The 53,862-nt window shown below is 73.4% G+C and carries 62 protein-coding genes and 1 tRNA gene (2 of these 63 only partly in view); 22 read left to right on the forward strand and 41 right to left on the reverse strand.

All coding sequences use genetic code 11. The features are described from left to right. The 3 genes from BCF33_RS04710 to BCF33_RS04720 all read right to left on the reverse strand — a co-directional run. Nucleotides 1-2 carry a 2-nt sliver of an outer membrane protein gene (locus tag BCF33_RS04710; protein WP_106159727.1) on the reverse strand. 667 nt of this gene lie to the left of the window's left edge, so a 2-nt sliver of its 669-nt coding sequence is all that appears in the window; the start codon is cut by the window's left edge — 2 of its three bases fall inside, at nt 1-2; its stop codon lies off the left edge, out of view. Nucleotides 3-155: 153 nt separating this feature from the next. Beyond that, complete coding sequence (locus BCF33_RS04715; RefSeq protein WP_106159728.1) at nt 156-1,052, reverse strand: alpha/beta fold hydrolase; 897 nt, start codon at nt 1,050-1,052, stop codon at nt 156-158. Further along, a complete protein-coding gene (locus tag BCF33_RS04720; RefSeq protein ID WP_106159729.1) occupies nt 1,042-1,833 on the reverse strand; it encodes a metallophosphoesterase family protein in 792 nt (263 codons plus the stop codon). The genes BCF33_RS04715 and BCF33_RS04720 overlap by 11 nt, the downstream gene beginning before the upstream one ends. Before the next feature lie 65 nt (nt 1,834-1,898). Here BCF33_RS04720 and BCF33_RS04725 point away from each other — a divergent pair, with 65 nt between their 5' ends. Further along, nucleotides 1,899-3,188, forward strand: a complete 1,290-nt coding sequence (locus tag BCF33_RS04725) for an HlyC/CorC family transporter (RefSeq protein WP_106159730.1) — start codon at nt 1,899-1,901, stop codon at nt 3,186-3,188. A gap of 90 nt (nt 3,189-3,278) precedes the next feature. Here BCF33_RS04725 and BCF33_RS04730 read toward each other — a convergent pair whose 3' ends face one another. Then, nucleotides 3,279-5,117, reverse strand: a complete 1,839-nt coding sequence (locus BCF33_RS04730) for an ABC-F family ATP-binding cassette domain-containing protein (RefSeq protein WP_106159731.1) — start codon at nt 5,115-5,117, stop codon at nt 3,279-3,281. A 148-nt stretch (nt 5,118-5,265) separates the two neighbouring features. Between BCF33_RS04730 and BCF33_RS04735 the strand changes: the two genes are divergently transcribed. From BCF33_RS04735 to BCF33_RS04770, 8 genes are all read left to right on the forward strand, one after another. Continuing rightward, nucleotides 5,266-6,156 (forward strand): fructose bisphosphate aldolase, encoded by an 891-nt coding sequence (locus tag BCF33_RS04735; RefSeq protein ID WP_106159732.1) that lies wholly within the window; start codon nt 5,266-5,268, stop codon nt 6,154-6,156. Nucleotides 6,157-6,323: 167 nt separating this feature from the next. Beyond that, the gene (locus BCF33_RS04740) at nt 6,324-6,626 is read left to right on the forward strand and encodes a septum formation initiator family protein (RefSeq protein ID WP_106159733.1); all 303 of its coding nucleotides are present in this window, start codon (nt 6,324-6,326) and stop codon (nt 6,624-6,626) included. Nucleotides 6,627-6,741: 115 nt separating this feature from the next. Then, entirely contained in the window at nt 6,742-7,761 is a 1,020-nt protein-coding gene (gene pdhA / locus BCF33_RS04745; RefSeq protein ID WP_106159734.1) for a pyruvate dehydrogenase (acetyl-transferring) E1 component subunit alpha, read from the forward strand. 41 nt (nt 7,762-7,802) lie between these two features. Further along, nucleotides 7,803-8,138, forward strand: coding sequence for a hypothetical protein (locus BCF33_RS04750; protein WP_106159735.1), 336 nt, complete (start codon nt 7,803-7,805; stop codon nt 8,136-8,138). Nucleotides 8,139-8,162: 24 nt separating this feature from the next. Continuing rightward, a complete protein-coding gene (locus BCF33_RS04755; protein WP_106159736.1) occupies nt 8,163-9,581 on the forward strand; it encodes a pyruvate dehydrogenase complex E1 component subunit beta in 1,419 nt (472 codons plus the stop codon). Continuing rightward, nucleotides 9,578-9,883, forward strand: a complete 306-nt coding sequence (locus BCF33_RS04760) for a hypothetical protein (protein ID WP_106159737.1) — start codon at nt 9,578-9,580, stop codon at nt 9,881-9,883. The genes BCF33_RS04755 and BCF33_RS04760 overlap by 4 nt, the downstream gene beginning before the upstream one ends. Continuing rightward, nucleotides 9,880-10,116 (forward strand): hypothetical protein, encoded by a 237-nt coding sequence (locus BCF33_RS04765; protein WP_106159738.1) that lies wholly within the window; start codon nt 9,880-9,882, stop codon nt 10,114-10,116. Before BCF33_RS04760 ends, BCF33_RS04765 begins: the two co-directional genes overlap by 4 nt. Before the next feature lies 1 nt (nt 10,117). Further along, entirely contained in the window at nt 10,118-11,530 is a 1,413-nt protein-coding gene (locus BCF33_RS04770; protein ID WP_106159739.1) for a pyruvate dehydrogenase complex dihydrolipoamide acetyltransferase, read from the forward strand. On the opposite strand, the gene BCF33_RS04775 is transcribed toward BCF33_RS04770, so the two are convergent. The 26 genes from BCF33_RS04775 to fabD all read right to left on the reverse strand — a co-directional run bounded on the left by BCF33_RS04775 (nt 11,527) and on the right by fabD (nt 33,124). Beyond that, on the reverse strand, nt 11,527-12,126 hold the full coding sequence (locus BCF33_RS04775) for a CDP-alcohol phosphatidyltransferase family protein (protein WP_425432747.1): 600 nt from the start codon (nt 12,124-12,126) through the stop codon (nt 11,527-11,529). The two genes, BCF33_RS04770 and BCF33_RS04775, sit on opposite strands and share 4 nt — an antisense overlap. After that, nucleotides 12,123-13,049 (reverse strand): phosphatidate cytidylyltransferase, encoded by a 927-nt coding sequence (locus tag BCF33_RS04780; RefSeq protein WP_245883723.1) that lies wholly within the window; start codon nt 13,047-13,049, stop codon nt 12,123-12,125. The genes BCF33_RS04775 and BCF33_RS04780 overlap by 4 nt, the downstream gene beginning before the upstream one ends. After that, complete coding sequence (locus BCF33_RS04785) at nt 13,046-13,708, reverse strand: lysophospholipid acyltransferase family protein (RefSeq protein ID WP_245883724.1); 663 nt, start codon at nt 13,706-13,708, stop codon at nt 13,046-13,048. The genes BCF33_RS04780 and BCF33_RS04785 overlap by 4 nt, the downstream gene beginning before the upstream one ends. Beyond that, complete coding sequence (gene cysE, locus BCF33_RS04790; protein WP_106159741.1) at nt 13,705-14,505, reverse strand: serine O-acetyltransferase; 801 nt, start codon at nt 14,503-14,505, stop codon at nt 13,705-13,707. The genes BCF33_RS04785 and cysE overlap by 4 nt, the downstream gene beginning before the upstream one ends. A gap of 46 nt (nt 14,506-14,551) precedes the next feature. Beyond that, a complete protein-coding gene (locus tag BCF33_RS04795; protein ID WP_106159742.1) occupies nt 14,552-14,818 on the reverse strand; it encodes a DUF7742 family protein in 267 nt (88 codons plus the stop codon). Continuing rightward, nucleotides 14,815-18,702, reverse strand: coding sequence for a baseplate multidomain protein megatron (locus BCF33_RS04800; protein ID WP_106159743.1), 3,888 nt, complete (start codon nt 18,700-18,702; stop codon nt 14,815-14,817). The genes BCF33_RS04795 and BCF33_RS04800 overlap by 4 nt, the downstream gene beginning before the upstream one ends. 6 nt (nt 18,703-18,708) lie before the next feature. Further along, nucleotides 18,709-19,134, reverse strand: coding sequence for an NlpC/P60 family protein (locus BCF33_RS04805; protein ID WP_106159744.1), 426 nt, complete (start codon nt 19,132-19,134; stop codon nt 18,709-18,711). Continuing rightward, entirely contained in the window at nt 19,131-19,961 is an 831-nt protein-coding gene (locus tag BCF33_RS04810) for a DUF2163 domain-containing protein (protein WP_106159745.1), read from the reverse strand. The genes BCF33_RS04805 and BCF33_RS04810 overlap by 4 nt, the downstream gene beginning before the upstream one ends. Next, a complete protein-coding gene (locus BCF33_RS04815) occupies nt 19,958-20,584 on the reverse strand; it encodes a DUF2460 domain-containing protein (RefSeq protein ID WP_106159746.1) in 627 nt (208 codons plus the stop codon). The genes BCF33_RS04810 and BCF33_RS04815 overlap by 4 nt, the downstream gene beginning before the upstream one ends. An 11-nt stretch (nt 20,585-20,595) precedes the next feature. Then, nucleotides 20,596-21,180: a phage tail tape measure protein gene (locus tag BCF33_RS04820; RefSeq protein WP_245883725.1), complete on the reverse strand. Its 585-nt coding sequence runs from the start codon at nt 21,178-21,180 to the stop codon at nt 20,596-20,598. After that, complete coding sequence (locus BCF33_RS04825; protein WP_106159748.1) at nt 21,167-21,367, reverse strand: rcc01693 family protein; 201 nt, start codon at nt 21,365-21,367, stop codon at nt 21,167-21,169. Before BCF33_RS04825 ends, BCF33_RS04820 begins: the two co-directional genes overlap by 14 nt. Next, the gene (locus tag BCF33_RS04830) at nt 21,364-21,696 is read right to left on the reverse strand and encodes a gene transfer agent family protein (RefSeq protein ID WP_106159749.1); all 333 of its coding nucleotides are present in this window, start codon (nt 21,694-21,696) and stop codon (nt 21,364-21,366) included. The genes BCF33_RS04825 and BCF33_RS04830 overlap by 4 nt, the downstream gene beginning before the upstream one ends. Next, nucleotides 21,696-22,109 carry a phage major tail protein, TP901-1 family gene (locus BCF33_RS04835; protein ID WP_106159750.1) on the reverse strand — a complete coding sequence of 138 codons (414 nt, stop codon included), beginning with the start codon at nt 22,107-22,109 and terminating at the stop codon, nt 21,696-21,698. Before BCF33_RS04835 ends, BCF33_RS04830 begins: the two co-directional genes overlap by 1 nt. A gap of 1 nt (nt 22,110) precedes the next feature. After that, on the reverse strand, nt 22,111-22,509 hold the full coding sequence (gene gp17 / locus BCF33_RS04840; RefSeq protein ID WP_106159751.1) for a tail completion protein gp17: 399 nt from the start codon (nt 22,507-22,509) through the stop codon (nt 22,111-22,113). After that, the gene (locus BCF33_RS04845; protein WP_106159752.1) at nt 22,506-22,847 is read right to left on the reverse strand and encodes a head-tail adaptor protein; all 342 of its coding nucleotides are present in this window, start codon (nt 22,845-22,847) and stop codon (nt 22,506-22,508) included. The genes gp17 and BCF33_RS04845 overlap by 4 nt, the downstream gene beginning before the upstream one ends. Next, nucleotides 22,844-23,383, reverse strand: a complete 540-nt coding sequence (locus tag BCF33_RS04850) for a head-tail connector protein (protein ID WP_106159753.1) — start codon at nt 23,381-23,383, stop codon at nt 22,844-22,846. Before BCF33_RS04850 ends, BCF33_RS04845 begins: the two co-directional genes overlap by 4 nt. Before the next feature lie 182 nt (nt 23,384-23,565). Then, nucleotides 23,566-24,693 (reverse strand): phage major capsid protein, encoded by a 1,128-nt coding sequence (locus BCF33_RS04855; protein WP_106159754.1) that lies wholly within the window; start codon nt 24,691-24,693, stop codon nt 23,566-23,568. After that, the gene (locus tag BCF33_RS04860; protein ID WP_106159755.1) at nt 24,693-25,238 is read right to left on the reverse strand and encodes an HK97 family phage prohead protease; all 546 of its coding nucleotides are present in this window, start codon (nt 25,236-25,238) and stop codon (nt 24,693-24,695) included. Before BCF33_RS04860 ends, BCF33_RS04855 begins: the two co-directional genes overlap by 1 nt. A gap of 3 nt (nt 25,239-25,241) precedes the next feature. Next, on the reverse strand, nt 25,242-26,369 hold the full coding sequence (locus BCF33_RS04865) for a phage portal protein (RefSeq protein ID WP_106159756.1): 1,128 nt from the start codon (nt 26,367-26,369) through the stop codon (nt 25,242-25,244). A gap of 62 nt (nt 26,370-26,431) precedes the next feature. Beyond that, the gene (locus tag BCF33_RS04870; RefSeq protein WP_245883726.1) at nt 26,432-27,658 is read right to left on the reverse strand and encodes a DNA-packaging protein; all 1,227 of its coding nucleotides are present in this window, start codon (nt 27,656-27,658) and stop codon (nt 26,432-26,434) included. 25 nt (nt 27,659-27,683) lie between these two features. Beyond that, a complete protein-coding gene (locus BCF33_RS14300) occupies nt 27,684-28,064 on the reverse strand; it encodes a hypothetical protein (protein WP_245883727.1) in 381 nt (126 codons plus the stop codon). A gap of 297 nt (nt 28,065-28,361) precedes the next feature. Further along, on the reverse strand, nt 28,362-29,519 hold the full coding sequence (gene mltG, locus BCF33_RS04875; RefSeq protein WP_106159758.1) for an endolytic transglycosylase MltG: 1,158 nt from the start codon (nt 29,517-29,519) through the stop codon (nt 28,362-28,364). Nucleotides 29,520-29,523: 4 nt separating this feature from the next. Further along, the gene (gene fabF / locus BCF33_RS04880; RefSeq protein WP_106159759.1) at nt 29,524-30,762 is read right to left on the reverse strand and encodes a beta-ketoacyl-ACP synthase II; all 1,239 of its coding nucleotides are present in this window, start codon (nt 30,760-30,762) and stop codon (nt 29,524-29,526) included. A gap of 211 nt (nt 30,763-30,973) precedes the next feature. Next, nucleotides 30,974-31,207: an acyl carrier protein gene (locus tag BCF33_RS04885; RefSeq protein ID WP_106159760.1), complete on the reverse strand. Its 234-nt coding sequence runs from the start codon at nt 31,205-31,207 to the stop codon at nt 30,974-30,976. A gap of 207 nt (nt 31,208-31,414) precedes the next feature. Next, the gene (gene fabG / locus BCF33_RS04890; RefSeq protein ID WP_106159761.1) at nt 31,415-32,152 is read right to left on the reverse strand and encodes a 3-oxoacyl-[acyl-carrier-protein] reductase; all 738 of its coding nucleotides are present in this window, start codon (nt 32,150-32,152) and stop codon (nt 31,415-31,417) included. Between the two features lie 39 nt (nt 32,153-32,191). After that, complete coding sequence (gene fabD / locus BCF33_RS04895; RefSeq protein ID WP_106159762.1) at nt 32,192-33,124, reverse strand: ACP S-malonyltransferase; 933 nt, start codon at nt 33,122-33,124, stop codon at nt 32,192-32,194. A gap of 194 nt (nt 33,125-33,318) precedes the next feature. On the opposite strand from fabD, the gene BCF33_RS04900 reads away from it, so the two are divergent. Next, entirely contained in the window at nt 33,319-34,572 is a 1,254-nt protein-coding gene (locus tag BCF33_RS04900) for a cytochrome b/b6 domain-containing protein (RefSeq protein WP_106159763.1), read from the forward strand. Between the two features lie 253 nt (nt 34,573-34,825). Here the strand turns inward: BCF33_RS04900 and BCF33_RS04905 are convergent, their stop codons facing one another. Both BCF33_RS04905 and BCF33_RS04910 read right to left on the reverse strand, forming a co-directional pair. Then, nucleotides 34,826-35,428 carry a YceI family protein gene (locus BCF33_RS04905; RefSeq protein WP_106159764.1) on the reverse strand — a complete coding sequence of 201 codons (603 nt, stop codon included), beginning with the start codon at nt 35,426-35,428 and terminating at the stop codon, nt 34,826-34,828. Nucleotides 35,429-35,541: 113 nt separating this feature from the next. Beyond that, nucleotides 35,542-36,048, reverse strand: a complete 507-nt coding sequence (locus BCF33_RS04910; protein WP_106159765.1) for a hypothetical protein — start codon at nt 36,046-36,048, stop codon at nt 35,542-35,544. A gap of 255 nt (nt 36,049-36,303) precedes the next feature. Between BCF33_RS04910 and rpsF the strand changes: the two genes are divergently transcribed. The 3 genes from rpsF to rplI are packed head-to-tail and all read left to right on the forward strand — an operon-like array spanning nt 36,304 to nt 37,585. After that, nucleotides 36,304-36,666, forward strand: coding sequence for a 30S ribosomal protein S6 (gene rpsF / locus BCF33_RS04915; RefSeq protein WP_106159766.1), 363 nt, complete (start codon nt 36,304-36,306; stop codon nt 36,664-36,666). Nucleotides 36,667-36,678: 12 nt separating this feature from the next. Beyond that, complete coding sequence (rpsR, locus tag BCF33_RS04920) at nt 36,679-36,906, forward strand: 30S ribosomal protein S18 (RefSeq protein ID WP_106159767.1); 228 nt, start codon at nt 36,679-36,681, stop codon at nt 36,904-36,906. Between the two features lie 10 nt (nt 36,907-36,916). Continuing rightward, a complete protein-coding gene (gene rplI, locus BCF33_RS04925; protein ID WP_106159768.1) occupies nt 36,917-37,585 on the forward strand; it encodes a 50S ribosomal protein L9 in 669 nt (222 codons plus the stop codon). Nucleotides 37,586-37,645: 60 nt separating this feature from the next. Here rplI and BCF33_RS04930 read toward each other — a convergent pair whose 3' ends face one another. Next, nucleotides 37,646-38,191, reverse strand: coding sequence for a GAF domain-containing protein (locus BCF33_RS04930; protein WP_106159769.1), 546 nt, complete (start codon nt 38,189-38,191; stop codon nt 37,646-37,648). A 307-nt stretch (nt 38,192-38,498) separates the two neighbouring features. Between BCF33_RS04930 and BCF33_RS04935 the strand changes: the two genes are divergently transcribed. From BCF33_RS04935 to BCF33_RS04945, 3 genes are read left to right on the forward strand one after another with little or no spacing between them, the layout of a single operon-like run. After that, on the forward strand, nt 38,499-40,469 hold the full coding sequence (locus tag BCF33_RS04935) for a bifunctional 2',3'-cyclic-nucleotide 2'-phosphodiesterase/3'-nucleotidase (protein ID WP_106159770.1): 1,971 nt from the start codon (nt 38,499-38,501) through the stop codon (nt 40,467-40,469). A 46-nt stretch (nt 40,470-40,515) separates the two neighbouring features. Further along, nucleotides 40,516-41,343, forward strand: coding sequence for a lytic transglycosylase domain-containing protein (locus tag BCF33_RS13880; RefSeq protein ID WP_245883728.1), 828 nt, complete (start codon nt 40,516-40,518; stop codon nt 41,341-41,343). A 56-nt stretch (nt 41,344-41,399) separates the two neighbouring features. Next, nucleotides 41,400-42,587 carry a PQQ-dependent sugar dehydrogenase gene (locus tag BCF33_RS04945; protein ID WP_106159771.1) on the forward strand — a complete coding sequence of 396 codons (1,188 nt, stop codon included), beginning with the start codon at nt 41,400-41,402 and terminating at the stop codon, nt 42,585-42,587. A gap of 45 nt (nt 42,588-42,632) precedes the next feature. Here BCF33_RS04945 and BCF33_RS14305 read toward each other — a convergent pair whose 3' ends face one another. From BCF33_RS14305 to BCF33_RS04970, 5 genes are all read right to left on the reverse strand, one after another. Next, complete coding sequence (locus BCF33_RS14305) at nt 42,633-43,358, reverse strand: hypothetical protein (RefSeq protein ID WP_106159772.1); 726 nt, start codon at nt 43,356-43,358, stop codon at nt 42,633-42,635. Nucleotides 43,359-43,425: 67 nt separating this feature from the next. Then, complete coding sequence (locus BCF33_RS04955) at nt 43,426-43,887, reverse strand: hypothetical protein (protein ID WP_106159773.1); 462 nt, start codon at nt 43,885-43,887, stop codon at nt 43,426-43,428. Between the two features lie 190 nt (nt 43,888-44,077). Continuing rightward, the gene (gene tig / locus BCF33_RS04960) at nt 44,078-45,403 is read right to left on the reverse strand and encodes a trigger factor (protein WP_106159774.1); all 1,326 of its coding nucleotides are present in this window, start codon (nt 45,401-45,403) and stop codon (nt 44,078-44,080) included. A gap of 50 nt (nt 45,404-45,453) precedes the next feature. Continuing rightward, nucleotides 45,454-45,538: transfer RNA gene (locus BCF33_RS04965), tRNA-Leu, on the reverse strand. Nucleotides 45,539-45,704: 166 nt separating this feature from the next. Next, a complete protein-coding gene (locus BCF33_RS04970; RefSeq protein WP_106159775.1) occupies nt 45,705-47,345 on the reverse strand; it encodes an NAD(P)H-hydrate dehydratase in 1,641 nt (546 codons plus the stop codon). A gap of 182 nt (nt 47,346-47,527) precedes the next feature. On the opposite strand from BCF33_RS04970, the gene BCF33_RS04975 reads away from it, so the two are divergent. Further along, nucleotides 47,528-47,866: a P-II family nitrogen regulator gene (locus BCF33_RS04975; protein WP_106159776.1), complete on the forward strand. Its 339-nt coding sequence runs from the start codon at nt 47,528-47,530 to the stop codon at nt 47,864-47,866. A gap of 55 nt (nt 47,867-47,921) precedes the next feature. Beyond that, nucleotides 47,922-49,328 carry a type I glutamate--ammonia ligase gene (glnA, locus tag BCF33_RS04980; protein ID WP_106159777.1) on the forward strand — a complete coding sequence of 469 codons (1,407 nt, stop codon included), beginning with the start codon at nt 47,922-47,924 and terminating at the stop codon, nt 49,326-49,328. Between the two features lie 51 nt (nt 49,329-49,379). Here the strand turns inward: glnA and BCF33_RS04985 are convergent, their stop codons facing one another. From BCF33_RS04985 to BCF33_RS04995, 3 genes are all read right to left on the reverse strand, one after another. Beyond that, complete coding sequence (locus BCF33_RS04985; RefSeq protein WP_146132783.1) at nt 49,380-49,718, reverse strand: hypothetical protein; 339 nt, start codon at nt 49,716-49,718, stop codon at nt 49,380-49,382. Nucleotides 49,719-49,901: 183 nt separating this feature from the next. Continuing rightward, on the reverse strand, nt 49,902-50,486 hold the full coding sequence (locus tag BCF33_RS04990) for a biotin transporter BioY (protein ID WP_106160219.1): 585 nt from the start codon (nt 50,484-50,486) through the stop codon (nt 49,902-49,904). Nucleotides 50,487-50,533: 47 nt separating this feature from the next. Next, a complete protein-coding gene (locus tag BCF33_RS04995) occupies nt 50,534-50,986 on the reverse strand; it encodes a DUF6314 family protein (RefSeq protein WP_106159779.1) in 453 nt (150 codons plus the stop codon). A 50-nt stretch (nt 50,987-51,036) separates the two neighbouring features. Between BCF33_RS04995 and purB the strand changes: the two genes are divergently transcribed. From purB to BCF33_RS05015, 4 genes are all read left to right on the forward strand, one after another. Beyond that, a complete protein-coding gene (gene purB / locus BCF33_RS05000; protein WP_106159780.1) occupies nt 51,037-52,344 on the forward strand; it encodes an adenylosuccinate lyase in 1,308 nt (435 codons plus the stop codon). Between the two features lie 62 nt (nt 52,345-52,406). Continuing rightward, entirely contained in the window at nt 52,407-52,568 is a 162-nt protein-coding gene (locus tag BCF33_RS05005; RefSeq protein WP_106159781.1) for an adenylosuccinate lyase, read from the forward strand. Nucleotides 52,569-52,602: 34 nt separating this feature from the next. Beyond that, a complete protein-coding gene (locus BCF33_RS05010) occupies nt 52,603-53,637 on the forward strand; it encodes a FliG C-terminal domain-containing protein (protein WP_106159782.1) in 1,035 nt (344 codons plus the stop codon). Nucleotides 53,638-53,702: 65 nt separating this feature from the next. Continuing rightward, nucleotides 53,703-53,862 carry the 5' end (the start) of a lysophospholipid acyltransferase family protein gene (locus tag BCF33_RS05015; protein WP_106159783.1) on the forward strand. It continues 710 nt past the right edge of the window, so 160 of the gene's 870 nt are visible here — the first part of the coding sequence; it begins with the start codon at nt 53,703-53,705; the stop codon falls past the right edge of the window.

The following is a 53,862-nucleotide window of genomic DNA, read 5'->3' on the forward strand; positions in this document are numbered from 1 at the left end:
ATGAAGTGATCCCCGGGATGGCGCGGCCGGTATCGAATCCGTGCCCTGTGGCCCCGCCCATCCCCATTTATGGCTAGTTCAGACCCGATAGCATGTTGGGAACACGGGATCCGGACCGGCGGTTCCTGCGGAAACGGTCCGTTGCGGGCGCGGGATCAACGCCCTTCGCGGGCCGTGGCGCCGAGGAAGGGCAGCGCGTGGGCGGCGAAGGCGTCCGGGGCCTCGCGCATGGGCCAGTGGCCCGCGTCCAGCGTCTCGAACCGGGCGCGGGCCATGCGGGCCGCGACCGACCGCGCGAGGGCGGGCGGAATCAACCGGTCCTTCGCGCCCTGAAGGAACAGCGTCTCGTGCGGCAGGGCGGCGGCGGCGTCGGAAAGGTCGGTGCGGAAGCCGCGGGGGCCCACCTCGCCGCGCTGGAAGCGGGCGAAGGCGCGGCCGTTGCGCCCCTCGCGCATGGCGGCCCTCACCTCGGCCACGAGGGCGTCCGTGATCCGGTCCGGCTCGCCGAACACCGTCCCGAGCGCGCGGCGGACGCCCCGGTCGGTCCGGCGCATCAGGGCGAAGCCCGCAGTCCAGAGCGGCAGGCGCGTGGCGAGGTGGTAGCGGCGGTGCCCCGGCGCGCTGGCGGCGAGGCCGAAGGGCGCGACCGGCACCAAGCGGCGGACCCGGTGCGGATGGTGCGCCGCCGTCCAGATGGCGGCGCCCCCGCCCATGGACGCGCCGACGAGGTCGGCCCGCTCGATCCCCAGGGCGTCCATGAGGGCGATCAGCCAGCCGCCCAGCCGCGAGAGGCGGAACGGCCCGCGCGGGAGGGGCGCGCTGCCCCCCTGCCCCGGCCAGTCGGGCGCGAGGACGGTGCGGGTGCGGGCCAGCTCAGGCAGGAACAGCCGCCAGGAGAGGGCCGCCGAATCGAAGCCCGCCCCGTGGAGGAGGATCGCCGGCACGGTCCCCTCGCGGCGGGCGAGGTGGAAGGCGGCGCGGCGGCCCCCGACCCCCAGGGCGTCGCGGGCGGGAAAGGGCGGCGCCGGGCCGGGGCGCGCGTCATCCCGCACGGCGCATCGCCCCCGGCAGGACGTCCTCGGACGGCCAGAGCCCCGTCTCGAGCGCGCGGTCGTAGCCCTGCGCCAGCCCCGCGGCCCGCATGGCGGCGGCCGCGGCGGCATGATCGTAGGCGAGCCGCTCGAACAGGACGCCGCCCGGGCGGATGCGCGCGTAGCGGCCCAGGGGGCGGCCGTCGTGCGGTGGCATCCCGGCGCTGCCGGCGTTCACCCACTCGACCCCCGCGACGCGGCGGGCGAAGGGGACGCCGCAATGGCCCGCGACGACGCGGTCGACTCGCCCGGCCAGCGCCTCGATCGCGGCGACCTCCTCGGCGAAGGCCGAAGGGGGCGAGACGGGCCAGAGGAAGCGGGCCACGTCCCGGACGCCGCCATGGATCACGGCCGTCCGCACCCCCTCGTGGTCCAGCACGACCATGTCCGGCAGCCCCGCCATCCAGGCGCGGTCCGCCTCCCCCACCTCGGCGTCGCAGCGCGCCCACCAGGCGCCCGCCATCGCGTCGCAGGCCGTGCCCGCCCCGAAGCCGCAGCCGCATCCGGGCGCGCGCGCGGCGAGGTTCCGCTCGCAGTTGCCGGCGACGACGGGGCCGCCCCACGCGCGGATCAGGGCCACCGTCCCCGCCGGGTCCGCGCAATAGGCGGCGAGGTCGCCGGTGCACACGGCGAGGCGCCCCGCCAGCGCGTCCAGCATCGCCGCGGCGGCCTGCCGGTTCGACACGCAGCCGCCGAAGGCGATCCACTCGCCGTCCACCCGTCCGAGGTCCTCGATCCGCATCGGCTTGCACCCCCTGCCCCGCAGGTCAGATAAGGCGTCATGAACCACGCTGTCACGCACCCCGCATGATCGACGCCGCATTCTGGATCACCGCCGGGTCGATCCTGCTCCTCCTGCTGCTCTCGGGCTTCTTCTCGGGCTCCGAGACCGCGCTGACGGCGGCGTCGCGCGGGAAGCTGCGTTCCCAGGCCGATCGCGGATCGAAGGGGGCGGCGCAGGCCCTGCGGATCACCGAGGACAACGAGCGGCTGATCGGCAGCGTCCTTCTGGGCAACAACCTCGTGAACATCCTCGCCGCCTCGCTGGCGACCTCGCTCTTCACGCGGATCTTCGGCGAATCGGGGGTGGCGCTGGCGACGCTGGTGATGACCTTCCTCGTGCTGATCTTCGCGGAGGTGCTGCCCAAGACCTACGCCATCACCAACGCCGAGCGGGCGGCGTCCCTCGTCTCGCCGCTGATCCGCGTCGTGGTGATGGTGTTCGCGCCGGTGGTCTCGGCGGTGCGGGTCCTGGTGCGCGGCATCCTGCGCCTCTTCGGCATCCAGACCGATCCCGACGCCGACGTCCTCGCCGTACGCGAGGAGATCGCGGGCGCGCTGACCCTCGGCCAGGAGGAGGGGGTCGTCCTGAAGGAGGACCGCGACCGCATCCTCGGGGCGCTCGACCTGGGGGAGCGCACGGTGGAGGAGATCATGCTCCACCGTTCGGGGATCGAGATGATCGAGGCGGACGGCGCGCCCGAGGACATCCTGCGCCAGTGCCTGGAGAGCCCGCACACCCGCCTGCCCCTCTACCGCGGCGAGCGGGAGAACGTCGTCGGCGTGATCCACGCCAAGGAGCTGCTGCGTGCGGTCTACCAGCGGCGCGGCACCTCGGAGGAGGAGGCGACCGACCTCGCCTCCTTCGACGTGAAGGAGGTGGCGATGGCCCCCTACTTCGTGCCCGAGACGACGACGCTGGACGACCAGATGCGTCAGTTCCTGCGCCGGCACACGCATTTCGCCCTCGTGGTGGACGAGTACGGCACGCTCCAGGGTCTCATCACGCTGGAGGACATCCTGGAGGAGATCGTCGGCGAGATCACCGACGAGACCGACACGGAGGAGGCGCAGCACCTGCGCCGCGCGGAGGACGGCAGCGTCGAGATCGACGGCGGGATGACGATCCGCGACCTGAACCGCGCCGCCGACTGGGCGCTGCCCGACGAGGAGGCGAACACGGTCGCCGGCCTCGTGATCCACGAGGCGCAGACGATCCCGGTTGCGGGGCAGGTCTTCTCGTTCCACGGCTACCGCTTCGAGGTGCTGGAGCGGGAGGCGAACCGGATCGCGCGGCTTCGGGTGAGCCGGCTCTGAGCCCGCGCGCCGCGCCGGGGGGCGGGTGCTGGGCGGGTGCGGGGCGGCGCAGCCCCCCGCCGCGAGGGGGCCCGCGGCCGCGGCGACCCCCTACCCTTCGGCCTTCTCGGCCAGCGCCAGCCACTCCTCCTCCGCCGCGGCGAGGGCGGCCTGCCGCGCGACGAGGGCCTCGGTCGCCTTCTCGAACTTGGCGCGCGCCGTCTCGTAGAGGTTCGGGGTCGCGAGCAGCCCCTCGAGCTTGCCGATCTCGGCGCCGAGGCGGTCGATCTCGGCCGGAAGGGCGTCGAGGCGGTGACGCTCCGTGAAGGTGATGCCGTCCTTCGGCGGCTGGGGCTTCGACCTCTCGGCGGGCTCCGCGGCCTTCGCGGCCGGCCTCGCGGCGGACCGGGCGGGCCCGGCGGGCCCCTCCCCCTCCCCCTCCCCCTCGCGGCGCTGGGCGAGGTGGTCGGTCCAGCCGCCCGCATAGGCCGTGGCGCGCCCGTCCTCGACCCGCACGGTCGTGGTGGCCACCCGGTCGACGAAGTCGCGGTCGTGGCTGACCAGAAGGACGGTGCCGGGATAGTCGCCCAGCACCTCCTGCAGGAGGTCCAGCGTCTCGACGTCGAGGTCGTTCGTCGGCTCGTCGAGGACGAGGAGGTTCGAGGGCTTCGCGAAGAGCTTGGCCAGCAGCAGGCGCGCCTTCTCGCCCCCCGACAGGGACCGGACGGGCGCGCGGGCCTGCGCCTCGTCGAAGAGGAAGTCCTTGAGGTAGCCGACCACGTGCCGGGGCGCGCCGCGCACCATCACCTGATCCGAGCGGCCGGCGGCGCCGACCTCCGGGTCGCCGGCCAGCGTCTCCCACAGGGTGATGCCCGGCTGCAGCGCCTCGCGGTTCTGGTCGAAGACGGCCATCTCGATCCCCGCGCCGCGCTTCACGGACCCCTCGTCGGGCGCGACCTCGCCCGTGAGCATCTTCAGAAGGGTCGTCTTGCCCGCGCCGTTCGGGCCGACGAAGGCGATCCGGTCGCCGCGCAGGAAGCGCAGGTCGAAGGGCCGGATGACCGGGCGGCCGTCATAGGACTTCGCGATCCCGCGCGCCTCGATCACGCGCTTGCCGGTCCGGGCGCCCTCGTCCAGCGCGAGGGCGGCGGTGCCCGCGCGGCGTACCTGCGCGGCGCGATCCGCTTGCATCTCGCGCAGGGCGCGCAGGCGGCCCTGGTTGCGCTTGCGGCGGCCCGATATGCCCTCGACCGCCCAGCGGGCCTCGGCCTTGATCCGGCGGTCGGTCTTGTGCCGCTCGAGGTCCTCCTGCGCCCAGACCTCGTCGCGCCAGTCCTCGAACCGCTCGTAGGGTCGGTCCATGCGCCGCACCGCGCCCCGGTCGATCCACAGGACGCCCTTCGCGACCGCGCGCAGGAAGGCCCGGTCGTGCGAGATGACGATCCGGGCCCCGCCGCGGCGCGCCAGCTCGCCCTCCAGCCAGGCGATCGAGCGGATGTCGAGGTGGTTCGTCGGCTCGTCCAGCAGCATGAGGTCCGGCCCCTCGCCCAGGAGCTTGGCGAGCGCGGCGCGCCGCCGCTCGCCCCCCGAGGCGGTGGCCGCGTCGCGGGCGGGGTCGAAGCCCAGCCCCTCGGCGGCGGCCTCCACGCGCCAGAGCTCGGCCGGGCCGAGATCGCGGAGGGCGAAGTCCCCCAGGGTGGCGAAGCCCGAGAGGTCGGGGTCCTGCTCCATGTAGCCGGCCGACGTGCCGGGCGAGGTGATCACCGCGCCGGAATCCGGCTGGGCGAGGCCGGCCATCACCTTCATCAGCGTCGACTTCCCCTCGCCGTTGCGCCCCACGAGGGCGAGGGCGTCGCCCTCGTGCACCACGAGCGAGAGGTCGTCGAACACCCGATCCCCCCCGAAGGCGAGCGAGATGCCGGAAAGCTGGAGAAGGGGTGCGCGCGCCATCGTGGGGGCAGCTATGGCGCGCGGGCGCGGGGGTCCAGAGGGGGGCCCGGGCGCGCCGCCCGGGGACGCCCCCGCCGGCGAAGGGGGCGCTGGCGGCGCCGCCGCGCGGGCGCTAGTTCGGAGGCGGTCGGACAAGGAGGATCAGATCATGGACTTCGACGCGATGCGCGAGCGGATCCGCACGGGGAAGGGCTTCATCGCCGCACTGGACCAGTCGGGCGGCTCCTCGCCCAAGGCGCTGAAGCTCTACGGCGTCGAGGAGGACCGCTACGCCTCCGAGGAGGAGATGTTCGACCTGATCCACGCCATGCGCGAGCGGATCGTCACCTCGGACGCGTTCACCGGCGACAGGGTGATCGGCGCGATCCTCTTCGAGCAGACGATGGACCGCACCTTCGACGGCCGCCCCGCGCCGGAATACCTGTGGAAGGAGAAGGGCATCGTGCCCTTCCTGAAGGTCGACAAGGGGCTGGAGGAGGCCGGCGGCGGCGTCCAGATGATGAAGGACATGGGCGACCTGGAGGGGCTGCTCGGCCGTGCGCGGGACGCCGGGGTGTTCGGCACGAAGATGCGCTCGGTGATCGGGGGGGCGGGCCGGGAGGGCATCGCGCGCAACGTCGCCCAGCAGTTCGAGGTGGGCGAGCGGATCCGCGCCGCGGGCCTCGTGCCGATCCTCGAGCCCGAGGTGACGATCACGATCCCCGACAAGGCCGAGGCCGAGGCGATGCTGCGCGAGGAGATCGAGCGCGCCCTGGACGCCCTGCCCGAGGGCGCGGAGGTGATGCTGAAGCTGTCCCTGCCGTCCGAGGACGGGTTCTACGCGGACCTGATCCGGCACCCGAAGGTCCTGCGGGTCGTGGCGCTGTCGGGCGGCTACGCGCGGGACGAGGCGAACGCGCTCCTCGCGCGGAACCCCGGCATGATCGCGAGCTTCTCGCGCGGGCTGACCGAGGGGCTGACGGACGGCATGGACGACGCCGCCTTCGACGCCGCGCTGGGCCGGGCGCTGGACGACATCGCGGCGGCCTCGGCGGCCTGAGGCGGCGGGAACCGGCCGAGGGCGGCTTTCCGCCGCCCCGCGCCCTCCGAGGCACACATGGCCCGCGCAGTTCGAATCACGGAATATTTCGGATTCACAATCCGGCCCGCCGCATGCCACAACCTATCCAGCCGCCCGGAAGAGGCGGCGCATGAGGCAAGTGACGCATGGCACCCCACGGGGGCGGGCCGGGACTGGGTTGGATCGCGTTCGGCGCCGTCGGCCTGGTCCTGGCCGCCCACTTCACCTTCGCCGCGGTGCGCGGCGACTACGGCATGCACCGCCGAGCCCAGGCCGAGGCCCAACTGGCGGAGGCGTCCGCCCGCCTGGCAGAGCTGCGCGCCGAGGAGGCGCGGGTGCGCCTCCTGACGCAGCGCCTGTCGGACGAGTACCTCGACCTCGACCTGCTCGACGCGCGGGCGCGCGCGGTGCTGGGCTACGTCCGCCCGGACGAGCTGACGCTCCGCTAGACAGTGCGCGCCGCGGCGACGTGCGGCGCGGTCCAGATGGCCCCTTCCCTTCGGCGGACCTCCCCTGATAGGGGATAGTTTAACGTTGAACTATTCCTGCGAGGGAGGCGCCGGCATGGCGAAGGCTGCCGCGAAGAAGGCGAAACCGAACGTCTCCACCGAGGAGCTGCTGCATCACTACCGCGAGATGCTGCTGATCCGCCGCTTCGAGGAGAAGGCCGGACAGCTCTACGGGATGGGGCTGATCGGGGGCTTCTGCCACCTCTACATCGGCCAGGAGGCCGTGGTGGTCGGCCTCGAGGCGACCGCGAAGGACGGCGACAAGCGCGTCACGAGCTACCGCGACCACGGGCACATGCTGGCCTGCGGGATGGACCCCAAGGGCGTCATGGCCGAGCTGACGGGCCGCGAGGGGGGCTACTCCCGCGGGAAGGGCGGCTCGATGCACATGTTCTCGAAGGAGAAGGACTTCTACGGCGGGCACGGCATCGTCGCGGCGCAGGTGCCGATCGGCGCCGGCCTCGCCTTCGCGGACAAGTACCGCGGCAACGACAACGTCACCTTCACCTATTTCGGCGACGGCGCGGCCAACCAGGGCCAGGTCTACGAGACCTACAACATGGCCGAGCTGTGGGACCTGCCGGTCGTCTTCGTGATCGAGAACAACCAGTACGCGATGGGCACCTCGGTCAAGCGGTCCACCAAGTCGCCCAGCCTGTGGGAACGGGGCGCCGCCTACGGGATCGAGGGCGAGGAGGTGGACGGGATGGACGTCCTGGCGGTGAAGGCCGCCGGCGAGAAGGCCGTGGCGCACTGCCGGGCGGGCAAGGGCCCCTACATCCTGGAGGTGAAGACCTACCGCTACCGGGGCCATTCCATGTCGGACCCGGCCAAGTACCGCACCCGCGAGGAGGTGCAGGAGATGCGCTCGACCCGCGACCCGATCGAGGGGGTGCGCCAGATCCTGCTGACGGGCGACCACGCCTCGGAGGACGACCTCAAGTCGATCGACAAGGAGATCAAGGAGATCGTCAACGAGGCCGCCGAGTTCGCGAAGGAGAGCCCCGAGCCCGCCGAGAGCGAGCTCTGGACCGACATCTACGCGGACGAGGTCCCGCAGGAGGAGGTGGCTTGAGGCCCCGGCGCCCGGCCGCCGCCCCGTGGGACCCCGCGTGAGTGCTCCTCCTTCAGTCCGCCGCCATCCTCCTCGGCGCGGGGGCGGCCTGGCACCTGGCCTGCCGGCTGGTGCACGGGCGGCCGATGCGCTGGCGCCGGACGCTGATCTGGCTGCCGGTCTGGGCGCTGCTGTCGCTGCCGTCCTTCGCCCTCGGGCCCGCCGCGCCCCTGGGCCCGGTGATCGCGGGCGCCGTGACCTTCCGCCTTCAGGGCGGGCTCGAGCCGGGGGTCCGGCCGGCCGGCCTCCTTCGCGAGGGGCTGGGCGGCTTCGTCGCGACATTCCTCGCGGCGGGCTTCGCGCTCGCCGTCTTCCTTCTCGGCCGACTGGCCACCTGACCACACCCGGAGCGCGCTGAACCGATGGCCACGCAGATCCTGATGCCCGCCCTCTCCCCCACGATGGAGGAGGGCACCCTCGCCAAATGGCTCGTGAAGGAGGGGGACAGCGTCGCCTCGGGCGACGTCCTCGCCGAGATCGAGACCGACAAGGCGACGATGGAGTTCGAGGCCGTCGACGAGGGCGTGATCGGCAAGATCATGGTCGAGGAGGGCACCGAAGGGGTGAAGGTGAACGACCCCATCGCCGTCCTGCTGGAGGAGGGCGAGGACGCGTCGGCCGCCGAGGACGCCGCCGGCGGCGCCGAGACCACCGCCGAGCCGGCCCCCACCGGCGCCCCGGAGGAGGACGCGAGGGAGCGGCCGGAGGCGAAGGACATGCCCGCCGAGGGCAAGGAGCGGCCGAGCCCCGCCTCGGCCAGGGCGCCCGACCGGACGCCGGACTGGCCCGAGGGCACCGCGACGAAGGAGGTGACGGTCCGCGAGGCGCTGCGCGACGCCATGGCCGAGGAGATGCGCCGCGACGAGGACGTCTTCGTGATGGGCGAGGAGGTCGCGGAGTACAACGGCGCCTACAAGGTCACCCAGGGCCTCCTGGACGAGTTCGGCGACCGCCGCGTCATCGACACCCCCATCACCGAGCACGGCTTCGCCGGGATCGGCGTCGGCGCCGCCTTCGGGGGCCTGCGCCCCGTCGTCGAGTTCATGACCTTCAACTTCGCCATGCAGGCGATGGACCAGATCGTGAACTCGGCCGCCAAGACGCTCTACATGTCGGGGGGGCAGATGGGCTGCCCGATCGTGTTCCGCGGGCCCAACGGGGCGGCGGCGCGGGTGGGGGCCCAGCACTCGCAGGACTTCGCGGCGTTCTACGCGCAGATCCCCGGTCTGAAGGTGGCGATGCCCTATTCGGCCTCGGACGCGAAGGGGCTGCTGAAGTCGGCGATCCGCGACCCGAACCCGGTGATCTTCCTCGAGAACGAGATCCTCTACGGCCAGGGCTTCGAGGTGCCCGATCTCGACGACTTCACCGTGCCCTTCGGCAAGGCCCGCATCTGGCGCGAGGGGTCGGACCTGACGATCGTCTCCTTCGGGATCGGCATGAAGTACGCCCTGCAGGCCGCCGAGGAGCTGGCGAAGGAGGGCGTGGAGGCCGAGGTGATCGACCTTCGCACCCTGCGCCCGATGGACCTGCCCACGGTGATCGAGAGCGTGAAGAAGACCAACCGCTGCATCACCATCGAGGAGGGGTTCCCCGTGGCCAGCGTCGGCGGGCACGTCGCCTCGCAGATCATGCAGCAGGCCTTCGACTACCTCGACGCGCCGGTGATCACGCTCGCCGGCAAGGACGTGCCCATGCCCTACGCCGCCAACCTCGAGAAGCTGGCCCTCGTCACGGTGGCCGAGGTGATGGAGGCGGCGAAGGCCGTGACCTACCGATGAGCGACGATCCGGACATCCCCGAGGCCACGGAGGAGGACCTGGGCCCCCCCGTCCTCTCCGTGTTCCGCGTCGAGACCCCGGAGGGCATGCGCTACGGCACGGGCTTCGACCCCGACGACATGCCCGACGCGGAGGAGGCCGGGGCGATCTTCGCGCAGGCGATGACCGCGCTCGCCGTCAGCCGCGTCTCTGCGGGCTACGACGAGGACGCCGAGGCCGTGCTGGCCGCCATCATGGAGGCGCTGGGCCAGAACCTCGCCGCGGAGGTGCAGGCGATCACCGGGCCGGAGCCGATCCAGTGATCCGGGTCGAGGGGGCGGACACGGCCCGCGCGGCCCACCGGGTCGCCCTGCCGGACGGCGCGCGCGGCCTCGTCCCCTGCCACCCGGTCGGCGGCGAGGGGGCCCTCCGCCGGACCGCGCACGAGGGGCTGGCCGCGCGCGCGGGGCCGATCCTCGCCGCCTTCCGAACCCTGAACGCGGGCGGCACGCCGAAGCCGCCCTACGACACGCTGACCCTGACGGGGGACCGCTAGAATGCCGACGAAGATCCTCATGCCCGCCCTCTCGCCCACCATGGAGGAGGGCACCCTCGCCAGGTGGCTGGTGAAGGAGGGGGACAGCGTCGCCTCCGGCGACCTCCTCGCCGAGATCGAGACCGACAAGGCGACGATGGAGTTCGAGGCCGTCGACGAGGGCACGGTGGGCCGCATCCTCGTCGAGGAGGGCACCGAAGGGGTGAAGGTGAACGCGCCCATCGCCGTCCTCCTCGCCGAAGGGGAGGATGCCGGCGACATCGACGAGGCCGAGGCCGACGGCAGCAGCCACGTCGCCCCGGCCGAGCCCACCCCCGCCACCGAGCCGCAGGGCGGCTACGGCCGCGAGCCGGGCGGCGAGGACGGGCCGACCGCCGGGATGCACGGCGCCGGGGCGGCCGAGGCCCCGGAAGCCGAAGGCCCGGCCCCGACCCGGGCCGCGACCCCCGCCCCCGCCCGGGAGGACGACGAGCGCGTCTTCGCCTCGCCCCTCGCCCGGCGCATCGCGAAGGACCGCGGGATCGACCTGTCGGACGTGAAGGGCACCGGCCCGCGCGGGCGGATCGTGAAGGCCGACGTCGAGGGATACGTCCCTTCCGAGAAGCCCGCCCAGGACGCGCAGCCGAAGGAATCGGGGGCTCCGGCGGCGAGGACCGAAGGCCAGAAGCCCGCGATGCCCGCCGGGATGGGCGCCGACCAAGTGCTCGCCATGTACGAGGGCCGCGAGTTCGAGGAGGTCAAGCTGGACGGGATGCGGCGCACGATCTCGGCGCGGCTCACCGAGGCCAAGCAGACCATCCCGCACTTCTACCTGCGCCGCGACATCCGCCTCGACGCGCTGCTGAAGTTCCGCGCCGACCTCAACGCGCAGCTCGCGGCGAAGGGCGTGAAGCTCTCGGTCAACGACTTCGTCATCAAGGCCGGCGCCCTCGCCTTGCAGGAGGTGCCGGACGCCAACGCCGTCTGGGCCGGGGACCGCATCCTGCGGCTGAAGCCGTCCGACGTGGCCGTCGCCGTGGCGATCGAGGGGGGCCTCTTCACGCCCGTGCTGAAGGACGCGCACCTCAAGTCCCTCTCCGCCCTCTCGGCGGAGATGAAGGACCTCGCCGCGCGGGCCCGCGACCGCAAGCTCGCCCCGCACGAGTATCAGGGCGGGTCCTTCGCGATCTCGAACCTCGGGATGTTCGGGATCGACAATTTCGACGCGGTCATCAACCCGCCGCACGGGTCCATCCTCGCAGTGGGCGCGGGCGTGAAGAAGCCCGTGATCTCGGAAGGCGGCGCGGTCGAGGCGGCGACGGTGATGTCCGTCACCCTCTCGGTCGACCACCGGGTGATCGACGGCGCCCTCGGCGCGCGGTTCCTGGACGCGATCAAGTCGAACCTCGAGAACCCGATGGTGATGCTGGCCTAGGCGCGCAGCCCCCGCACCAGCCGCGCCGACCGCCGCCACGCGGTCAGCGCGGTCCCCAGGGCGATCAGCACGAGCCCCCAGAGAAGCGCGTCCCGCCAGACCGCCGCAAGAAGCGCCGCGAAGGTCAGGGCGGCCATGCGCTGCGGCTTGGCCATCGGGCCGGAGAAGTCCGGCGCCAGCCCCTCGGCGCGGCCCAGCTCGCGCAGGTAGGCGGTGGCGACGGCGAGCGCGCCGGCCGCCCAGCCCAAGGCGGGCGCCCCCGCCGCCGCCCCCGCGCCCGCCAGCAGCAGAAGGTCCGACAGCCGGTCCGGCGCCTCGTTCCAGAACGGCCCGTCGGGCGCGCCGCGCGCCCCCTCCACCGCGACCATCCCGTCGAAGAGGTTGCAGGCGAGGCGCGCCTGCACGCAGAGCGCGGCCAGGATCAGCGCCAGGGCGCCCGGCGCCCCTTCCCCCGCGAGCCAGAAGAGCGCCCCGCCCAGCGCCGCGAACGCGACCGACGCCTGGCTGATCCGGTTCGGCGTCACCCCCCGCGTGGCCAGCCAGCCCGCGGCCCGCCGGGCGGCCGGCGCGTTCCGCGCGGCGACCGGCCGCCTCACACCGCCCATCCGTAGCGCACGAGGTGGAAGAACACCGGCGCCGCGAACACCACGCTGTCCATCCGGTCGAGGAAGCCGCCGTGGCCGGGGAAGGCGTGGCCCCAGTCCTTGATCCCCCGGTCGCGCTTGATCGCCGACATGACGAGGCCCGAAAGGAACCCCAGCAGCACCGACACGAACGCGAGGAGCGCGGCCGCCAGCGGCGAGAAGGGCGTGATCCACCAGAGCATCGCCCCCAGCACCGCCGCCGAGAAGGTGCCGCCCCAGAACCCCTCCCAGGTCTTCCTCGGGCTCAGCGCGGGGGCGATGGGGTGGCGGCCGTAGAGGCGCCCGAACACGTATTGCAGCACGTCCGAGCCCTGGGTGACGAGGACGAGGAAGGCGACCAGCAGAACCCCCCTCCCCTCGTAGCCGGGGATGTCCAGCAGGACGAGCGCGGGCACGTGGCTGACGCAGTAGATGCAGACCATCATCGCCATCTGCAGCGCCCCGATCCGCGCCAGGAACCGCTTCGTGCGGCCCGAGAGGACCGAGATCACCGGCGCCAGCACCAGCCCGTAGACCGGCAGGAAGATCGAGTAGAGGCCGTACCAGTCCGCCGCGATCAGCCCGTACTGCACCGGCAGCGCCAGGAAGAAGACCGCCGCCCAGGCCCAGTGGTCGGCCCGGTCGAGATGGGCGATGGTCACGAACTCGCGCAGCGCGGCGAAGGAGAGGAACGCGAAGAGGAGGAGCACCCCCCAGAACCCCGCGAGCATCGCGAGGCCCAGCACGACGACCATGCCCCACCACACCTCGACCCGGGCGTTCCAGTCGACCACGAACTCCGACCCCGGGGCCCGCCGCCGCATCAGCCCGCCGGCCACGGTCGCGAGCGTGAGGCAGCCGAACGCGAAGAGGAAGAGGAGCCAGAGGTCGATCACGATGTCGCCCTCTCGCGCAGGGCCAGCAGCGCCTCGCGCGCGCGGGCGAGGAAGTCGTCCTTCCCCTCGCCTTCCGCCCGCTGCATGGGGCGGCCGAAGGCGATGGTCGAGATCAGCGGGATCGGCACGACCTCGCCGCGGGGCATCATCTTGTTGAGGTTCTCGATCCAGACGGGGACCAGCTCCACCTCCGGATGGGAGAGGGCCATGTTGAAGAGGCCGGCCTTCAGGGGCAGCAGCTTCTTCACCGTCTCGTTCCGGCGGCCCTCGGGGAAGATGATCAGGCTGTCGCCCCGGTCCAGCGCGGCGCGGATCGTCGCCATCGGATCCTCGCCCTCGCCCCGCGCCTCGGGGCGCCGCTCGACCAGGACGGCGCCGAACACGTCGCGCCCGAAGAAGGCGCGGACCGGACCCTTCAGCCAGTAGTCTGCGGCCGCCACGGGCCGGGTGCGGACCCGCAGGTCGGGCGGCAGGACGGTCCAGATCAGGGGCAGGTCGGCGTTGCTCGTGTGGTTGGCGAAGTAGATGCGCTGCCGGGCCAGCGGGCCGCCCTGCACCCATACCGTGCGCGGCGCCGCGAAGAGGCGCATGACGAGGGCGATGGCCCTTCCCGCGAGGAAGGCGGCGAGGTCGCGCAGGACGCCCGCCGCGCGCCTCACTGCAGCAGGTGGTTCATCGACACGCTGGGCTGGTCGCATCCCGCCTCGCCGACGATGCGGGCGGGCACGCCTGCGACCGTCTTGCAGGGCGGCACCGCCTCCAGCACCACGGACCCGGCCGCCACGCGCGAGCAGTGGCCCACCCGGATGTTGCCCAGGACCTTCGCGCCCGCGCCGATCAGGACGCCGTCCTCGATCTTCGGGTGCCGGTCCTCGTGCTCCTTGCCGGTGCCGCCCAGCGTCACCGAATGCAGCATCGAGACGTTGTCCCCCACCACCGCCGTCTCGCCGATGACGATGGAATGGGCGTGGTCGATCATGATGCCCCTGCCGATCCGCGCGCCGGGATGGATGTCCATGCCGAACACCTCCGAGGTGCGCATCTGGATCAGCGAGGCCAGATCCCGCCGCCCCTGCCGCCACAGCGAATGGGCGATGCGGTGCGCCTGCACCCCCTGGAACCCCTTGTAGTAGAGCAGGGGTTGGATCATCCGCTGCGTCGCGGGGTCCCGCTCGGCCACGGCGACGAGGTCGGCGCGCGCCGCCTGCCCCATCCCGGGGTCCGCGGCCTGGGCGTCGGCGGCGATCTCCCGCAGGAGCTGCTCGCCGATCTCTGGCGAGGCCAGCTTGCGCGCGAAGCGGTAGGCCAGCGCCGTCTCCAGCGTGGCGTGGTGCAGGACCGCGCCGTGGATCAGGCCGCCCATGATCGGCTCGGCCTCGATCAGGGCGCGCCCCTCCTCGCGGATGCGGTCCCAGACGGGGTCGACGCGGGGCGGCTGGTGCAGCGGTTCGGCCATGGGCTCCTCCCTCGGGAAACGGGCCTAGCGCGACCCGGCCCCCGCGTCACCCCAGCACGAGCAGCGCGTGGATCATCGCGGCCCGGAACTCCCCCCGGTCGAGGCGGCAGGGCGCGCGCGGCAGCCCCCGCGCGCAGGCCGAGAGCGACCCGTCCCCCCAGAGCGGATGCGCGCCCCCCGTCCGCGCCCGCCATCGCAGCGCCATCAGGCGCCGCCGCCGCAGCCGCCGCGCGCAGGCCGCGGCGTCCGGGGCCGCCGCGCAGGCCCCGGCGGCGGCGAAGAGGTCCCCGGGCAGGGGCCGCGGCCCCCTCACGCCGCACCGACCTTCGCGAACGGCCCCGGCCCCCAGACGTCCGAGACCTGCGCGACCTCGACCGCGAACGGCCCGTCCACGCCGTCCGCCGCCTTCATCGCGGCCGTGTAGAGGAACCGCGCCTCCTCCAGCGTCTCCTCCCGCCGGATGGCGCCGCCCTGCCGCACGCGCAGCAGCCACCGCTCGGATGCCTCGCCGAGGGGCACCTCCCCGTCCCAGCCGTCGCCGTCCACGCGGGTCCGGCGCACCCAGGACAGAACCGTGTCCGCACCGCCCCCGGCCCGCAGGTGCGCGGGCGCGTAGGGGCGCAGCCCCGCGCCCCGGAACGTCCGCACGTCGTGGACGAAGGACGGGTCGTCATAGGGCCGGCCGGCCGGGCCGATCCGGTAGTGCCGCTCGACCCCCCTCTGCGCGCGCCTCAGCGCGAGCGGCTCGGGCGCGCCGTCGAGCAGCACGAACCACGACCCCGCGGGCCAGGCGCCCGGCACGATCCCGTCCGTTCCCGCCTGCCCCCGCAGCCGCATGGACAGCGCCCATTCGCCCGGCGCGGTCGGGGTGGCCTCGGCGAACTGGATCACCTCCCACCCCTCGGCCGAGCCGTCGCCGATCGCCGCCGCGTTGGCCCCGGCGAGAGCGCGCAGGGTTCCCACGCTCTCCAGCTCGCCGCGGATCAGGGCCACCCGCACCGGCGCGCCGCGATCCCACAGCCCCCCCCGCGCCCGCGGCAGCGGGTCGAGCAGCCGCCCCATCACCGCCGGCCGGTCCAGGACCTGCGCCGGGCCGTAGCCCGCGTCGCCCCCGTCTGCGGCGAACACCGCCGCGCCGCCGGGCCAGACGCCCGCGCCGGCCGCGACGTGCGGCGCGTGCGGCGCCTCCTCCCCCGTGAGGAGCGGCAGGTCGAGGAACAGGTGCTCCAGCGGCAGGGGCGGCACCACGGGCCGGGCGGGCACGTACTCGTCCGCCGCGTCCGATGGCTCGTAGGCGGCGGGCTCGATCCGGACGGCCTCGATCGCCCGCGCCGCGCCCAGCTCGGCCCGGTCGATGCGCCAACGGCCGGACCGCCCCCCGATCTCGAACACGTCCCCCGGCGCGAGGCCCCCGCGCGAGGGCGGCAGACTCAGCGACAGCCGCTCGCGCGCCACGCGGACCTCCGTCAGCCACCGCTCGGCCACGGCGCGCCCCTCGGGCGGGGTCAGGGCCAGGCGCACCTCCTCGCCCGCGACGGCGCCTTCGGGCGCGCCGGGCCAGGTGGCCTGCGCGACGAGCGTGCCGTAGTCGCCCTCGCCGTCCACGTGGACCAGCCGCACCCGGCCCGGCACCTCCGCCTCCGGCGCGCGCACGAGCTCGAGGTCGCCGCCCTCCCGCGCGACGAGCCGCTCCTCCTCCACGAGAGCGGGCGCGCGGCCGCCGCGGGGCAGGAACTCCAGGAGGCCGCCGCGCTCCACCGCGTCGAACCCGTGCGCCAGCATCAGGGGCTGCAGCGCCTGCCGCGCCGTCCCGCCGCCCGGCGCCGAGTAGCCCCGCACCAAACCGTGCAGCCGCCCGGTCCCGATGGCCCGCAGCCCGGCGCCCTCGCAGATCTCGCGCACCACGCCGGCCAGCGAACGCGACGACGCCCGCCCGTTCAGCCAGTGCCCGCGCCCGTAGCTCTCGCGGTCGGACCAGATGTCGCCGCGGGCGGGGAAGGCCGGGAAGGGCCGCGCGTCCCAGCACCACAGGTGGCACCGGGCGAGGTCCAGCATCGGCCCGCCATAGACCGGGCTGACGGGGTTGTTCGCCGCCCACCAAGCGTTCAGCGCACGGACGTACTGCGCCTGGATCGCCTCGTCCCGCCGCCCGTCCGAATGCGGCGGCAGCCCGCTCTCGCTGGACCGGCCGTCGTCGAAGAGGTTCGGCGCGTTCGTGCCCTTGTCGACGGCGGCGCAGCCGTACTCGGTGAAGCGCACGGGCTTCATGCCGTTGACCCAGGCGGTCGCCGTCTCGCTCCGCACCCCCCCGATGCGCTCGTGATGGCCCGACCCCCACCATTCGCGGATGGCCTTGGGGCGGAAGACCCAGTCCTCGCCCCAGGCGCCGTCGGTGATCGGCACCCGCCGCTGCGCCGCCTCGGCCTCCCTCGTGGGGTAGTACCACTTGCCGTAGAGGCCGCCCTCTACGTTGCCCATCAGATAGCCGAGGTCGTGGCACACGCCGTGCGCGGCGTCTGCGTGCGCCTCGCCGTCGCGCCAGTCGGACAGGGGCAGGTAGTTGTCGATCCCCACGAAGTCGACGTTCGGGTCCGCCCAGAACGGGTCCAGGTGGAAATGGACGTTCCCCGTGTCCCCCGGATGGTAGCCGAAATACTCCGACCAGTCGGCGGCGTAGGAGACGGCGCAGCCCGGCCCCAGGATCGCCTTCACCTCCCCCGCGAGGCGGCGCAGATGCTCGACGGCCGGGAAAGTGTCGCCGGCCCCCCGCACCTGCGTCAGCGACCGCATCTCCGAGCCGACGCAGAACGCGTCCACGCCCCCGGCGGCGGCGCAGAGATGGGCGTAGTGCAGGATCATCCGCCGCCAGCCCCACTCGGCGGGCCCCGAATAGCGCACCTCGCCGTCCCGCACCCGGAAGTCGGACGCCTCGCACCGCCCGAAGAAGGCCGCGACCTCCGCCTCGGCGGCGGCCGTCCGGTCCGTGGTCCCCTCCACCCCCGGCGCGCGCTCGGTGGTGATGCGGCCCCGCCAGGGATAGGCGGGCTGCCCCGCCTCGCCGGTCCAGGGGTCCGTCAGCCCGTTCCCCGGCCCCGGCTCCATCAGGAGGAACGGATAGAACATCGCCTCCTTGCCTGCGGCGCGGACGGCGCGGATCGCCTCGATCACGGAGCCGTCGGCCGGGGTGCCGCCGTAGACGGGGCGGCCCTCCATGTCGCGGGCGACCTCGCGCGCCTCGGCCCGCCGGATGCCGCCCGCGCGCCAGGGCATCTCGCGCCCCTCCTCGCGGCGGTCCTCGACCTTGGGTCGCACCTCGCACCGTCCCGCCCTGAGGTCCGAGCCGAACCACGACACGACGAGGTTCACCGACCCGCAGTTCGGCAGCTCCCCCTCCAGGGCCTCCAGCGAGGTGGCGAAGTCCGTCCGCAGCGACGCGCTGTGGACGTTGGCCGAGGCGCGCCCGTTCGGGCCCTCCTTCGTCACCGGCGTCGTGGCCAGCGCGTACTCGCCCGTCCCGGGCACGAGGCACACGCCCCGCACGGCCTCGGCCACCTCCGGCACGCCTTCCGGGTCGCCCTCGGCGGGCCGCATCACCTCGAAGGAGAGTTGGGGAACCCGGTTCCCCCAGCGCCCGATGTCGAGGTCCTCGATCACCACGTAGGCCGTGCCCCGGAACGCCGGCGCGCGGTCCCCGAGGGCGGCCGCGAGCAGGGGGTCGGGCCGCTGGTCCCCCGACCCCCCGTAGAAGCGCATGTCGAGGTCGCCGGGCGCGATCTCGCCCCCGTCGGCCCAGACCCGGCCCACGCGCCCCGCGACCCCCTCGCACAGCGCGATCGCGAGGCTCACGGAATAGGAATGCTCCGTGACCTCCTGCTCCTTCGGCCTGCCCTTGCCGCCCCGGCGGGCGGTGGTGCGCGTCTCGCGGAACTCGGACGCCCAGATCACGTGCCCCGGCACGCGCATCCGCCCCCAGACCCGGCCCAGCGGGTCGCCCTCGCCCGCGCCGGTCAGGCGCAGCCGCTCGACGCGGCCCGTCTCCACGGGCTCGGATCCCGCGCCCATGAGGCTCTCGTCGATCAGGCGCCCGGCGGCGGCCCCGACCGCCCGGCCGACCACCGCCGTGGACAGCCCCAGAACCGTGCCCCCGAGGGAGGATCCGGCGGCGAAGCCCGCCGCGCTCAGAAGGATGGTCGCCATGTCGCTCTACTCCCCAGCCGGCCACGCGAAGCGGGCCACGATGCGCCGCGCCCAGGGCGGGGTCAGCGCGCTCTCCACGACGCCCTGCCCGCTATAGGCGTGGATGAAGGTCGGCCCCGGGCCCGTCCGGCCCGCGATGCCCAGATGCTTGGCCGCCGCCCCCGCCCGCATGCGGAAGAGCAGCACGTCGCCCGGCCGCGCCGCCCGCGCGGGCCAGAGGTGCCGCAGCGCCGCGGCGTGGAGCAGCTCCTCCCGCGCCGCCTCGCCCCAGTCGGCGGCATAGGGCGGCGGGGCCTCCGGCTCGGGGCCCAGCACCTCGCGCCAGACGCCGCGCAGAAGGCCCAGGCAGTCGCAGCCCACCCCCCGGACGCTTCCCTGGTGCAGGTAGGGCGTGCCGATCCAGCCCCGCGCGGCCAGGACGACCGCGCTCATGCCGGCACCGGACGGCGCACCAGCCAGTCCTCGCCCGGCAGGTCCGGGAAGCCCCGGAAGTTGACCGCGTTGCCGAACGCGCCCGCGCAGGTCCCGATGCGCTTGTCGCACCCGACCTCCAGCCGCACGCGGTCCCCGGCCACGGGCGCGGCGCCCGGGGCGAACCACAGCGCGACCTCGCGCCAATCGCCGTCCTGCCGGTCCTCCTTGATCGCCGCGACCACGCCCTCGGCCGCGCCGTCCAGCACCCGCAGGGTGCCCCGCTCCAGCCGCCGGGGCGGCAGGGCCGGCGCTTCGGCGAAGCGCAGCACCCGCCCCCCTTCCGCGACCGCGCCCACCCGCGCCTCGACCGACATCCCCGGCGCGGAGAGGTCGACCCCGCAGCTCCGGTCGCCCAGCACCGCGGGGCAGGTCCGCTGGAACACCCGGCCGCCCGGCACGTTCAGCGCCTCCGCCAGCCCCCGCAGCTCCACCTCGAAGGCGCCGCCCGCGCGCGTCACCTCGCCGAAGGTGCCGCGGAACAGCAGGCGCCGGCCTTCCGGCGCGGCCCAGTCCAGCTCCCACAGCTCGACGCCCGCGCCGTCGAAGCGGCCCCTGGCGATGTCGCCTTCCGTGACGGCGGCGTCCGACAGCGCGCCCGCCGCCACCGCGTTGTCCACCGCGAGGCCCGTCGACAGCTCGATCTGCCCCGCGCTCAGCCCGGTGCCGGCGCGGAAGCGGCACCCCTCCCATTCGAGGTCGCGGTCGTGGTCCGTGAAGCCCAGCACCGCGCCGTCGGCCCGCGTCACGCGCCAGGCCCGGCAGCGCCGCCCCTGCGCGCCGCTCACAGCCGCAGCTCCACCACGGGCACCTCCGGCACCTCGCCCGCCTCGAAGGTCGCCACGCTGACTGCGATCCGGTCGGCGTCGAAGCGCACGGGCAGGTCGAACTCGAATCCCGCCGCGACGACCGCGCCGTCCTCCGCGGGCGCGCGCAGGACCACCTCGGCGCCCTCCAGGTCCCAATGGACCCCCTCGCGCATGGGCTGCCCGCCGACGGAGACGAGGACGGACCCCGCCACCGGCTTCACGATCCGCCGCACGTAGGCGGTCTCGCCCGCGCCGTAGGTCTTGGTCAGGGCGAAGCGCGCCGTCTCGCCGTCGCCCGTGCCCAGCACCTGGTCCTCGTGCCCCGGCGCGGCCGAGGGCCGGGCGGACTTGAAGTCCGACCAGTCCTTCCAGCGGAACCCGTGCAGCGGGCCGCGCCGCTCCTCGAAGAACGCGACCAGCCGGCCCATGTCGTCGAGCGAGCGCATCCCGAGCCCCGCATCGAACCGCCGCAGGCTGTCCGCCCAAGGGGTCGAGCGTTCCTCGAACCCGTTCCGCAGCGTGACGATCTCCGTGCGCCGCTCGGGGCCCCCGACCGCGCCGAAGCTCAGGTCGGTGGGAAATCTGACGTCGTGAAAGGCCATGGCCTGCCCCTTTATCCGTTGCGGCGGCCCTGGCGGGCGGCCCTCTGCATCGCGGCCGCGACCTGGCTGCGGCTCTTCAGGAAGGATCCCGCGTCGGGGGTGCTGACGTTCACCGTCACGTGCGCCGGCCCGCCGCCGCCCCCGCCCGCCCGCACGCCCAGCGATCCGTCCGCCCCGCGCGCGAGCGGCAGGATCGCCTCCGGCCCCGCCTCGCCCATCAGACCCGCGCCGCCGCGCATCGGGAAGGCCACCGGCCCGCCCACCACGCCGCCCTTGGCGAAGGGCACCAGCCCCCCGACGAGGCCGCCGACCGCGTCCGACAGCATCCCGCCGAAATGGTCGGTCACGGGCTTCATCGCGCCGGCATAGACCGTGTCCGCCATCGACCGCGCGACGCCCCGCAGCGCCTCGCGCAGCGACCCGCCGGAGAAGGCGACCTCGTCGAACGCCCCCCGAAGCGAACGGGACATCGACCGCGACAGCGCGTCCGAGCCCTCTCCGGCCCCGGCCAGCGCGCCGCGCAGCCCCTCCAGGTGGCGCGCGAACTCGGCCGTCATCGCGCCGGCGCCGTCCAAGGCGTCCTCAAGATCGTCCATCGGTCCCTCCATCAGGATACATCGCGGCCAGCTCCTCCAGCCGCGCGCGGCCCATCCCCGGTCCGCCGCCCCCCGCGCCTAGGATCACCGCCAGCTCGGCGGGCGTCAGGCGCCACACCTCCTCCGGGCGCAGGCCCGCGCCGCGCACCCCCGCGCGCAGGAGGCCCTTCCAGTCGATCCCGCTCATTCCAGCACGAAGCTCCGCGCCAGCAGCTCCGCCGCCGCCTTCGCCGCAGCCACGGGCCCGCCCTCGATCGCGGCGTTTGCCGGGTCGACGTCCACGCCGCCCCCGCGCGCCCCGGCGCGCAGCAGCGCCAGCACGTCGCGGGTCGAGAAGTCCCGCCCCTCGAACCGCTCCACCAGCGCGGCGAGCGACCCGGCCCCCAACTCCGCCTCCAGCCCGGCCAGCGCCCCCAGCGTCAGCCGCAGCGTGCGGGGGCGCCCGTCCATCGTCAGGACGACCTCGCCCGCCCAGGGGTTCGCCCAGGGGTTCGCCCCGTGGTTCGCGCGCCCCATCACGCTTCCACGAACCGCAGCGCGCCGGCCGAGGCCAGGCTGACCTCGAAGGACGCCTCGCCGTCATGGGTGCCCGCGTACTCGATCCCCGTGATCTGGAACGGCCCCTCGACCACGCCGAAACCCGGGATCACCACCTGGAAGTCCGGCGTCTCGCCGCCCCAGAAGGCGGCGCGCATCCGGGCGTCCGTCCCCTCGTCCCGGAACACGCCCGAGCCGGTGATCGTCGCCGACCGCACGCCCGCGCCGCCCAGCACCTCGCGCCAGCGCCCCGCGCTGTCCAGCGACGTGACGTCCACCATCTGCGCGTTGAACGCCAGCCGCGTGGCGCGCAGCCCCGCGACGGTCTCGAAGTTGCCCGCGCCCGTCGCGTCGACCTTCAATAGAAGGTCCCGTCCCGCCTGAACACCCATCCTACTCGCCTCCCCATGCCGGGCCCTCGACCCGGACGTCCCAGTCCATCCGCACCGCACGCCCCCGCGCGCCGTGCGCCGTCCGCGTCCGCCTCAGCCGCAGCCAGACCACGCGCCCCTCGGGCAGCGCGGGCGGCGCGGCCAGGGCGGCCTCCACCTCCGCGGCGACCCGCTTCAGCGCCGCGAACCCCGCCGCCGCGCCCCTCACCTCGATCCGCAGGACCACGTCCCGGATCACCCCCGAGGCGTCCGATGCGTCCCGCCCGTCCTCCGCGCCCAAGCTGACCCAGAGGTCCGGCAGCGGCCCCGGCGGGGGCGCGTCGTGCACCGGCACCGCCAGCGCGCCGTCCAGCCGCGTCCAGATCGCGGCCTGCAGGTCGGCCGATCCCGCCCAGCTCATGCCGCGACCCCTTCCTCGACATGGGCCACCAGCCAGCGCCCCTCGCGGTCGTGCTCGGCCACGGCGAGGACGTCGAACACCCGGTCCCCCTCGCGCAGGCGCTGCTCGGGGCGCGGCCGGCCGGCATGGCCGTGGGGCACCGCGCGCAGGACCACGCGCCACTTCACCCGGCTGACCCGGGCGCCCGCCTCGGCCCCCTCGCGTCCCGGCGACGCTCGGAACTCCCCCCAGAGGGTGCCGAGCGGCGCCCAGGCCCGGCTCCAGCCGCCGGCCCCGTCGGGCACGCGCTGCGGCGCCTCCAGGACCAGGCGGCGGTTCGGCTGCGGGACCCGGCTCACGCCGCGCCCCCGATCCGAAGGCGCTTCCAGGGCGCGGCCAGCGCCAGCGCCGCGTCGGGCCAGCGCACATGCGCCCCGCGCGCGTCGTGGAACGCCGCCGCCAGCGACAGCACCGCGAAGGCCAGGTCCTTCGGCACGTCCTCCCACGCGCCGAAGCCCGCGGCGAAGCGCACGGAGGGCCGGTCGTCCCGCCCCCCGCGGATGCCCACCACGCGCAGCGCGTCGCCCTCGCGCAGCACGGACCAGCCCGCGGCCGCCTCCGTCCCCTCCGGCCCGGCGAGGTCCACGCCCTCGACCTCCGCCTCCGCCAGGGGCAGGCGCGCCGCGCCGAAGGCGCAGGGCATCCAGAAGCGGCGCCGGATCAGCGCCCGCCCGACCCGCCGCTCGACCGCGTCGATGGCGGCGCGCAGGGCGTCCTCCAGAACGCCCTCCTCCACGGCGTCGTCCGCGAACCCCCGGCCCAGCCGCAGGTGGTCGCGCAGCGCCTCCAAGGGCAGGGCGGCGATCGGCGCCGGCTCAAGTTCCCGATAGTCCATGTCCCGTCTCCCCCGCATGGATGTCCGAAGGGCGGGCGCGCGTCCGGCCCGGGCACCGCATCGTGCGGACCCTCGGCTAGACGGCCCCGGCGCTTCTCTCGCCAGACCCGCGCCCGCCCCCTTCCCGGCCGGGTGTCCACCCCCGCCGGGACCCCGGCCCCCGAAGGGGCCGGGACCTCAGGTCACTGGACGGTCGCCAGCAGCTTGATCGCGGCGAAGTCCGTCACGTCGCCGCCCACGCGCTTCGTCGCGTAGAAGAGGACGTTGGGCTTGGCCGAGAACGGATCGCGCAGGACGCGCAGGTCCGCCCGCTCGGCGATGGTGTAGCCCGACGCGAAGTCGCCGAATGCGACGGGCGTGGCGCCCGTGGCCATGTCGGGCATGTCCTCGGCGATCAGCACCGGATAGCCCATCAGGCGCGCGGGCTGGTCCGCCCCCATCCCGTCGAGCCACAGGAACCGCCCCTCGCCGTCCTTCAGCTGCCGCACGGCGCCGGCGGTCCTGCTGTTCATCACGAAGGTCCCGTTCGCCCGGTACTGCGCCCCCAGCGCGTAGACGAGGGCGACGATGGCCGCCCCGTCGCCGAGGCCCCCGTCCTCGCCCGTCGGGACCGTGCCGATGGACCCCCAGGACCAGACGCCGTCGTCCACGGTGGGCTTCGTCAGGAAGCCCGTGGGCTTGTCCACGCCGTCGCCCGCCACGAAGGCCGCCGCCTCGGCGCGGGCGAAGCGCTCGGCGATGCGCTGGCTCAGCCACGCCTCCATGTCGAAGGCCGCGTCGTCCAGCAGCCGCTGGGAGCATTTGGGCAGCGCCGACAGCTCGTGCAGCGGGATCGACACGCGGTCGACGGCCCCGGCGCCGGTCTCGGCCATGCTGCCGGCCTCGGACGCCCAGACGGACCCCATCTCGCCATGGTCGACCAGCACGTCGTAGGAGGTGGCGTCCACCTCCACCACGCTGGCCACGGCGCGGATGCTCGCCGTCTCGGCCAGCACGGAGCGGACCGTCTCCGAGGTCGCCGGATCGACGAGGTAGCCCCCGTCGGCGCTGACGGCCGTGGACATGCCCTTGCGCTCGACGGCGAGGGCGCGCAGCCCCTCGTCGTCGCCCTGGCGCAGATAGGCGCCCATCGCGTCGCGGTGCCCGTCCGCCTCCGCCGCCTTCGTGGACAGCACCGGGCGCCCCGCGCCCATCTTGTTCATCACGCTCATCCTGCGCTCCTGCTCACCGATCTTCGCCTCGACTTCCCGCTTGAAGCCCTTCACGTCCTCCGCGAAGGCGCGCAGCGCCCCCCCGATCTCGTCCGACATCACGATCCCCCTTCCGTGATCCCCTCGCGGAGCGTGCGCCCCGCCTCACGCAGCGCCGCGATCAGCGCCCCGTCCCCCTGCGGCGCACCGGATTTCCCGACCCGCGCCTCGGGCAGCATCGGGAAGGTCACGAGGCTGACCTCCCAGAGGTCCAGCTCCTCGAGCCGGCGCCGCCCGTCCTTGTCCTTGACCGCCTTCACGGTGCGGTAGCCGATGGAGAGGCCGTCGATGGCCCCTGCCGCGATCAGGGCCGCCGCCTCGCGCGCCCTGGCGACGTCCGGCAGGAGGCGGCCCTTCACTTTCAGGCCCCGCTCGTCCTCGGCGACGGCCTCCCAGACGCCGATGGGCTGGGCGGGGTCGTGCTGCCACAGCATCTTCACCCGCCGCCCCGCCCGTGCGGTCCGCGCCAGCGACAGGCCGTAGGCCCCCCGCTCGACCACGTCCCCGCCCTGGTCCTGCTTGCCGAAGAGGGACGCGTATCCCTCGATCGACAGGTCGTCCCCGACCGTCACCGTCTCGAACGAGACGAACTTCCGCTCCAGCATTCCTTAGCCCTCCAGCCCCAGCATCCGCCGTTTCTCGTCCTCCGACAGGAAGTCCGCGCCCGTGATCCGCGCCCAGGCGCTCTCCCGTTCGGCGGCCAGCGCCGGCACCCCGTCGAGGTCGACCGACAGCGCGACCCCCTCGCCCCGCAGGCCCCCCAGCCACCCGGCCAGGCGCCCCAGCACCCGCCCCGCCAGCGGCAGCACCGTCAGCCGGTAGAAGGCGCGGTTCGCTTCGGCGTAGTTGGCGTAGGTCGCGTCGCCGGGGATCCCCAGCAGCATGGGCGGCACCCCGAAGGCGGTCGCGATCTCGCGCGCCGCGGCCTCCTTGGTGCGCAGGAACTCCATGTCGGCGGGGCTCAGCCCCATGGGCTTCCAGTCCAGCCCGCCGTCCAGGACCATCGGCCGCCCGGCGTTGCGCGCGCCCGCATGGTGCTGCTCGACCTCCGCGCGCAGCCGCTCGAACTGCTGCTCGGTCAGCTCCACCCCGTCCGGCCCGCGGTGCACGATGGCCCCCGAAGGGCGCGCCGCGTTGTCCAGCAGCGCCTTCGACCAGGCGGACGCGGCGTTGTGCACGTCCACCGCGCTGGCGGCGGCCGACAGCGGCGACATCCCGTAATGGTCGTCCGCGGGATGGAAGGCGCGCACGTGGCACACGCCCGCCTCGGCCAGCCGCACGGCGCGGCTGCCCACCCGGTACTCGTAGGCGACCGGCCAGCCGTCCTCGCCCGGCACCACGCGCACCCGGTCGGACCGCAGGACGTGCAGCTCCGCCCCCTCGCCGGCGGCCTCGACATAGCCGTCCCCCGTCAGCACGAGCTGGCCGTAGAGCGCCTCGAGGAACTCGCCCCGCCCCTGCGCCCCGTTCGGCCGCTCCAGCAGCGACAGCACCGGATGGCGCTCCATCCGCGCGCCGTCCTCGCTCAGCACCACCGGCAGCGCGGCGGCGGCCTCCGCGACCAGCTTGGCCGCGCGGAAGCCGACCGGGTTGCGCTCGAACCCCGCGCGCAGCAGCGCGCCCGTCTCGCGCGGCGTCCAGGCCACCCGGCCCGTGCCGGCCGCATGGACCTTCCCGCGCACGCCCCGCGACGCCTTCGCCGCCTCGACCCCGGCCTTCTTCCCGAACCAGCCCATAAGGCACACCTCCCCCGTGCGGCGCCGACGGCCCCGCGAAAATCTTCCGTCTCGTCAGTCTTCTAGAGCGTCCGAACCCCTGGCCGCCCCGGCCGCCTCAGCATCAGCTCGCCCAGGGCCCAGACCAGCGCGTCGACCCTGTCGGGCGATCCGTGCCCCTCGAAGCCCCTCACCGTCATCAGCCCCATCTGCGCCTCCAGCGCCTTCAGCCCCGCCGCGTGCCGCACGAGGCCCCGCTCGTAGAGGGCGGCCACCGGCTCGGCACGCGACGACTTTGCCCGAGAGGCGTGAACGCTTCGATAAGGCACCGTACGGTCCTCGCCGCGAAGCAACGCCTCGATCATCTCGCCGCCCTGATTCGCCTCCGCGACCACGCGGTCGGCGGACCACTTGCGCGCCACCTCCACGACCCGCCGCGCCCATACCCCGGGGCTCGCGCGCTGGACGGTCGCGTCCTCCAGGACGTAGCCGATCCCCTCGGCGACGCCGCACACCACGATCCCGCACGCGTCGCTGCCGTGCTTCGACGTCGCCGCCGGATCGACCGCGACAACCACGCGCTCCAGCTCCGGGGCGTCCGGGCACCGCGCCGCCTCGATCAGCTCGACCGGCCACAGCGCGCCGTCCGGCGTCTCGATCAGCTCGCCGTCCAGCTCCTGCCGCCCGAGGCGCGTGCCCTCGTAGCGCGCGCGCACCTCCCGCAGGAACGAGGGCGCGAGGAAGGCGGCGTTCGCCTCCGTCCTCGCCCGCGTCACCGCCGTGCTCGGCCGGGCCAGCAGCTCCTTCAGGACGGGCACCGGGCGCGGCGTCGTCGTCACCACGCAGCGCGGGTCGCCCCCCAGCCTGAGGGCGAAGCGCAGCATGTCGAACGCCTCGCGCCCCTTGCGCCATTTCGCCAGCTCGTCGCACCAGGCCGCGTCGAACTGCGGCCCCCGCATCGCCTCGGGGTCCGAGGCCGAGAAGACCCGCGCCTCCGCCCCGTTCGGCCAGACCAGCCGCCGCCGCACCGCCTCCCACCGCGGGCGCCGATCGGGCGGGCTGCACGCCAGGATGCCGCTCTCGCCGAACACCATCACGTCGCGCGCCTGCTCGTAGGTCTCGCCCACCAGCGCGACGCGCCGGCACCGGCCCCGGTCGAGCGGGCGCGCCCCCTCGACCTGCCAGCGCACCCATTCGGATCCCGCGCGCGTCTTGCCCGCGCCGCGCCCGCCCAGGCACACCCATGTCAGCCACTCGCCGCGGGGGGGCAGCTGATGCCGCCCCGCCCACAATTCGAAGAGGAACGGCATCGCCGCCAGCTCCCCCTCCCCAAGGCTATCGAGGAACGCGCTTCGCTCGCCGCTCCCTAGCGAGCGACTCCAGCCGCGACAGTACCGCGCCCCGCGCGGCGGCCAGGTCGAGGGCGTAGTCCCCCCTGGCAATCCCCGCTCTTTCCCTGCGTCCGCCATCCAGCCCCTCGATCGCCGCGCAGACCCGCCGGGACATGGAGCCCATGTCCAGCAGCAAGCCCTTCGCGTCCTTCCCGTTCGGCGGCCCCCCTGTCTCGCGCGCCTCGGCCATCAGCAGGTCGTAATAGCCCACCATGTCCCTCAGCTGCGCGATCAGGCGATCCGCCTCCTCCCTCAGTTCCGCCTCGGCCCCTTCGGGGGCCGCGGCCGTGATCAGCGCGCCTTCCGGCGCGTTCTCTTTCTGCATGGGTCCTGCCTTCCCTCGCGTTCCCGCACGAAAGACCGGACGCCCCGAGGGGCCCCCCGCACCTCTAGCCGTGGAAGGAGAATGCCGCAGAGGCGTTACCGGATCGGAAACCGACCGTACGGTGCCCGCGGCGCGCAACGGCCGCGGATAGATATGCCTAGTATCAATACGTTGGAGAAAAGGCGTCCGCTCGGAGGGAACGCGATCCGAACCGCCCCCGAAGGGCGATCCCGCCGGAACGGGCGAATCCCGCCCCGTTCCCCCCCTCGCGCGCCGGGGGGGAAGCGGCCCGGACCCCTAGCCGTCGGTCGCCGGCGCCCGCTCGGCCTCGATGGCCCGCCAGGCACGAACGTTCGCGTTGTGCTCGGCCAGGGTCTCGGCGAAGGCATGCCCGCCCGTGCCGTCGGCCACGAAGAAGACGTAGGGCGTCGCGTCGGGGTCCAGCGCGGCCTCGATCGCCGCGCGGCCCGGGTTGGCGATGGGCGTCGGCGGCAGCCCCGCGACGAGGTAGGTGTTCCAGGGCGTCTCGCGGTCCAGCTCGGACTGGCGCAGCCCCCGGCCCAGCACGCCCCGCCCTTCCGTCACCCCGTAGATCACCGTCGGGTCCGTCTGCAGCCGCATTCCCTGCCGCAGCCGGTTGACGAACACGCTCGCCACCTGCCGCCGCTCTTCGGCGATGCCGGTCTCCTTCTCGATGATCGAGGCCAGGATCAGCGCCTCCTCGGGGCTCTCCAGCGGCAGGTCCGGGGCCCGCGCGGCCCAGGCGTCGGCCAGGATCTCCTCCTGCGAGAGCTGCATCAGCTCGATCACCTCGGCCCGCCGCGTTCCCGGCGCGATCTCGTAGGAATCGGGCGCCAGCGTGCCCTCGGGGGGCACCTCCGCCACCTCGCCCGCCAGGACGTCGACGAAGCGCAGCCCCTCCACCACCTGCCAGGAGGTCACCCCCTCGGCCAGCGACACCCGGAACCGCGTGTCCGCCGCCTCCCGCAGCTCGGCATAGGCGGCCGGGACGGGATCGTCCGGCCCGAACTCGGCCACCACCTCGAATGTCTCCGTCGCGGGGTCCAGCTCGCGCACCCGGGCGTCGATGTCGGCCACGCCGATGCGATAGACGATCTCCGTGCCGCAGGTGGAGGCCCCGCCGCGCGTCACGATGTCCGCGATCTCGGCCATGCTGGCCCCCTCGGGGACGAGGAACGACCCGGCCTTCAGCCCCGGCAGGTCCGCGTAGCGCACGCCGACGCGGTAGACGCGCGGGTCCGACACCGCGCCCTTCTCGTCCAGCTGCGCGGCGAGCGCGCGCATGTTGGACCCCGATTCGACCCGGACGCAGATCGCCTGCTCCAGCGGCCCCGCGCGCTGCCATTCGCCGCGCGCCCAGACGACCGCCGCGGCGGCCACCATCATCGCGACGATCAGCAGCGTGAGCGCGTTCGAGGCGACCGCCTTCCACATCCCCTCAGACCCTCTTCAGCACGAGCGAGGCGTTCGTCCCCCCGAAGCCGAAGCTGTTGGAGAGGGCGTATTCGAAATCCCCCTCCACCGCCCGCCTCGCGCAGAGGTTCACCTTCGTGTCCGGCCCGTTCTCGAGGTTCAGCGTCGGCGGCGCGATCCCCGTCCGCAGCGTCCTGACGCAGAAGATCGCCTCGACCGCCCCCGCCGCACCGAGGAGGTGCCCGATCGAGGACTTCGTCGAGGACATGACCAGATCGCTGCCGCAGACCCGCTCGACGGCGTCCAGTTCGATCGTGTCGGCCATGGTCGAGGTGCCGTGGGCGTTGACGTAGCCGATCCGCTCGCCCGATATGCCCGCCCGCTTCAGCGCGGCCCGCATGGCCCGCTCGGCGCCCTCGTGGTCGGGGGGCGGGGCGGTGATGTGGTAGGCGTCGCCCGACAGGCCGTAGCCCACCACCTCGGCGTGGATCGTGGCGCCCCGGGCCTTCGCGTGCTCGTATTCCTCCAGCACCACGACGCCCGCGCCCTCGCCCATGACGAACCCGTCGCGGTCCGCGTCCCAGGGGCGGCTCGCCGTCTCGGGGGCGTCGCCTCGCTTGGTGCTGAGGGCCTTGCAGGCGTTGAACCCCGCGATCCCGATCTCGGAGATGGGCGATTCCGCGCCCCCGGCGACCATGACGTCCGCGTCGTCGAGGGCGATCAGCCGGGCCGCGTCCCCGATGGCGTGCGCCCCGGTCGAGCAGGCCGTCACCACCGCGTGGTTCGGGCCCTTGAACCCGTGCCGGATGCCCACCTGCCCCGAGACGAGGTTGATCAGCGCGCCGGGGATGAAGAAGGGCGAGACCCGCCGCGGCCCCTTCTCCTTGATGAGGACGGCCGTGTCCGCGATCGAGTTCAGGCCCCCGATGCCCGAGCCGATCATCACCCCCGTCCGCAGCTTGCCCTCGTCGGAAGGGTCGGTCCAGCCGGCGTCCTCCAGCGCCTCGTCGGCGGCGGCGACCCCGTAGAGGATGAAGTCGTCCACCCGGCGGCGGTCCTTGGGGTCCATGACCGCGTCGGGATCGAAGGCGCCCTCGCCCTCGAAGGGGACCTCGCAGGCATAGGTCGTGGCGAGGTGCGAGGCGTCGAACCGCGTGATCGTCCCTGCGCCCGAACGCCCTTCCACCAGCCTGTCCCACGTGGCGCCCACGCCCGACGCCAGCGGGCTGACCATACCCATTCCCGTGACGACGACGCGACGCATGGCGGCTCCCTTCCGTTGCCCGCCGGCCCCATAGCCCGCGCGGGATGGGGACGGAAGGCCGGGGGCGCGGCGCCGGCGATCCGCCGCGCCCCGCAGGACCACCTCCGTCCGGCCGCCACCGCGAAGGACCGCCCCGCAAAGGAGGCCTCCGCAAACGAAGACGGCGCCCCGCAGGGGGACGCCGTTCCGGAAGCCGTCGCTCGGGCCTCGCTCACTTCTGCTTGTCGATGAACCCCACCGCGTCGCCGACGGTCTGGATGGTCTCGGCGGCATCGTCGGGGATCTCGATCCCGAACTCCTCCTCGAAGGCCATGACCAGCTCGACCGTGTCGAGGCTGTCCGCGCCGAGGTCGTCGATGAAGGAAGCCTCCTTCGTGACCTTGTCCTCCTCGACGTTCAGATGCTCGACGACGATCTTCTTAACGCGCTCGGCGGTATCGCTCATCGCGCTCTCCTTCTCGCTTTGCGGGCCCCTGGAGGGGCGCCCCTTGGACCTCACGGCCCGGTGAATGAATAGGGGCCGGGCCCCCTTTGCAAGGCGCCCGGCCCTTTACCGGCGGGCCTATAGCAGACGCGCCGGGGCAGGCAAACGGATTCGCCGGGGCCGCGGGACTCCGCCGCCGGCACGGAAAACCCCACCCGGCCGGCGGGTTCAGATCATGACCATCCCGCCGTTCACGTGCAGCACCGTGCCGGTCACGTAGCCCGCCTCCGGCGACGCGAGGTACAGCGCGGCCGCCGCCACCTCCTCCGGCGCGCCCATCCGTCTCATGGGGATCTGCGGCAGGATCCCCTCCTTCTGCTCGTCCGTCAGCTTCTCGGTCATCGCGGTGCCGATGAAGCCCGGCGCCACGCAGTTCACCGTGATCCCGCGGCTCGCCACCTCGTAGGCGATGGCCTTCGACATCGCCACGAGGCCCCCCTTCGAGGCCGCGTAGTTCGCCTGCCCCGGGTTGCCCGTCGCCCCCACGACCGAGGACACGTTCACGATCCGCCCCCATCGCGCCTTCATCATCGGGCGCATCACCGCCCGGCAGAGGCGCATGGAGGCGGTCAGGTTCACCTCGATGACCTCGGCCCACTCCTCGTCCTTCATGCGCATGAAGATCTGGTCGCGGGTGATGCCCGCGTTGTTCACCAGCACGTCCAGCCCGCCCATCGCCTTCGACGCGCGCCCCGGCAGCGCCTCCACGGCCTCGGCGTCCGACAGCGACGCGGCGACGACGTGCGCCCGCTCGCCCAGCTCGTCGCGCAGCGCCTCCAGCGGACCCTCGCGGGTGCCGGAGAGGGCGACCGCGGCCCCCGCGCCGTGCAGGGCGCGCGCGATGGCCCCGCCGATCCCGCCCGAGGCGCCCGTCACCAGCGCCGACTTTCCGCTCAGATCGAACATCGATTCTCCCATTCCTATCAAGTCTCTCGGTGCCGAAGCTCAGGTCGATCCGGCCGCCGCGCGCACTTGGTCAGGGGTACCCACCTGCAGCGTCGCGGCATCGCGCGCGATGCGCTTGACCATGCCCGACAGCGCCTTGCCCGCGCCGACCTCCCAGAACTCGGCCACGCCGGCCCCGGCCATCCAGGCGACGCTCTCGCGCCAACGGACGCGGCCGGTCACCTGCTCGACGAGGCCGGCGCGCAGCTCGGCCGCGGCTTCGACGGGCCTCGCGCGGACGTTGGTGACGACCGGCACGGCGGGATCGGCCATGCCGACCCCCTCCAGCGCCTCGGCCATGACGCGCGCGGCGGGCTCCATCAGGGCGCAGTGGAACGGCGCCGACACCGGCAGGAGGATCGCGCGCTTCGCGCCATGCGCCTTCGCCACGTCCAGCGCCCGCTCGACCGCGCCCCGCGCGCCCGAGATCACCACCTGCGAGGGGTCGTTGTCGTTCGCCGCCTCCAGCACCTCGCCCTCGGCGGCCTCCCTCGCGACGGCCTCGGCGGTCCCGAGGTCGACGCCCACCAGCGCGGCCATGGCCCCCTCGCCCGCGGGAACGGCCTGCTGCATGGCCTCGCCGCGCGTGCGAAGCAGCCGCGCCGCATCCGCCACCGAGAGCGTCCCCGCCGCGCACAGCGCCGAATACTCGCCCAGCGAATGGCCGGCCACGTAGTCCGCCGCCGCGATCCCCACCCCTTCGGCCTTCAGAGCGGCCATCGCGGCCATGCTCGTCGCCATCAGCGCGGGCTGGGCGTTGCGCGTCAGGGTCAGCGTCTCGGCGTCGCCCTCCCAGATCACGGCGGACAGCTTCTCGCCCAGGGCGTCGTCCACCTCCTCGAACACCGCGCGGGCCTCGGGCCAGGCGTCGGCCAGCCCCTTGCCCATGCCGATCGTCTGGGCGCCCTGGCCCGGAAAGATGAACGCGCGCATCGCAAACCTCCCGTTTCGTCCCGCATCGCGCCCGGGCAGGGCTCTTGCAAGGGCCTTGTGCCATCCCCGCAAGGACGGCACCGCCCGGCGCGGGGGTCCGCCAAGGCCCTTGCGCGCACGGCGTCCGTGCGCCTTCGCGCATGGCGGATCGCGGGCATCGGCTTATGGTCCCCCCCGCCTGCGAGGAGGAACCGATGACCGACGCCACCCTCTGGACCAACACGAACGAGCGCTACGGCGCCGTCGAGAAGCTGTTCCACTGGACGCTGGCTGTCGCGATCATCACGATGATCCCGCTCGGCATCGTGGCCAATCGGATCGCCCATTCCGAAGGGGTGCTGACCGGCGCGGACGCGGGCGCGGTGGCGCAGGCCGCCTTCCTCTTCTCGATCCACAAGACACTGGGGGTCCTCATCTTCATCGTTGCGCTGGCGCGGGTCCTGTGGTCCCTCGCGACGCCAAGGCCGGCGCCCCTGCACCCAGATCGCAGGGTCGAGACCTGGCTCGCCAAGACGGTGCACCTCCTCCTCTACGGCAGCCTGATCCTCGTGCCGCTGACGGGTTGGATCACCCATTCGGCGGCCTCCGGCTTCGCGCCGATCTGGTGGCCCTTCGGGCAGGACCTGCCCCTCGTGCCCGAATCCCCCCGGGTCGAGCACGTCGCCGCCTCGCTCCACATCCTGTTCGAGCGGGTGCTCGCCGTCGCGCTCGTCCTCCATGTCGCGGGCGCGCTCAAGCACCGCTTCGTCGACCGCGACGCAACGCTTCAGCGGATGACGCCGGGCCAGCCCGCCGTGCCGCCCCTGCCCCCGCACCGGCGGTCCTGGGCCGCCCCGGCCGCCGCCCTGGCCGTGTGGGCGCTGGCGCTCGGGGCGGGCGCGGCGCTGGGCCTCTACCGCACCGAAGGGGCCGTGGCCTCCGCCCCCGCGCTCGAGACGGTCGCGTCGGACTGGACGGTGACGGAGGGCACGCTGGCCCTCACGGTCACCAATTTCGGCAACGAGGTCGAGGGGTCGTTCGGCGACTGGCAGGCCGCGATCGCCTATGACGAGGGGACGGGCACGGGCGACGTCACCGTGACCATCGCGACCGGCAGCGTGACGCTGGGCGGCGTGACGGACCAGGCGCGGGGGCCGGACTTCTTCGACGTCCCCGGGTTCCCCACGGCGACCTTCGCCGCGGGCATCGCCCCCGCCGCCGCGGGCGAGGCGCTGCCCGACGGCACCCCGGCCACCCATGTCGCGGACGGCACGCTGACGCTGCGCGGCGCCGAGGTGCCCGTCGCCCTTCCCGTCCTCCTGGAGGTGTCGGACGGCACCGCCCGGATGCGCGGCGCCGTCACCGTGGACCGGCGCGACTTCGCCATCGGCGCGGGCTACGAGGACGAGGCGACCGTCGGCTTCCCCGTCGTCATCGCGGTCGAGCTGACGGCAGAGCGGACGGAGTAGCGGCGCGCCGGCCCACCGACGTCGCCACGGCAGCACGGCGGAAGCATGGGCGTGGCGGGCCCGCGCCGCGGGGCCGGGAACGGGGGCACGGTCCCTCGGACCCCCTCCGGCTTCGGGACCATCGCCCGAACCGTGCCTGACTTGGCCTCTACCGCTTCGAACGAGGGGCGCGCGGGCCAAGCGGGATCGTTGCCCGCGGTGAGGCGGAGGGAAGGGACCGCGCCGCGGGGCACGGTCCCGCCCATGGCCGCGATCAGGCCTCGGGCTGCATCGCCTCGAGCGAGATCTGGACCTCCACCTCGTCCGACACGGCCGGGGCGAAGGCGCCCACGCCGAAATCCGAACGCTTGATCGTGGTCGTCGCATCGAAGCCGATGGTCGGCGTCTGGTTGATCGGGTTCGGGCCCATGCCGTTCAGGCTGGTGTCCAGCACCACCTCCTGGGTGATCCCGTTCATGGTCAGGTTGCCGGTGATGTTCGCCGTCTCGTCGCCCGTCACCTCGATCGAGGTCGATTCGAAGGTCACCATGTTCCGCTCGGGGTCTATGGGCTGGCCGTCGGCGATGGCGTTGAAGAAGTCCTCCGACAGGAAGTGGGCGTCGCGCGCCTCCCACCCGGTGAACATCTCCGTGACCGGCATCGAGACCGACACGGACGAGGCCGCCGGGTCGTCCTCGTCGAACTGGATCTCGCCCTCGAAGCCCGAGAACATCCCGTAGGTCGTCGAGAAGCCCAGATGGTCGTAGGAGAACAGGATCTGGCTGTGCGACGGGTCGAGCGTGTAGGTCGCAGGGTCGGCCATGGCGCCCGTGGCGGAAAGCGCCAGAATGGCGGCTGTGGCGGTGGATCGAAGCATGAAGGTCCCTCCAGGTTGCATGTCACCGGGACATAGCCCGCTGCGCGGGCGGCGTGCATGACGTCTGCGCGAACAGCTTCCGTGCGGCGGCGAACAGCCGAGGGCGGCGGACCTCAGGTCCCCAGCCTGCGGGACAGCAGGCGGCGGCCGTCCTGCCCGGTCAGGACCAGCGCGTCGCCCTCGACGGCGATCTCCGCGAGGTCTTGGAAGCCGTGCCGCGCCAGGAGGCGCGCGGCGCCGGACCGCATCCGCAGCATCACCCGGACCTCCGCCCGGCGGTGGTCGACCTGCGCCTCGAGGGCGCCGCGCTCGCGCCCCAGCGTCAGCAGCCAGACGCCCAGCATCAGGAGCGAGGCCGAGCCGGCCAGCGTCATCGGCCGCGCGTCCGGCGCCGGCACCGCCCCCGGCGCGAGCCAGAGCGCCCCGGCCCCGAGCAGCGCCGCCACGCCGAGCGCGCCCGCCGCGAGGCGGACGATCCGCATCGCCCGTCCCTCGGCCTTCCTGGCCGCGATCACGTAGCCCCAGGGGGCGGACGTCACCTCGTGCGGGATCGCCGGTCCTCCGGCAGCAGGCGCGGCGCCCCCCGCGGGACCGGATGCGAACTCGGCTGTCATGGTCATGGCGGCGCACCCCCTTCTGCCCGGCGTCGCGTCCGGCGTGCCGGGCGAAGCCGGCGCGATTGGGGCGCGACGCGGGCAGGGATTCGGTCATTGCGCGACGCCCCGCCCCGCCTCGGGGCGCCCGCTTGCGCCGCGCGCCCGTCCGGCCTAAGGGGCCGCTTCCCCGCAAGACGTTTGACCGGCGCGGTCTCTCGTGAAGGCGGCGCGGGGCCGATGCCGCCCTCTATGAAACGCGCCTTGGACAGGAGTGGACGCATGGCTCTCTACGAGCACGTCTTCATCTCGCGCCAGGACCTGAGCAACGCCCAGGCCGAAGGGCTGATCGAGCACTTCGGCACCGTCCTCTCGGACAACGGCGGCAAGGTCGTGGACAGCGAGTACTGGGGGGTCAAGACCCTCGCCTACAAGATCAACAAGAACCGCAAGGGGCACTTCGCCTTCGTGCGGTCCGACGCCCCCGCGCCCGCCGTGCAGGAGATGGAGCGCCTGATGCGCCTGCACGACGACGTGATGCGCGTGCTCACCATCAAGGTGGACGAGCACCAGGAAGGCCCGTCGATCCAGATGCAGAAGCGCGACGAGCGCGACGACCGCCGCCGCCGCGACGACCGCCGGTAAAGGAGAGAGACCATGGCAGCACGCCCCTTCTTCCGCCGCCGGAAGACCGACCCGTTCGAGGGCCAGAACGCGCCCACCATCGACTACAAGGACGTCAAGCTCCTGCAGCGCTACGTGTCCGAGCGCGGCAAGATCGTCCCCTCCCGCATCACCGCGGTGGGCGCCAAGAACCAGCGCAAGCTCGCCCGGGCGATCAAGCGCGCCCGGTTCCTGGCCCTGCTGCCCTACGCCGTGAAGTGAGGGTCTTGATATGCAAGTGATCCTGCTGGAACGCGTCGCGAAGCTCGGCCAGATGGGCGAGATCGTGAACGTCAAGGACGGCTACGCCCGCAACTACCTCCTGCCCCAGGGCAAGGCGCTCTGGGCCTCGAAGGAGAACCAGGCCCGCTTCGAGAGCGAGAAGGCCATCCTCGAGGCGCGCAACCTCGAGTCTAAGGGCGAGGCCGAGAAGGCCGCCGAGCGGTTGAACGGCCAGCAGTTCGTCGTGATCCGGCAGGCGTCGGATTCCGGCGCGCTCTACGGCTCGGTCTCGACGCGCGACGCGGCCGACGCCGCCGCGGAGGCCGGGTTCGAGGTGGACCGCCGCCAGGTCGCCCTCGCCGCCCCGATCAAGGAGCTGGGCATCCACGAGGTGACCGTGACCCTCCACCCGGAGGTCGAGGCCGTGATCGAGCTGAACGTCGCCCGCTCCGCCGAGGAGGCAGAGCTGCAGAAGGAAGGCAAGAACATCGCCGACCTTCGCGCCGAGGAGGAGGCCGAGGCCGAGTTCGAGATCGCCGAGCTCTTCGACGACATCGGCTCCGCCCAGCTCGACGAGCTGGAGAGCCCGGTCGAGCAGCGCAACGAGCCCGAGGCTCTGGCCGACCCGCAGGCCGATGGCGAAGGCGAGGACGAAGACGAGGGCGGCCCGGTCGCCTGATCGGTCCCCGAACGTCGAAGCCGTCGAAGGGGCCGTCCGCCGTGGCGGCCCCTTTCGCGTTCAGTGGACGCGGCCGGGTCCCGCCAGGGCCGCCTCGATCATGCCTGCCGCGTCCTCCAGCACGTCCGCCACCGCGCCCGACCATTCGTGCCGATGCGTGGCGAAGAGGCAGATCGCGCCCACGACCTCGCCCTCCGCGCCGCCGACGGGATGGCCCAGATAGGCCGCCACGCCCATTTCGGCGACCGCCCCGTTCCCCTTGAGGACGGGGTGGCGGCGCGCGTCCGCCACGCCGAGCGGCGCGCCGTCCGTGCGGGTCACGACGTATTGGCAGATCGACCGGCCTAGCGGGTGGATGGACGGCACCGATATCGCCCCGTCCAGCCCCGCGCCGGCGAGGACCACGTGCCGCTCCCCCTCGATCAAGCTCAGGAGGACCGGCATCCCGCCCGAGGCCCGGTGGACCCATCGGAGCGCCCAATCGATCGGCGCGGCCTCCGTGGCGGCGCGCGCGGCGGTGACGCGCGCCGCGCCGACACGCCGGCCGTCCTGCAGGCGCCTGACATGGTTCGGGTCGATCGCCGGGGGAAACAGCTCCATGGTCATGCCGTCGGCCGCTTGCCTCCCTTGTCTCCGTTGGGCCCTGCGCCGCGACCGGATGACGGGCGCCGAGTTCCGCGGGCAATGAATGGGCGTCCGCGGCCGGACGCGCGAGCCGCGAACGCGTGCTAGCCGATCCGGGGGACCCGGTCCGTCCCATCCCCCTGATCCGGCGTCCGCCCGGCGATCTTCATGGGCCCGGCCAGCGCCCGCGCCGGGGCGGACCGGACCGTGCGCCCGCCACGGCGCCCCGCTTCCCTTCCCGGTGGCGCCCCGGACGCCTAGGGTGGCGCCCAGCCGAGGGAGACATGCCATGCCGCTGCTGACCACCCGCCGCCAGTTCCTTGCCACCACGGCCTCCGCCGCCGGCCTCGTCGCGCTGCACCCGTTCAGCGCCCGCGCCCAGGCGAACCAGGCCCATCTGCGCCTGATGGAGACGACGGACCTCCACGTCCACGTCTGGCCCTACGACTACTATTCCGACCGCGCGGTGGACACAGCCGGGCTGGCCCGCACGGCGTCCATCGTCGACGCGATCCGGGCCGAGGCGACGAACGCCGTTCTCCTCGACAACGGCGACTTCCTGCAGGGCAATCCCATGGGCGACTACATCGCCTACGAGAAGGGCCTGCCCCAGGGCGACGTCCATCCCGTCATCGCGGCGATGAACGCGCTGGGCTTCGACGCGTCGACCCTGGGCAACCACGAGTTCAACTACGGGCTCGAGTTCCTGTCGAAGGCCCTCGGCGGCGCTGATTTCCCGGTCGTCTCGGCCAACGTCGTCACCCGCGAGGGCGCGACCCCCACCGCCGACGCCACCCTCGTGCCGCCCTACGTGATCCTCGACCGCGAGGTGACGGACGGCGCGGGCGTGGCCCACCCGATCCGCATCGGCGTCATCGGCTTCGTGCCGCCCCAGATCATGACCTGGGACCGGCGGCACCTCGAGGGCAACGTCTCCGTCCGCGACATCGTCGCCGCCGCGGAGGCCTACGTCCCCCGGATCCGCGAGGAGGGGGCCGACCTCGTCCTCGCCCTGGCCCATTCCGGCATCGGCCCGGCCGAGCGGACCGACGGGATGGAGAACGCCGCCATCCCGCTGGCCCGCGTGCCGGGGATCGACGCGATCCTGACCGGGCACCACCACCGGGTCTTCCCCGGCGAGGACTACGCCGACATGCCCGGCGTCGATGCGCAGACTGGCACCATCGAGGGGGTCCCGGCCGTGATGGCAGGGTACTGGGGCAGCCATCTCGGCCTCGTCGACCTCCTGCTGGAGCGGGACGGGAACGCCTGGCGCGTCGTCTCCTCCACCTCCGAGGCGCGGCCCATCTACGAGCGGGGCGAGGATCGCGCCGTCGTCCCGCTGGTCGAGGACGACCCCGAGGTCCTGGAGGCCACCCGGGAGGCCCACGAGGAGACGCTGGACTACATCCGCCGCCCCGTGGGCGAGACGGCGGCGCCGCTGCATTCCTACTTCGCCCTGGTGGCGGACGATCCGTCCGTCCAGATCGTGAGCCTGGCGCAGCTCTGGTACATCGAGCAAATGATGCAGGGCACCGAATGGGAGGGCACGCCGATCCTGTCCGCCGCCGCGCCCTTCAAGGCGGGCGGCCGGGGCGGGCCGGAATACTACACGGACGTTCCCGCGGGCCCCGTCGCGATCAAGAACGTCGCCGACCTCTACCTCTATCCGAACACGGTCCGCGCCGTGACCGCGACCGGCGCGGACGTGCGCGAATGGCTCGAGCGGTCGGCCGGCATCTTCAACCGGATCGAGCCGGGGGCGACGGACGCCACGCTCCTGAACCCGGACTTCCCGTCCTACAATTTCGACGTGATCGACGGGGTCGAGTACCGGATCGACCTCTCCCAACCGTCCAGATACGATAGCGAAGGGGTGCTGCAGGACCCGGACGCGCGGCGGATCGCGGACCTGACCTGGCAGGGCCGGCCGGTGACGGACGACATGCAGTTCATCGTCGCCACCAACAACTACCGCGCGGGCGGGGGCGGCAGCTTTCCGGGGGTGGACGGCTCGACCATCGTGTTCGAGGGACCGGACACCAACCGCGACGTCATCGTCCGCTGGCTGGTCGAGCAGGGCACCGTGCAGCCGCGGGCCGATGCCAACTGGTCCTTCGCGCCGCTGGGCGGGACGACCACCGTCCTCTTCGAGACGGGGCCCGCCGGCGCGGCCTATGCGGACGACCTCCAGGGCCTCGAGATCGAGCCCGCCGGCGAGGGCGCGGAAGGGTTCGCCCGCTTCCGCCTGACGCTCTAGCCCCCGGGCCCTTTGGTTCGACGGCGCGCGCGCTAGTCTGGGGACGGTGCGCGCGCTCTTCCTCCTCCTCTTCCTCGCCGCCCTGCCCGCCCTGGCCGATCCGCCGGGCGCGCAGGGCTGGCCCGACCGGGTCTGCGCGGCCATCGACCGGGCGGCCGCGGCGGCGGGGATCGACCCCCACTTCCACGCCCGCCTCCTCTGGCAGGAGTCGCGGTTCCGCGCGGGCGCGGTCAGCCCCGCCGGCGCGCAGGGCATCGCGCAGTTCATGCCCGGCACCGCCGCGCGCGAGGGGCTGGCGGACCCGTTCGACCCCTGGTCGGCCATCGAGGCGTCGGCCCGGCACCTCGCCGACCTCGAGGCCGAGTTCGGCAATCCCGGCCTCGCCGCCGCGGGCTACAACGCGGGCGCCCAGCGCGTCCGCGCCTTCCTCGCGGGCGACCGCGGCCTCCCGCGCGAGACGCGCAACTACCTCGGCATCGTGACGGGTCTTTCGGGGGCCGGCTGGCGCGACGGGGCCGACCCGCCCGACATGGCCCTCGGCACCGGGCCGTTCCGCGACGAATGCGCCCGCATGGCGCGGGCCGCCAGCTCGGGGGCGTTCCGGATGACGCCCGCGACCGTCCCCGTCCCGGCCTTCGGCGTCGTCCTCGCCGCAGGGCGCACCGAGGCCATCGCCGCCCGCCTCGGGGCCGCCCGCGCACGCGCCCACGACCTGCCCGAAGGATCGCTGCGCGTGTCGCGCGCGCGCCTCGCGGGGATGGGCACCATGGCCCGGCCGCTCGCCATCCTGGATGCGCCCGACCGCGACGCCGCGCGCACGATCTGCCGCCGCATCGCCGCCGAAGGCGGGTGGTGCCGGGTCTACGCGCGCTGACGGCGGCCGATCCCGCGCTAGGTGCCCCTCCGCACCACCAAGGGAGGTTCCCGCCAATGATCCGCCACGCCGTCATCCTCGCCGCCCTGCCCCTCGGGGCCGCGGCGCAGACCTTCACCTGGGGCGAGCGCAACACCGACTTCGCGCCGGCCTTCGACGCCCAGTTCCGCGCGCCGCTCGCCAATTCGGAGGTCGAGCCGCGCACCGAGACGCTCGCCGGCGGGCTGGAGCATCCTTGGGGCATCGCCGTGCTGCCGGGGGGCGCGGGCTATCTGGTGACCGAACGGTCGGGCGCGCTGCGCCACCTGTCCGAGGACGGCACCCTCTCGGAGCCGATCGAGGGCACCCCCGAGGTCCTCGCCCGCGAGCAGGGGGGCCTTCTCGACGTCGCGATCGGCCCGACCTTCGACGAGGACCGCACGATCTACGTCACCTACGCCAAGCCGCTCGAAGGGGACATGTCGGCCACCGCCGCGGCGCGCATGGTGCTGGCGGACGACCTCGCCTCCGTCTCGGACGTGCGGGACATCTTCGTGCAGGCGCCGCCCTCCCCCACGCCCATGCACTACGGCAGCCGGATCGTGTTCCCCGGCGACGGCACGGCGTTCGTCACGACAGGCGAGCACTTCACCCAGGAGGAGCGGGACTACGCCCAGGATCGCGACAAGACCTACGGCAAGGTGATCCGGGTCGGCCTCGACGGGACGGCGCCGGACGACAACCCGTTCGTCGGCGAGGACGGGATCGACACGATCTGGTCCCTGGGCCACCGCAACCTCCAGGCCGCCGCGATCGACGGCGACGGCACCCTCTGGACGATCGAGCACGGCCCCGCGGGCGGGGACGAGCTGAACCGCCCCGAGGCCGGGCTGAACTACGGCTGGCCGGTCGTCTCCTACGGCGAGCAGTACGGCGGCGACCCCGTCGGCTCGGGCGAGGCGTCGGGCGAAGGGTTCGAGCAGCCGGTCTATTTCTGGGATCCGGTCATCGCGCCTTCCGGCATGGACTTCCACGAAGGCGACGCCTTCTCCGACTGGAACGGCGACATCCTCGTCGGTTCGCTCTACCCGGGCGGCGTGGTGCGCCTCTCGCTCGACGACGAGGGCCTCGTGGAGGAGGAGGAGCGCCTCCTTCGCGACATCGGCCGGGTGCGCGACGTCGAGGTCATGGAGGACGGGTCCTTCCTGATCCTCACCGACTTCGAGAACGGCAGCGTGATCCGCGTCAGCCCTTCGGACGGTTGATCGCCGCCCCCATGGGACGCCCCTTGCGGGGGCGTCCCATGGGGGTCAGAGGAACAGCATCGCCGCCCCGTACAGCGCCGCGCCGAGGAGGAAGGGGCCGAACGCGCTCTTGCGCTCCTCGGGCAGCTCCTCCTTCAGGACGTTCAGCACGACGCCGCCGCCGAGGAAGGCGAAGAGGACCGCGATGCCCCATTCCGGCAGATCGACCGCGACCCCGAGCACCCAGCCCAGCAGCACCGCACCCGCCAGCACCCACCGGCCCGCCGTGTCGTAGCGATGCGAATAGTCCTTCCGCAGGCCGAAGTCGTTGGTGACGAAGTGCACCCCCATCGCCGCGACATAGGCCAGGAGCGGCGCCCAGCCCGGCTCCTCCCGGTGGAGGAGGAGGTAGCCGATCAGCACGTTGTAGAGGGCGAAGGACGACAGGTGCAGCCAGAAGGCGCCCGGCGGCATGTGCCCGTGCTCGTCCTCGGCGCCGTGAAGGCGGACCATGCGCTCGAGGCCGTAGAAGGCCGCGAGACCGGCGAGCGCGACCGCCCAGCCGACCGCGGGGCCGTGCCCCCCGGGGCCGCCGCCGGCGACGAGGTGCATCAGCGTGTCCGAGTGCTCGGCCAGCTCCGGCAGGAGGTGCACGAACACGTAGGCCACCGCGACCCCGCCCGCCGCCGAGAGCCAGCGCGAGCGCGGCGTTCCGTCGAGGAACCTGAGCTTTCCGATGAAGACGTGGATCGCGGCGAAGGCGAAGGCGGCGGCGAGGGTCGTTGCGATCATGCAGGCCGAACGGACCCCCGGACCCCGCGGTTCCAGACGGCGCCCGCGCCGCCCGCCGGCGGGTCCGTCAGTAGAAGCGGACGATCAGCTGCGCGGGACAGAGGCCGGAATCGTAGGTTCCGACCCAGACGTCGTAGCGCCCGTCCGACGGCCGGGTGAGCGAGATGAGCGCGTTCGACCCGCCCCCGTCGTCGTCGTCCGCATACCAGTTCACCCCACCGGTGTTGACCAGCAGCGTCGTGTCGCATCCCGCGCGCGTCGAGATCGCGAGGCGCCGCCCCTCCAACGGCGGCATGTGGAGCGAGAAGTCCGGCCGCCCGGCCACGTAGCCCCGCGCGGGATCGGTCCGGGTCTGCACGCAGTCCTCAGCGCGGTAGGGTCCGCCGGCCACGACTTCCAGCACGACGCCCTCCGCCAGCTCGCCGGCAGACAGATCGTGGCTTTCGGCGCCCTCGGCGATGTAGGGGCAGGCGGCCGCGAAGCCCGCCGGACCCAAGGCCATGGCAGCGGAGATGAGCAAAATCTTCATTCGGTTCGAATCCCTCTGTTACGAACCGCGGCAGCCTGCCCGATGCCGAACCGATTGTCCTATGTTAACTGACCTTAGGTAACGGCCCTGGGCCCGAAGGTCACAGCGCCCAAGGCAGGAATCGGTGGCCCGAACGAAAGACGGGGCCCCGAAGGGCCCCGCACGGATCGTCCCGAAGGATCGGATGACCTCAGGCGTCCTCGAGGGACTCCATGGCCTCCTGCAGCTCCTCCTTGGAGACCTCCTTCTCGTCGACCTTCGCCAGCTCGAGCACGTAGTCGACGACCTTGTCCTCGAAGAGCGGTGCCTGGATCTGCTGGCGCGCCTGGGCGTTCTGCTGGACGAACTCGAAGAACTGCCGCTCCTGGCCGGGATACTGGCGGGCCTGGTTCATCACCGCCTGCGTCATCTCGGCGTCCGAGACCTGGATCTCGGCCTTGCGGCCCACCTCGGCCAGCAGGAGGCCCAGCCGCACGCGGCGCCCGGCGAGCTTGCGATGCTCGTCCGTGACCTCGATCTCGCCGTGGTCGTGGCCCTGCACCTCCGGGTGCTCCTCGTGCCAGAGCTGGTGGGCGATCTGCTTGGCCTCGGCCTCCTCCAGCGAGGGGGGCAGGTCGAAGTCCACCTTGCCGTCCAGCGCGTCGAGCAGGCGGCGCTTCGTGACCTGACGGGCGGCGCCGACATACTCGGCCTCCAGCCGCTCGCGGATCTGCGTCTTCAGCGCGTCCAGGTCGTCGGCGCCGAAGCGCTTGGCCAGCTCGTCGTCGACCTCGGCCTTGGCGGGCTTCTTGACCTCCTTCACCGCGACCTCGAAGCGCGCCTCCTTCCCGGCGAGATGCTCGGCCTGGTAGTCCTCGGGGAAGGAGACGTTCACCTCCCTGTCCTCGCCGGCCGTCGCGCCGACGAGCTGCTCCTCGAAGCCCGGGATGAAGGAGTTCGAGCCCAGCGTGAGGGGGTAGTCCTCCGCCTCGCCGCCCTCGAAGGGCTCGCCGTCGACGAAGCCCTTGAAGTCGATCACCACCTGGTCGCCGTCCTCGGCCGCACCCTCCTTGGCCTCGAAGGTCTGCGCGGTCTCGGCCAGCGACGCCAGCGCCTCGTCCACGGCCTCGTCGGTGGCGGCGACCTTCAGGGTCTCCAGCTCGACGTCGCCGAAGTCGACCTCCGGGATGTCGGGCAGCTTCTCGTAGGTCATCGAGACGACGATGTCGTCGCCCTCCTTCCAGTCTTCGTTCGTCATCTTGACGTCGGGCTGGAGGGCGGGGCGGTCGCCCGTCTCCTCGAAATGCTTCGACATGGCACCGTCGACGGTCTCCTGCATGGCCTCGCCCATCAGGCGGGGGCCGAACTGCTTCTTCAGAAGCGGCAGCGGTACCTTGCCCTTGCGGAAGCCCTTCATCTGCACCTCGGGCTGCGCCTCCTGGAGCTTCTGCGTGACCTTCTCGTCGAGCTCGGACCCCGGAACGGTGATCTCGTAGCCGCGCTTCAGCCCGTCGTTCAGGGTCTCGGTGACCTGCATGGGTATGACCTGCCTTCTCTGTCGCCCGCCGGGGGCTGGTCCACTGTGTCTGGTGCGGATGAAGGGACTCGAACCCCCACGCCTCGCGGCGCTTGGACCTAAACCAAGTGCGTCTACCAATTCCGCCACATCCGCGGGGCGCCGCCGGGGGTCCGGGACGCCGATCGCGCGCCCTCTAGCAAGGGCGGCGCCGGGATGCGAGGGCGAAAAGGCCACGCATCGCGCGGGCAGGCCCGCGGCGGCGTGGACCTGCCCGTCCCGCCGTGCCTTGCGCCCCGCCGCCGCCGGCGCGGGCGGCGCCTCAGGTTCCCTGCGACAGCCGCGCCAGGACCGCCGGCAGCGCCTCGGGCAGATCGTCCGCCGTCAGCCCCGGCCCGAAGGCCAACGCGCATTCCACGTGGAGCCATGCGGCGGCGCAGGCGGCGTCAAACCCGTCCAGCCCCCGCGCCATCAGCCCGCAGATCATCCCCGCGAGGACGTCCCCGGCGCCCGCCGTCGCCAGCCAGGGCGCGGCGCGGTCGCCGTTCGCGGCGTGAATCGCTGCGCGCCCGTCCGGGCGGGCGATCACGGTGTCGGGGCCCTTCAGGAGGACGGTCGCCCCCAGCCGCGCCGCGGCCTCGCGCGCGGCGTCGACCTTGGAGAAGCCCGCGTCCTCCCGCAGGCGCTGGGAGAGGTCCGGGGCGATGCGCGCGAACTCGCCCGGGTGCGGGGTCAGGACATCGGCCGGCCGCAGCTTCGCCCGCAGCGCCTCGTTCGAGGCCAGGATCGTCAGCGCGTCGGCGTCGAGGACCAGCGCGGGCGGCCCCTCCCGCCCCGGATCGAGCGCGGCGTCGAGCAGCGCCGCCTCCCGCTCGCCCGTGCCGAACCCCGGTCCGAGGCAGAGCGCGTTGATCCGCGGGTCCCCCAGCGCCTCGCGCAGCGCCCCGGCGTCCCGCAGCGCCCGAACCATCACCGCGTCCGGCAGGCGCACCGCGTTCTCCATCAGCGCCGAGGGCGGGCACGCGAGCGTCACCGCCCCCGCCCCGACCCGCAGCGCCGCCCGCGCGGCCAGCCGGGCCGCCCCGCCGCGGCCCATGCCGCCGGAGAGGGTCAGCGCGTGGCCGTGGTCGTACTTGTGGCCGGCGGGGGCGCACCAACCGTCGTCCGCGACCTTCGCCGCGAGCCGCCGGACGGCCCCCGGGTCCGGCAGCGGCGCCCGCACCCAGCGAAGCCCCGGGTCCGCCGCTTCCGCGTCGAGACCGATCGGGACGAGGCGTATCCTGCCGCACCCGGCAGCCCCTTCCGCGAGTAGATGCGCCGGCTTCGGCGCGCCGAACGCGACGGTGAGATGCGCCATGACCGAGCCGTCCGCGCCGGGCGGCACCTCCGTCGCGCCCGTGTCGGCCTCCATGCCCGAGGGCAGGTCGAGCGAGACGCAATACGGCCGCGAGATCACGCCGGTGCCGCAGTACCCGTCCTCGAAGAGGCGGTGGTAGAGCCAGCCCGCCGGCCCGGGCGGCGCGAAGGGTCCCGACGCCCCGATGCCCAGCAGGGCGTCGACGATCAGGTCCACCCCCGTCCAGCCCTCCGCCGCGCCCCATGCATCCTCGTCGAGCGGACGGATCGGGGCCGTCGCGGCCCAGCGGTCATGATTGGTCCGCGCGTCGGGTGGCAGCCGCTCCGGGTCGCCCCAGAGGAAGGCGTCGATTTGCCACCCCCGCTCGCGCAGCAGCCGCGCCACCACGAACCCGTCGCCGCCGTTGTTGCCCGGCCCGCAGAGGACCACGGCCCGCCGGTCGCCCCCGACCGGCCCGGGCCGTTCCAGCTCGGGCCACTCCGCCAGGATCGCCTCGACGGCGCCCTTCCCGGCGCGCTCCATCAGCTCCAGGCCGGTGACGCGGCCGGACTCGATGGCCTCGCGCTCGAGGGTGCGCATCCGGTCGGCGGTCAGCACTTCGGTCATGGGGGCGGCCTATCGGCCCCGGCCGCTCGGGGCCAGCGTTCGCCAGCCGCACAAAAAACGGGCACGGTGCCCGTTCGCGCATCGCCTCCGCCCGAATCCGCTTGCCCCCCGCCGGCCGCGGCAGGCAGGTGCGGTTGCGAAAAGGCAGGGCGCGTGAAAGCCCCGAAGGCGAGAGGCGGGACATGAAGAAGATCGAGGCCATCATCAAACCCTTCAAGCTCGACGAGGTGAAGGAGGCGCTTCAGGACGTCGGCGTCCAGGGTCTCTCGGTCGTCGAGGTGAAGGGGTTCGGCCGCCAGAAGGGCCATACCGAACTGTATCGCGGGGCCGAGTACGTGGTCGACTTCCTTCCGAAGGTGAAGGTCGAGTGCGTGGTCGGGGACGAGCAGGTCGATCCCGCGCTCGAGGCCATCACCGCTGCCGCGCGGACCGACAAGATCGGCGACGGCAAGATTTTCGTCAGCACCGTCGATCAGGCGATCCGCATACGCACCGGCGAGGAGGGCGAGGACGCCCTCTGACCGGGCGACCGGGGCCCGCCGGACCAGACAGCCAACCATCGAGGAAAGACCGATCATGTCCAAGAGCGACGTTCTCAAGACCCTGAAGGACGAGGAGGTCGAATACGTCGACATCCGCTTCACCGACCCGCGCGGCAAGCTCCAGCACGTCACCGTGATGGCCGATCAGGTCGACGAGGACTTCCTCGAGGAGGGCTTCATGTTCGACGGCTCCTCCATCGCCGGATGGAAGTCGATCAACGAGTCGGACATGAAGCTGATGCCGGACCTCGGCAGCGGCTACATCGACCCGTTCTACGCCGAGAAGACGCTGGCGCTGCACTGCTCGGTCGTCGAGCCGGACACCGGCGCGCCCTACGACCGCGATCCCCGCGGCACCGCCGAGAAGGCCGAGGCCTACCTGCGGTCCTCCGGCATCGGCGACACGTTCTTCTGCGGCCCCGAGGCGGAGTTCTTCCTCTTCGACGACGTGAAGATCGCCGTCGGGATCAACAAGGTCGGCTACGAGGTCGACGCTGTCGACGCCTCTTGGAACGGCGACACCGATTACGAGATGGGCAACATGGGCCACCGCCCCGGCGTCAAGGGCGGCTACTTCCCCGTGAACCCGATCGACGATGGCCAGGACATCCGCTCCGAGATGCTGTCGACCATGAAGCGGATCGGCATGAAGGTGGACAAGCACCACCACGAGGTCGCGTCCTGCCAGCACGAGCTGGGCCTGATCTTCGACAGCCTCACGAAGCAGGCCGACGAGCTGCAGAAGTACAAGTACGTCATCCACAACGTCGCGCACGCCTACGGCAAGTCCGCGACTTTCATGCCCAAGCCCATCGCGGGCGACAACGGCACCGGCATGCACGTCAACATGTCGATCTGGAAGGACGGTCAGCCGCTCTTCGCGGGGGACAGGTACGCGGATCTCTCGGACGAGGCGCTGTGGTTCATCGGCGGGCTGCTGAAGCACGCCAAGGCCCTGAACGCGTTCACCAACCCCTCGACCAACTCGTACAAGCGGCTGATTCCGGGCTTCGAGGCGCCGGTGCTGCGGGCCTACTCGGCGCGCAACCGCTCGGGCTGCGTGCGCATCCCCTGGGCCGAGTCGCCCAAGGCCAAGCGCGTCGAGGCGCGCTTCCCGGACCCGTCGGCGAACCCCTACCTCTGCTTCGCCGCCCTCCTCATGGCCGGGCTCGACGGCATCCAGAACAAGATCGAGCCGGGCGAGGCCAACGACAAGGACCTCTACGACCTCCCCCCCGAGGAGCTGGCGGACATCCCCACCGTCTGCGGCAGCCTGCGCGAGGCGGTCGAGGCGCTGGAGGAGGACATGGACTTCCTCCTGGCGGGCGACGTGTTCACCCGCGACCAGATCGAGGGCTACATCGAGCTGAAGATGGAGGAGATCGAGATGTACGAGCACACCCCCCATCCGGTCGAGTTCAAGCTCTACTACTCCTGCTGACGCCTGCGGGGCGGGCGGACCGGGGCGGCCTTCGGGCCGCCCCTTCGCGTCTCAGGGGACGAGGCCCGCGTCGCACCGCCGGAGGAGCGAGGGTTCCGGCAGCGGCCCCTCCCCGCCCCGGAGCCACAGCTGCCATTCCCGCCCGGCCTCGCCGCCGGCGTCGAGACGCAGCCAGTGAATGCGGAGGTCGCCCGGCACGAGATCGCCGTGCGCCGAGAACGTGAACATCTCCGAAAAGCTCGGCCAGACAGGGCCGACGAGCCGAGCGAGGTGCGCCAGGAAACCGACCAGATCGAGGTCCAGCGCCGTCCCGGCCCCCTCCCCCTCGTGGAGGGCGGTCGCGGCCGCACCGGCGGGCGGATCGACGCGGGCCGCGGGGTGCGGCGGCATGCCGTCCCGGCCGGCCATCGTACGGGCGGCCAGAGCGCCGGAGCGCAGCCGGACGCCCACGCCGATCGGAAAGCCCGGAGCGGATGGATGGAACCTTCCTGCGGCTCTGGAACGCCCGGGACGGGCCCGAAGCGACGAGGGCGCCCGAAGGCGCCCCCGTCGAGGTCGTCGCGGCGGCCCGGCTCAGCCCCGTGCGCTGCCCAGCAGCTTCCACGCCGCCGGGATCAGCAGCGCGGCGAGGACGAGCTTGATCGCGTCGCCCAGGAGGAACGGCGTCAGGCCGGCGGCCAGCGTCCACGACCACCCTTCGGCATAGGGCATCTGGTTCAGCCAGATCAGCCCGGGCACGTAGATCAGCGCGTTGCCCGCCAGCAGCGCCGCGGCCATCCCGCCCGTGCTGCGATCCCAGCCCGCGCGCGCGGCGAGGCCGAGGGCCACCGTCGCCAGCACGTAGCCCAGGAGGTAGCCGCCCGTGCCGCCCAGCATGTAGGCGAGGCCGGCGCTCTCCCCCGCGAAGAGGGGCACGCCTGCCGCGCCGACCGCCATGTAGAGGAGGATCGTCGCCAGCCCGAGACGCGGCCCGTAGGCGGCGCCCAGCGTCAGCACGGCGAAGGTGCCCATGGTGATCGGAACGGGCCACATCGGCACGCTGATCTTGGCGGAGGTCGCCAGGATCGCGACCCCCAGCGCCACGGCCGCGGCGCGCTTGGCCCAGAGGGCGCGGCCTTCCGCCGGGCCGATGCGTTCGATCAGGACGGTGTCGGTCATGGCCATGCGCGGCCCTCCCCCAAAGGTTTCCGTTGCCCTTCCCTGCCTCACCGCCCGGGAAGCGGCAAGGTCGGACGGTCCTGCCCGCCCGGGCGGACGTACCGCGTCGCCATCACGTAGTCCTTGCGCGGTCCCGTCACCCGCCACTCGGCCGACCAGTCGGAGGGCAGCCCCGAGAGGTCCAGCCGCACGCGGTAGAGGTCCGGCGGGCAGCCGTGCACGCCCTCGCCCCCGTCCAGCACGCAGAGCAGCGTCCCGTCGCCCTTCCAGAGCGTCAGCCGCCCGCCTTCGGCACGCCAGAGCCGCCGCTGCTCGAACGCCATGCCGGACCCGCCCGGCAGCACGGCGCGCCCTTCCTCCCGCTCCGCCAGCCCGTCGCCTTCGGGGGCGAACCGGGCGGTGCCCTCCGCCCGGACCGTCCCGCCTGCCGCGTGCCGGACCTCGCGCGCCAGGCGCCAGGCCCCATCCAGCCCGCGCCACAGGTCCGGTTGCCGCTCCATCGCCCGCGTCCTAGGAGGCCCGCGCCCGCCCCGCCAGAGGACATCCGCCGATGATACCCCGCTACTCCCGCCCCGAGATGACCGCGATCTGGTCGCCCGAGACCAAGTTCCGCATCTGGTTCGAGATCGAGGCCCATGCCGGGGACGCGATGGCCGACCTCGGCGCCATCCCGCGCGAGAACGCCGAAGCCGTCTGGAAGGCGAAGGACAGCGAGTTCGACGTCGCCCGCATCGACGAGATCGAGCGCGAGACGCGCCACGACGTCATCGCCTTCCTCACCCACCTGTCGGAGATCGTCGGCGCGAACGAGGCGCGCTTCGTCCATCAGGGCCTGACCTCGTCGGACGTGCTGGACACCACGTTCAACGTCCAGCTCACCCGCGCCGCGGACATCCTGATCGCCGACGTGGAAGGGCTGCTCGCCGCGCTGGAGCGGCGTGCGAGGGAGCACGAGCTGACCCCGCGGATCGGGCGCTCCCACGGGATCCACGCCGAGCCGACGACCATGGGCCTCACCTTCGCCCGCTTCCATGCGGAGATGCAGCGCGGCCTGCGGCGGCTGCGAACGGCGCGGGAGGAGGTGGCGACCGGCGCCCTCTCCGGCGCGGTGGGCACCTTCGCCAACGTCGATCCGCGGGTCGAGGCGCATGTCTGCGAGAAGCTCGGTCTGCGGCCGGAGCCGATCAGCACCCAGGTCATCCCCCGCGACCGCCACGCCGCCTTCTTCGCCGCCCTCGCCGTCGTGGCCAGCAGCATCGAGAACGTCGCGACCGAGGTCCGGCACATGCAGCGCACGGAGGTCCTGGAGGCGGAGGAGTTCTTCTCGAAGGGGCAGAAGGGCAGCAGCGCGATGCCGCACAAGCGCAACCCCGTGCTGACCGAGAACCTGACCGGCCTCGCGCGCCTCGTCCGCTCGGCCGTCGTGCCCGCGCTGGAGAACGTCGCCCTCTGGCACGAGCGGGACATCTCCCACTCCTCCGTCGAGCGGGGGATCGGGCCGGACGCGACCGTGCATCTCGACTTCGCGCTCACGCGGCTGACGGGGGTGATCGAGAACCTCGTCGTCTATCCCGAGAACATGATGCGCAACATGGACCGGTTCCGTGGTCTCGTGCATTCGCAGCGGGTGCTGCTGGCGCTGACCCAGCACGGCGTCAGCCGCGAGGCCGCCTACGCCCTCGTCCAGCGCAACGCGATGAAGGTCTGGGAGGAGGGGGCCGACTTCCTCTCCGAGCTGAAGGGCGACTCGGAGGTGCGCGCGGCCCTTTCCGAGGCGGAGTTGGAGGACCTCTTCGACCTCGCGCACCACACACGGCACGTGGGTACGATCTTCGAGCGGGTGTTCGGCGCGGCGTGAGGTCGCGGTTGCCGCAGGGTAAGCATCAGCTATCCTCCCTCTCGCAACCAGGAGGACCGCCCATGACGACCCGACTGACCGCATTTCTCCTCTCGCTCCTCGTGGCCGGCCCCGTGCTGGCGGCCGGGTGCGACCACGGCGCGACCGAGGCCAACGTGTCCTGCGCGCCGGGCACCGCCTTCGACGCCGCCAGCGGCACCTGCGTCGAGGAACTGACGGGCTAACCATGCCTTAATCTTTCCGCGGCAGGACGGGGCCATGACCGAGTCCCTTCCCGCCGCCACCCTTCCGCCCGCCCCGCCTCCGGCCATGGGCGGCGCGGATCGCGCGGCCCTGATCGTCCGGCTCGCCCTCGACGGCGGGCATGATCTGCCCCTCGCGGACCTGCCCCTCCCGCTGCAGGAACGTCTGGCCGACCGCCTCGCCGCGCTCGGCGCCGTCGAGACCGCGGCGATCGAGGGCGGCGTCGCCGCTTTCGCGGGCGAGGTCGGACGCCTCGGCGCCGCCTTCCGGCCGGGCATGGGCTCGGCGATCGGCCTGCTCGCCGGCCGGGCCGATCCCCTGCTGCTCGAGCGGCTGCGCCGGACGATCGGCGCGCCGCCCGCCGCCGACCCGTGGGACGTGTTGTCCGAGCAATCCCCCGAACGCCTCGCGGCCCTGCTCGTGGCCGAGCATTCCGCCGCCGCCGCCCTTGCGCTGACGAGGCTTCCGGTGCCTCTGGCCAGCAGGGTCCTGTCGGAGATGCCGGCGCGCGACGCCCGCCGCGTCGCCGCCGCCATCCGCAACGTGGGGGAGACGCCGGACGAGGTCGCGTCGGAAGTGGGGGCCGCGCTGCTTTCCGCGCTTTCGGACGGCGGCCCTTCTGAGGAGGCGCCCCGCAGGGTCGCCGCGATCCTCGACGCGGGCTCGCTCGGCCTCCGGCGCGAGGTGCTCGACGGCCTCGACGAGGCCGAGCCGGGCTTCGCGCGCGCGGTCCGCGAGGTGTCGTTCGGGTTCGTGGACCTTCCGGGCCGGGTGGCCGCGGCGGACGTGCCTGCCCTCCTGCGCGAGGTCCCTCAGGACCTGCAGGTCGCGGCCCTCGCGGCGGCCCTCGCCGAGGGGGGGCCTGCCGCCGAGGCGGCCGAGCACCTCCTCCGCGCGCTGCCCGACCGCCTCGCCACCCGTCTGCGCGAGGCCGTCGACGAGGCCCCGGCCGACCCCGAGGGCGGAGAGGACGCCATGCGCGTCGTCGCGGGCGCGGTGCGGGACATGGCGGCCCGGGGCGACCTGCGCCTCGCGCCCCTGGCCGCCTGACGGGCCCGCTTGCAGGCCGGGCGCGCTCCCCCTACCCCGCCCCGGGCAGAGAGGGGCGCTGGCGAATGGCAGGTCGCATCGCGGAGAGGATCACGGATGCCGGGCTGCGCGCCGCCCTCGGCGCGGCCGCCGCCCTGCCCTACGAGCGGCGCATCCCGGCATTCGGCGCCCTCACCGCCCGCCTCGCCGCGCCGGCGGCGGGGTGGCGACGACGGATCGAGGACA

This window comes from Hasllibacter halocynthiae, assembly GCF_003003095.1.
Classification (GTDB): domain Bacteria; phylum Pseudomonadota; class Alphaproteobacteria; order Rhodobacterales; family Rhodobacteraceae; genus Hasllibacter; species Hasllibacter halocynthiae.

Coding starts and splice junctions, on each gene's coding strand:
- BCF33_RS04720 (WP_106159729.1), bottom strand. CDS start 1,833: ATGCGGATCGAGGACCTCGGACGGGTGGACGGCGAGTGGATCGCCTTC.
- BCF33_RS04725 (WP_106159730.1), top strand. CDS start 1,899: ATGATCGACGCCGCATTCTGGATCACCGCCGGGTCGATCCTGCTCCTC.
- BCF33_RS04730 (WP_106159731.1), bottom strand. CDS start 5,117: ATGGCGCGCGCACCCCTTCTCCAGCTTTCCGGCATCTCGCTCGCCTTC.
- BCF33_RS04735 (WP_106159732.1), top strand. CDS start 5,266: ATGGACTTCGACGCGATGCGCGAGCGGATCCGCACGGGGAAGGGCTTC.
- BCF33_RS04740 (WP_106159733.1), top strand. CDS start 6,324: ATGGCACCCCACGGGGGCGGGCCGGGACTGGGTTGGATCGCGTTCGGC.
- pdhA (WP_106159734.1), top strand. CDS start 6,742: ATGGCGAAGGCTGCCGCGAAGAAGGCGAAACCGAACGTCTCCACCGAG.
- BCF33_RS04755 (WP_106159736.1), top strand. CDS start 8,163: ATGGCCACGCAGATCCTGATGCCCGCCCTCTCCCCCACGATGGAGGAG.
- BCF33_RS04760 (WP_106159737.1), top strand. CDS start 9,578: ATGAGCGACGATCCGGACATCCCCGAGGCCACGGAGGAGGACCTGGGC.
- BCF33_RS04770 (WP_106159739.1), top strand. CDS start 10,118: ATGCCGACGAAGATCCTCATGCCCGCCCTCTCGCCCACCATGGAGGAG.
- cysE (WP_106159741.1), bottom strand. CDS start 14,505: ATGGCCGAACCGCTGCACCAGCCGCCCCGCGTCGACCCCGTCTGGGAC.
- BCF33_RS04800 (WP_106159743.1), bottom strand. CDS start 18,702: ATGGCGACCATCCTTCTGAGCGCGGCGGGCTTCGCCGCCGGATCCTCC.
- BCF33_RS04805 (WP_106159744.1), bottom strand. CDS start 19,134: ATGAGCGCGGTCGTCCTGGCCGCGCGGGGCTGGATCGGCACGCCCTAC.
- BCF33_RS04815 (WP_106159746.1), bottom strand. CDS start 20,584: ATGGCCTTTCACGACGTCAGATTTCCCACCGACCTGAGCTTCGGCGCG.
- BCF33_RS04820 (WP_245883725.1), bottom strand. CDS start 21,180: ATGGACGATCTTGAGGACGCCTTGGACGGCGCCGGCGCGATGACGGCC.
- BCF33_RS04825 (WP_106159748.1), bottom strand. CDS start 21,367: ATGAGCGGGATCGACTGGAAGGGCCTCCTGCGCGCGGGGGTGCGCGGC.
- BCF33_RS04830 (WP_106159749.1), bottom strand. CDS start 21,696: ATGGGGCGCGCGAACCACGGGGCGAACCCCTGGGCGAACCCCTGGGCG.
- BCF33_RS04835 (WP_106159750.1), bottom strand. CDS start 22,109: ATGGGTGTTCAGGCGGGACGGGACCTTCTATTGAAGGTCGACGCGACG.
- gp17 (WP_106159751.1), bottom strand. CDS start 22,509: ATGAGCTGGGCGGGATCGGCCGACCTGCAGGCCGCGATCTGGACGCGG.
- BCF33_RS04850 (WP_106159753.1), bottom strand. CDS start 23,383: ATGGACTATCGGGAACTTGAGCCGGCGCCGATCGCCGCCCTGCCCTTG.
- BCF33_RS04855 (WP_106159754.1), bottom strand. CDS start 24,693: ATGTCGGACGAGATCGGGGGGGCGCTGCGCGCCTTCGCGGAGGACGTG.
- BCF33_RS04860 (WP_106159755.1), bottom strand. CDS start 25,238: ATGCTGGAGCGGAAGTTCGTCTCGTTCGAGACGGTGACGGTCGGGGAC.
- BCF33_RS04865 (WP_106159756.1), bottom strand. CDS start 26,369: ATGGGCTGGTTCGGGAAGAAGGCCGGGGTCGAGGCGGCGAAGGCGTCG.
- BCF33_RS04870 (WP_245883726.1), bottom strand. CDS start 27,658: ATGCCGTTCCTCTTCGAATTGTGGGCGGGGCGGCATCAGCTGCCCCCC.
- BCF33_RS14300 (WP_245883727.1), bottom strand. CDS start 28,064: ATGCAGAAAGAGAACGCGCCGGAAGGCGCGCTGATCACGGCCGCGGCC.
- mltG (WP_106159758.1), bottom strand. CDS start 29,519: ATGTGGAAGGCGGTCGCCTCGAACGCGCTCACGCTGCTGATCGTCGCG.
- fabF (WP_106159759.1), bottom strand. CDS start 30,762: ATGCGTCGCGTCGTCGTCACGGGAATGGGTATGGTCAGCCCGCTGGCG.
- BCF33_RS04885 (WP_106159760.1), bottom strand. CDS start 31,207: ATGAGCGATACCGCCGAGCGCGTTAAGAAGATCGTCGTCGAGCATCTG.
- fabG (WP_106159761.1), bottom strand. CDS start 32,152: ATGTTCGATCTGAGCGGAAAGTCGGCGCTGGTGACGGGCGCCTCGGGC.
- fabD (WP_106159762.1), bottom strand. CDS start 33,124: ATGCGCGCGTTCATCTTTCCGGGCCAGGGCGCCCAGACGATCGGCATG.
- BCF33_RS04900 (WP_106159763.1), top strand. CDS start 33,319: ATGACCGACGCCACCCTCTGGACCAACACGAACGAGCGCTACGGCGCC.
- BCF33_RS04905 (WP_106159764.1), bottom strand. CDS start 35,428: ATGCTTCGATCCACCGCCACAGCCGCCATTCTGGCGCTTTCCGCCACG.
- BCF33_RS04910 (WP_106159765.1), bottom strand. CDS start 36,048: ATGACCATGACAGCCGAGTTCGCATCCGGTCCCGCGGGGGGCGCCGCG.
- rpsF (WP_106159766.1), top strand. CDS start 36,304: ATGGCTCTCTACGAGCACGTCTTCATCTCGCGCCAGGACCTGAGCAAC.
- rpsR (WP_106159767.1), top strand. CDS start 36,679: ATGGCAGCACGCCCCTTCTTCCGCCGCCGGAAGACCGACCCGTTCGAG.
- rplI (WP_106159768.1), top strand. CDS start 36,917: ATGCAAGTGATCCTGCTGGAACGCGTCGCGAAGCTCGGCCAGATGGGC.
- BCF33_RS04930 (WP_106159769.1), bottom strand. CDS start 38,191: ATGACCATGGAGCTGTTTCCCCCGGCGATCGACCCGAACCATGTCAGG.
- BCF33_RS04935 (WP_106159770.1), top strand. CDS start 38,499: ATGCCGCTGCTGACCACCCGCCGCCAGTTCCTTGCCACCACGGCCTCC.
- BCF33_RS04945 (WP_106159771.1), top strand. CDS start 41,400: ATGATCCGCCACGCCGTCATCCTCGCCGCCCTGCCCCTCGGGGCCGCG.
- BCF33_RS14305 (WP_106159772.1), bottom strand. CDS start 43,358: ATGATCGCAACGACCCTCGCCGCCGCCTTCGCCTTCGCCGCGATCCAC.
- BCF33_RS04955 (WP_106159773.1), bottom strand. CDS start 43,887: ATGAAGATTTTGCTCATCTCCGCTGCCATGGCCTTGGGTCCGGCGGGC.
- tig (WP_106159774.1), bottom strand. CDS start 45,403: ATGCAGGTCACCGAGACCCTGAACGACGGGCTGAAGCGCGGCTACGAG.
- BCF33_RS04970 (WP_106159775.1), bottom strand. CDS start 47,345: ATGACCGAAGTGCTGACCGCCGACCGGATGCGCACCCTCGAGCGCGAG.
- BCF33_RS04975 (WP_106159776.1), top strand. CDS start 47,528: ATGAAGAAGATCGAGGCCATCATCAAACCCTTCAAGCTCGACGAGGTG.
- glnA (WP_106159777.1), top strand. CDS start 47,922: ATGTCCAAGAGCGACGTTCTCAAGACCCTGAAGGACGAGGAGGTCGAA.
- BCF33_RS04985 (WP_146132783.1), bottom strand. CDS start 49,718: ATGCCGCCGCACCCCGCGGCCCGCGTCGATCCGCCCGCCGGTGCGGCC.
- BCF33_RS04990 (WP_106160219.1), bottom strand. CDS start 50,486: ATGACCGACACCGTCCTGATCGAACGCATCGGCCCGGCGGAAGGCCGC.
- BCF33_RS04995 (WP_106159779.1), bottom strand. CDS start 50,986: ATGGAGCGGCAACCGGACCTGTGGCGCGGGCTGGATGGGGCCTGGCGC.
- purB (WP_106159780.1), top strand. CDS start 51,037: ATGATACCCCGCTACTCCCGCCCCGAGATGACCGCGATCTGGTCGCCC.
- BCF33_RS05005 (WP_106159781.1), top strand. CDS start 52,407: ATGACGACCCGACTGACCGCATTTCTCCTCTCGCTCCTCGTGGCCGGC.
- BCF33_RS05010 (WP_106159782.1), top strand. CDS start 52,603: ATGACCGAGTCCCTTCCCGCCGCCACCCTTCCGCCCGCCCCGCCTCCG.